The sequence below is a fragment of the Campylobacter sp. BCW_4338 genome, from assembly GCF_001763255.1.
Classification (GTDB): domain Bacteria; phylum Campylobacterota; class Campylobacteria; order Campylobacterales; family Campylobacteraceae; genus Campylobacter_D; species Campylobacter_D jejuni.
Map to the genome: position 1 here is coordinate 1 of NZ_MJYJ01000053.1, position 57,671 is coordinate 57,671.

The following is a 57,671-nucleotide window of genomic DNA, read 5'->3' on the forward strand; positions in this document are numbered from 1 at the left end:
AAAAGGTAAGCTACTAAGAGCGAATGGTGGATGCCTTGACTGGTAAAGGCGATGAAGGACGTACTAGACTGCGATAAGCTACGGGGAGTTGTCAAGAAGCTTTGATCCGTAGATTTCCGAATGGGGCAACCCAATGTATAGAGATATACATTACCTATATAGGAGCGAACGAGGGGAATTGAAACATCTTAGTACCCTCAGGAAAAGAAATCAATAGAGATTGCGTCAGTAGCGGCGAGCGAAAGCGCAAGAGGGCAAACCCAGTGCTTGCACTGGGGGTTGTAGGACTGCAATGTGCAAGAGCTGAGTTTAGCAGAACATTCTGGAAAGTATAGCCATAGAGGGTGATAGTCCCGTATGCGAAAAACAAAGCTTAGCTAGCAGTATCCTGAGTAGGGCGGGACACGAGGAATCCTGTCTGAATCCGGGTCGACCACGATCCAACCCTAAATACTAATACCAGATCGATAGTGCACAAGTACCGTGAGGGAAAGGTGAAAAGAACTGAGGTGATCAGAGTGAAATAGAACCTGAAACCATTTGCTTACAATCATTCAGAGCACTATGTAGCAATACAGTGTGATGGACTGCCTTTTGCATAATGAGCCTGCGAGTTGTGGTGTCTGGCAAGGTTAAGCAAACGCGAAGCCGTAGCGAAAGCGAGTCTGAATAGGGCGCTTAGTCAGATGCTGCAGACCCGAAACGAAGTGATCTATCCATGAGCAAGTTGAAGCTAGTGTAAGAACTAGTGGAGGACTGAACCCATAGGCGTTGAAAAGCCCCGGGATGACTTGTGGATAGGGGTGAAAGGCCAATCAAACTTCGTGATAGCTGGTTCTCTCCGAAATATATTTAGGTATAGCGTTGTGTCGTAATATAAGGGGGTAGAGCACTGAATGGGCTAGGGCATACACCAATGTACCAAACCCTATCAAACTCCGAATACCTTATATGTAATCACAGCAGTCAGGCGGCGAGTGATAAAATCCGTCGTCAAGAGGGAAACAACCCAGACTACCAGCTAAGGTCCCTAAATCTTACTTAAGTGGAAAACGATGTGAAGTTACTTAAACAACCAGGAGGTTGGCTTAGAAGCAGCCATCCTTTAAAGAAAGCGTAATAGCTCACTGGTCTAGTGATTTTGCGCGGAAAATATAACGGGGCTAAAGTAAGTACCGAAGCTGTAGACTTGCACACAACTTAGATTATTTAAGTTTAGAATATAAAAAAACTAAGTTATATGTTTTAAGTTATATTTTTACTGATTTTTATAGAGTAAAGATAGAAATAAAGCTTAGTAAAATCAGTAAAAATATTCTTGGTTTAAAGTTTAAGTAGTTTAAGTTGTGTGCAAGTGGTAGGAGAGCGTTCTATTTGCGTCGAAGGTATACCGGTAAGGAGTGCTGGAGCGAATAGAAGTGAGCATGCAGGCATGAGTAGCGATAATTAATGTGAGAATCATTAACGCCGTAAACCCAAGGTTTCCTACGCGATGCTCGTCATCGTAGGGTTAGTCGGGTCCTAAGTCGAGTCCGAAAGGGGTAGACGATGGCAAATTGGTTAATATTCCAATACCAACATTAGTGTGCGATGGAAGGACGCTTAGGGCTAAGGGGGCTAGCGGATGGAAGTGCTAGTCTAAGGTCGTAGGAGGTTATACAGGCAAATCCGTATAACAATACTCCGAGAACTGAAAGGCTTTTTGAAGTCTTCGGATGGATAGAAGAACCCCTGATGCCGTCGAGCCAAGAAAAGTTTCTAAGTTTAGCTAATGTTGCCCGTACCGTAAACCGACACAGGTGGGTGGGATGAGTATTCTAAGGCGCGTGGAAGAACTCTCTTTAAGGAACTCTGCAAAATAGCACCGTATCTTCGGTATAAGGTGTGGTTAGCTTTGTATTAGGATTTACTCCGAAAGCAAGGAAACTTACAACAAAGAGTCCCTCCCGACTGTTTACCAAAAACACAGCACTCTGCTAACTCGTAAGAGGATGTATAGGGTGTGACGCCTGCCCGGTGCTCGAAGGTTAATTGATGGGGTTAGCATTAGCGAAGCTCTTGATCGAAGCCCGAGTAAACGGCGGCCGTAACTATAACGGTCCTAAGGTAGCGAAATTCCTTGTCGGTTAAATACCGACCTGCATGAATGGCGTAACGAGATGGGAGCTGTCTCAAAGAGGGATCCAGTGAAATTGTAGTGGAGGTGAAAATTCCTCCTACCCGCGGCAAGACGGAAAGACCCCGTGGACCTTTACTACAGCTTGACACTGCTACTTGGATAAGAATGTGCAGGATAGGTGGGAGGCTTTGAGTATATGACGCCAGTTGTATATGAGCCGTTGTTGAGATACCACTCTTTCTTATTTGGGTAGCTAACCAGCTTGAGTTATCCTCAAGTGGGACAATGTCTGGTGGGTAGTTTGACTGGGGCGGTCGCCTCCCAAATAATAACGGAGGCTTACAAAGGTTGGCTCAGAACGGTTGGAAATCGTTCGTAGAGTATAAAGGTATAAGCCAGCTTAACTGCAAGACATACAAGTCAAGCAGAGACGAAAGTCGGTCTTAGTGATCCGGTGGTTCTGTGTGGAAGGGCCATCGCTCAAAGGATAAAAGGTACCCCGGGGATAACAGGCTGATCTCCCCCAAGAGCTCACATCGACGGGGAGGTTTGGCACCTCGATGTCGGCTCATCGCATCCTGGGGCTGGAGCAGGTCCCAAGGGTATGGCTGTTCGCCATTTAAAGCGGTACGCGAGCTGGGTTCAGAACGTCGTGAGACAGTTCGGTCCCTATCTGCCGTGGGCGTAAGAAGATTGAAGAGATTTGACCCTAGTACGAGAGGACCGGGTTGAACAAACCACTGGTGTAGCTGTTGTTCTGCCAAGAGCATCGCAGCGTAGCTAAGTTTGGAAAGGATAAACGCTGAAAGCATCTAAGCGTGAAGCCAACTCTAAGATGAATCTTCTCTAAGCTCTCTAGAAGACTACTAGTTTGATAGGCTGGGTGTGTAATGGATGAAAGTCCTTTAGCTGACCAGTACTAATAGAGCGTTTGGCTTATCTTTAATAAAGCATCACTTCCTTGTTAAGGTTTTTAAGAAAGCTTTGAATGTTTTATATGAAATATTTATATAAACATTATGTTTTTAAGCTAATAAAATCTTTCAAGTAGAGTTTGTATTAGAACTTGCTCTTAACATTGTTTTTTAAGTATTCTATATAAAAACTTATTAAAGATAAAAGATAAGTAAAGAAGAAAGAGAATAAAGAAAAAAATAAAGAAATAAAAGATTAAGCTTTATTTATAAATTAAATCTTTCAAAGAATATTTAAATAACAATGTCCGTGATTATACAGATGTGGAAACGCCTTGCTCCATCCCGAACCAAGAAGCTAAGCACATCGTGGGTGATGATACTACGCCTTACTGGCAGGGGGAAAGTAGCTCATTGCGGACTTGTTAAATGTCTTCATTGCTTACTTTATATATAAATCCTATGTTTATTTTTATTGTTGTTTTAGATGATGCTTAGAATTGTGTTTAAAAAAGAGTTTGTTGCTGTTTAGGGTTTTTAAGAGAATAGGGTGTTTTTAGGAGTTTGGAAAGTTTAATATATTTGTATGGATTGTATAATAAATTAAATTTTATTCACACATTCTTTAAAGACTTTTCCACGCTCTACGTAAGAGTTGAACTGATCTAAACTTGCGCAAGCGGGACTTAAAAGAGCCACTTCATTGACTCTTAAGTGATTTGAAATTTCATTTACAGCTTTAGATAAAACTTCACATTTATAGGCTTTCAAATTCGCTTTTTTTGCATAATCAAGCATTTTTTCGGTACTAATACCTATAGCATAGAGTTCTATGTTAAAATTTTTCATAAAATCAAATAAATTGCTAAGATCTACACCCTTATCATCTCCCCCTATGATAAGATGGATTTTTTTATCTTTATAGCGACTAAGTGCAGCCATTACAGCACTTTCATTTGTAGCTTTAGTGTCATTTACCCAAAGCCTATTTTGACTGTCTTTTAGCTCTTCGAGTTTATTTTTTTCCATTACAAAGCTATTTAAAAGCTCATAGCTTAAAGTATCAAGTAGAATTTTTTCTATAGCTAAAGCCATGATAGCATCGAGTAAAAAAGGACTTTTAAAGGAAATTTTTTCCGTATCAATGCCAAATTTAACAGCTAGATCTTTTTCATCTTCATAGCTTATTTTATGAGCTTTTGTTGGAGTATTTGCATAAATTTTAGGCAGTATTACTACATCACATTCATTCATTCTTTTTAAAACGCTTAGCTTATCTTGAACATAATTATCAAAACTTCCATGCCAAGAAAGATGATCAGGACTTATAGGTAAAAGTGCATAAATTTCAGGTTTAGCTTTATGAGTGTAGTGTAGGGTAAAAGATGAAGTTTCAAGTATCCAAAGTTTTGCATAAGGATCAAGCTCTGCTAAAGGAGTTCCAACATTTCCACCCATAACAGCACCAATGTGTGATAATAAATGCGTTGCCATTTGAGTGGTAGTGGTTTTGCCATTGGTTCCGCTTATCCAAACGGATTTTGGCATGATATCATAAAAAAAGTCATATTCGCTTTGTAAATTTTTTGCTTTTTGAATGAGTTTGTGCTTTGGTGGAAAACCTGGACTAGGAATTTCAATATCGCTTAAATTATCATCAAAATCATTAGGATTTAAAAGTAAATTTCCTAGTGTATCTTTTTTTGTTTCTGTAAAATGATCATCATAAATATCAAAAGGCCCAAATTTATCTACCAAATTTTCAGCAATAGCACGTGTGGTTTTTCCGTATCCAAAAAGTGAAATTTTCATTATCTTAGCTTTATTGATGCAAGTGCAAGTAAATTTGAAAGTAAGGCTATCATCCAAAAACGCACTATAATTTTATTTTCTACCCAGCCAACTTTTTCAAAATGATGATGAATAGGCGCCATTTTAAATACTCTTTTATTAAAAATTTTAAAACTTCCAACTTGTAAAATTACAGAAACAGTTTCAAGAACAAAAACAAAACCTATGAGTAAAAGTAAAATTTCATTTTTGCTAATAACGGCTAAAAATCCTATAAAGCCACCTAAAGCTAAACTTCCACTATCTCCCATAAAAACTTGCGCAGGATAACAGTTGTACCATAAAAATCCCATTAAAGCACCGATTAATGCAGCACAAATAATCACCACTTCGCCCAAACCTTGAATTTTTGGCAAAAGTAAATATTCACTATAATTTAAATTTCCGCTCAAATATAAGAATATTCCTAAAGTAGATAAAGAAAAAATACTTGGAACTGTAGCTAAGCCATCAAGTCCATCGGTTAAATTTACAGCATTAGAGCTAGAAATTAAAACCAAAATCCAAAAAGCAATGGCAAAAATTTCCATATCAAAAAGAGGATGTTTGTAAAAAGGTATAAAAAGTTCTGTGCTAAGTTCTGAACTAAAATATAAAGGCAAGATACAAATAAGTCCTGCGATGATTTGCGCTAAAAGCTTCATTTTTGGGCTAAGTCCTGAGTGATTATCTTTTTTTAGAACTTTACCTAAATCATCTACGAGTCCTATCAAACAAAAAAGTATCAAACAAAGCAAAGCACTTATAGCAAAAATATTATCAAATTTGATACAAGATAAACTTGCAATTACTGCAGAACTGATGAAAATAAGTCCACCCATAGTTGGAGTATGGCATTTGGTTTTATGAGTTTCTGGAGCGTATTCGTAAATAGGTTGACTAGCGTTTTTATTTTTAGCCCAAGCAATAAATTTAGGCATTAAAAATAAAGACAAACATAAAGCGATAAAAAATGCAAATCCTGCACGCACACTAATATAAGTAAAAAAAGCATAATGACTTAAATCTGAAAGATAATACAAAACCTAGCCTTCTTTTTGGTTTTTAAAAGTTTAATTTTAGTAAAATCTAACCAAAAAAATTCTTATAAAAGAGAGAAAAATGAAGCAAAAATGTGTTTTAATTATTACAGATGGAATAGGGTATAATAAAAATAGTAAGTTTAATGCTTTTGAAGCAGCTAAAAAACCAAGTTATGAAAAGCTTTTCAAGGAAGTTCCAAATTCTTTACTAAAAACGAGTGGTTTGGCTGTAGGTTTACCAGAAGGACAAATGGGAAATAGTGAAGTAGGGCATATGTGTATAGGAAGTGGGCGTATTATTTATCAAAATTTAGTGCGTATTAATAAAGCCATTGAAAACAAAGAGCTTGAAAAAAATGAGAATTTGCAAAAACTTTTAGCAAAATGTAAAAGAGTGCATATTATAGGGCTTTATAGTGATGGCGGGGTGCATTCTATGGATACGCATTTTAAAGCCATGCTTGAAATTTGTGCGAAAAATGGCAATGAAGTTTTTGCTCACGCAATCACTGATGGGCGTGATGTAAGTCCAAAAAGTGGTTTAAATTTCATAAAAGATTTAAAAGAATTTTGTGAAAACTTAGGTGTGCATTTTGCTACGCTTTGTGGGCGTTTTTATGCTATGGATAGAGATAAGCGTTGGGATAGGGTAAAAGAGTATTATGAGTGTTTATTGGGTAAGGCTTATAACGTGTCAAATTTGTTAGAATACATGCAAAAATCTTACGATGAAAATATTACTGATGAATTTATCAAAGCAGCTCAAAATGAGAATTACAAGGGCATGAGAGAAGAAGATGGCATTATCTTTATTAACTTTAGAAATGATAGAATGAAACAACTCGTTGAAGTGTTAAATTCTAAAGATTTTAAAGAGTTTGAACGCGAAAAAATCTTTGAAAATTTACTTACTATGAGTGTTTATGATGATAAATTTAAACTCCCTGTGCTTTTTGAAAAAGAAAAAATTGAAAATACTTTAGCGCAAGTGATTTCTAAAGCAGGGCTTAGTCAGCTTCATACCGCAGAAACCGAAAAATATGCCCATGTAACTTTCTTTTTTAATGGCGGAAAAGAAGAGCTTTTGGAAAATGAAACAAGGGTTTTAATCCCAAGTCCTAAGGTAAAAACCTATGATGAAAAACCCCAAATGAGTGCTTTTGAAGTGTGTAATGCAGTGAAAAAAGGTATAGAAAAGGGTGAGGATTTTATAGTGGTAAATTTTGCAAATGGAGATATGGTGGGACATACAGGCGATTTTAATGCTGCTATAAAGGCTGTTGAGGCGGTGGATACTTGTTTGGGCGAGATTGTAGAATGTGCAAAAAAGCATGATTATGCTTTTATCATTACAAGTGATCATGGAAATTGCGAAGCTATGCAAGATGAAAAAGGAAATTTGCTTACCAATCACACCACTTTTGATGTTTTTGTTTTTGTGCAAGCAAAGGGAGTTTCAAAGATTAAAGCCAATATGGGGCTGAGTAATATAGCTGCAAGCGTGCTTAAAATTTTAGACTTAGAAATTCCAAAAGAAATGAATGAGGCTTTGTTTTAGTTTGTTTGCCTTTTTTGTAAGAAATTTGTTAAGATTGCAATTTTTAAAATTAAACTTATTAAGGATAGATAATGAAATTTAGCGGAAAAAATGTTTTAATTACCGGAGCAAGTAAGGGAATAGGTGCTTCTATTGCAAAAACTTTGGCAGGTTTTGGGCTTAAAGTTTGGATCAATTATCGTTCAAAACCTGAACTTGCGGATGCTTTAAAAGATGAAATTATTGCAAGTGGTGGTGTTGCTGCTGTGATTAAATTTGATGCAAGTAAAGAAGATGAGTTTGAAAACGGTGTAAAAACCATAGTGGAGAGCGATGGAGAACTAAGTTATCTTGTAAATAATGCAGGCATTACAAATGATAAACTTGCTTTAAGAATGAAATTAGAGGACTTTAGTGGCGTTGTGGATACGAATTTAAGCTCAGCTTTTTTAGGTTGTAGAGAAGCTTTAAAAACCATGAGTAAAAAACGTTTTGGTGCTGTTGTAAATATCGCTTCTATTGTCGGAGAAATGGGCAATGCTGGACAAGTAAATTATTCTGCTAGTAAAGGTGGAATGATAGCTATGACTAAATCTTTTGCTAAAGAAGGAGCAAGTAGAAATTTACGCTTTAACTGTGTAACTCCAGGTTTCATAAAAAGCGATATGACTGAAGTTTTAAGTGATGAAATCAAACAAGCTTATCAAGATAATATTCCTTTAAAACGCTTTGCAGAACCTGAAGAAGTGGCTAATTGTGTAGCGTTTTTACTCAGTGATTATGCCTCTTATGTGACAGGCGATGTGCTTAAGATCAATGGTGGTTTATATATGTAAGGAAAAATGATGGATTTAAAAGAAATAGCACAATTTTTAGATGATAATGTACCGGCATTTTTAGCCACTTTAGGAACTTGTGGAAATCCTAGAGTGCGTCCTATACAAAGTCCATTGCTTGTGGGAGATAAAATTTATTTTTGCACAGCAAACACAAAAGGACTTTTTAAGCATATAAAAAATTATAATGGTATTGAATTTTGTTCTTGTGCAAAAGATGGGACTTTTTTAAGACTTAGGGCTAATGCGGTTTTTGAATCAAATTTAGAAGTTAAAAAAATGATGTTTGAAAAATATCCTTATCTTGTAAATCTTTATGAAACTCCGCAAAATCCAAAATTTGAAGTTTTTTATCTCGAACATTTAAGCGCTAGAATGCAATTTATGAATGGAGAATTTAAGCTTTTTAAGGCTTAATGATTTGATAATTTTATTAACTATATATTAATTAAGATAAATATTATCTTAATTAATATTAACTTTTTGTTATTTTTTTAAGGTATAATCATTCCGTTTAATTTGCAAGGAATAGATTATGATATATTGCAAAAACTTTTTAATATTTATTTTATTATATTCATCTATCTTCTTTGATTACTTATCTTATGCTTTTTTATATTTACTAAATTATAAATTTGTTTTTAATCCATTTTATATTGAAAGGAGAGTTTGTTTTTGGATTTTTGGCATGCGGTTATGTAAGATTGACTTACATTAAAAAATTATTATTAATTTTTTTTAAATAAGGAGAATGATATGGGTGAATTTTCTAGAAGAGATTTTATAAAAACAGCCTGTATTAGTGTAGGAGCTTTAGCTGCAAGTTCAAGTGGAGTTTATGCCTTAGATGATTCATCTAAGATGGATAAAGATACAAATTTACCTTCTTGCGATGTTTTGGTAATTGGATCAGGTGGAGCAGGTTTGCGTGCTGCAACCGCAGTGAGAAAAGAAAATCCAAAATTAAGCGTTGTAGTAGCTACAAAGATGATGCCATCGCGTAACGCAACTTGTATGGCAGAGGGTGGAATTAATGGAGTTACTGATTTTTCTAATGGAGATTCCTATAAATTACATGCTTATGATACTATTAAAGGCGGAGCTTATTTGGTAGATCAAGATGCGGCTTTAAAATTTTGTGAATTAGCTGGAAAGGCTATTTTTAATATGGATTTTATAGGAACCTTGTTTTCAAGAAATGAGCAAGGTGGAGTAGCTCAGCGTTTAATGGGAGGAGCTTCTAAGAAACGCTGTAATTATTCTGCAGATAAAACAGGTCATATTTTAATGCATTCTTGTTTAGATGATGCTATTAGTAGTGGTGTGAAATTTTTAATGGATCATGAACTTTTGGATATAGGTGTTGTGGATGGAAAATGCGAGGGTGTCGTTTTAAGAGATATACAAAGCGGTGGAATTTATCCTGTATTATGCAAAGCTTTGGTGATTGCTACAGGGGGATACACAAGGATATTTTATAATAGAACTTCAACTCCTTTTATTGCCACAGGAGATGGCGTGGCAGCTGCTCTTAGAGCAGGACTTGGTTTTGAAGATCCTGAGATGATACAATTTCACCCAACAGGAGTTGCAAATGGTGGAACTCTTATTACAGAAGCGGCACGCGGTGAAGGGGGATATCTTTTAAATAATCGTGGTGAGCGTTTTATGAAAAATTACCATGAAAAAATGGAGCTTGCACCGCGAGATGTGGTTGCGCGTGCTATAGAAACAGAAATTCGCGAAGGTAGAGGTTATGGCGAGGGACTTGGAGCTTATGTTTTGTGCGATGTACGCCACTTAGGAAAAGAAAAAATTTTAAAAGATTTACCAAAAATTCGTCATACTGCAATGCTTTTTGAGAATATTGATTTAGTGGATACTCCTGTACCTATCCGTCCAACGGCGCATTATTCTATGGGTGGAATTGAAGTGGCTAAATTTGAAGATATGAGTACTAAAATTGCTGGAATTTATGTAGGTGGAGAAGCTTCTTGTATTTCTATACATGGAGCTAATAGACTAGGGGGAAATTCTTTAGCCGATGCAGTTGTAACGGGGCATTTAGCAGGCATTGGTGCGACAAATTATGCCAAAGATGCAAGTTTTGGAAAAGGGGCAAAAACTCATGAACTTGCGCAAAAATGGCAGGCTAGATTTAAAGAAATTACAAATAATGGCGGAAATGGTCAAGAAATGTATGAATTGCGAGAAGAGCTAGGAAGTCAAAATTGGGATAATATGGGGATTTTTAGAACTCAAGAAAAACTCGATCTTCTAGCAAAAAATTTAGAAGATATACAAGCAAGATATGAAAAAATTCGTATTCCAAATCCTAATGAAGTGATGAATACTGCTTTTACAGATTATGTAGAGCTTGGTAATTTGATTTTACTTTCTCGCTGTGCTTGTTTAGCAGCTAGAAATAGACTTGAAAGCCGTGGAGCTCATACTAGAGAAGATTATCCAAAGCGAGATGATAAAAATTTCTTAAAACATAGCATTGTAAATTTAGAAAATGATGAATTAAAACTTAGTTATAAAGATGTCGTGGTAACTGAGTTTTCACTTGATGGAAGGAGAGTACAATGAAAATCATCATAGATCGTTTTAATGGCAAGGAAAAATATGAACAAAGTTATGATATTGATGATAAGGATATACAAGGAAAAACTCTGCTCTCTCTTTTGCTTTTTATTAAAAAAACAAAAGATATTACTTTAAATTTTACCGCCTCTTGTCAATCTGCAATTTGTGGGGCTTGTGCAGTGTGTGTGAATGGGCATTCTTATCTTGCTTGTGATACTAAGATGCAAGATTTGTTAAAAGAATATGATAATCCTTCAAGTATACGCATTTCTCCGCTTGGAAATTTTAGAGTAATTTCTGATTTAATTGTGGATTGGGAGCCTTCTATAGAAAATTTAAGAAAAATTCGTCCTGCCATGGTGGCAAAAAATGAATTTTCAGCGGAAAAGGGCTGTAAACAAAGTCAAGAAGAATTTGATCGTATTAGCAAGCAATGGGATTGTATTTTATGTGGTAGCTGTGCCTCAGAGTGTAATAAATTAGAAGCAGATAGTAGCGATTATATGCAACCTTTTGTTTTTACTCATGCTTGGCGTGCAGCGGCAGACTCTCGAGGTAAGGATCCTATGTTGCATGTAAAACCTAGTGTAATGAATGGACTTTGGCTTTGTGTTCATTGTCAAGAGTGCGCTGATCGTTGTCCAAAGGGTATAAGTTCAGTAAGTGATATAGCAAATTTAAGAGTGATGGCGATTAAAAAAGGTTTAAATGAAGGCTTAGGGCCTGATCATGCTGAAGCTTTTTATAAAGATTTAGTTGAAGGTTCAGGACGCTTGAATGAAATTTATCTTGCTTTGCGTTCTGAGGGTGTTATAGGTTCTATGGGCAAAACAGATATAGCTTTTAAACTTATGCGTGCAGGAAAAATGAATCCTATGCATGTTTTTGGCGAGGATGAAATAGAAGGACATAAAGATTTGGTTAAAATGATAAAGGCGGCACAAGAAGCTGCTGTTAAGGAGTAAAATATGCAAAAAGAATACGCTTTTTTTCCAGGTTGTGTTTTATCTCAAGCTGCAAAAGAATCTAAAATTTCACTTGAAGCTATTGCACCTATTTTGGGTTGGAAGTTGAATGAAATTAAGGGGTGGAGTTGTTGCGGGGCTTCTCAAGCGCAGTGCGTTGATCCTATTGCGACTTTGGTGGCTAATGCAAGAAATATTGCTTTAGCAGAAGAGATGAAAATGCCAATGCTTACAACTTGTAGTACTTGTATGCTAACTTTAACTAAAGCAAAAAATACTCTTGATAAGGGTGCAAAAGAACGCATCAATACTTTTTTAGCACAAGGCGGAATGAAATATCAAGGTTCAACGCCTATTACAAGTCTTTTGTGGGAGCTTTATGAGGATTTGGATAATTTAAAAAGCAAGGTAAAAAAGCCGCTTTCAAATTTAAAAGTAGCTTTATTTTATGGTTGTCATAGTTTAAGACCTGAAGATACTTTCGGTAAAAAAGAAAGTTCAACCAATCCAAAAAGTTTTGAAAGTGTAGTAGAAGTTTTAGGGGCTAAAATAGTTCCTTTTGAAAAACGCCTTGATTGTTGTGGTTTTCATGCTTCTTATCCTGCAGAAAAATCTGTGAAAAAAATGTCTAGTCAAATTGTTAATAATGCAAGTGAAAATCAAGCTGATTGTGTTGTAACACCTTGTCCACTTTGTCAAATGCAGCTTGATATCTATCAAGAAAGATTTCAAGATTATACTAATTCTAAAGCAAGATTGCCTATTATTCATTTATCACAATTAGTAGGACTTGCATTAGGACTTTCTAAAGAAATGGTTGGTTTAGATTATAATATTATTGATGCAAGTAAAATTGCATAAAAACATGGGCAAAAAGCCCATGTTTAAAGATTTAATTCCATTCTTAAAGAATGTTCCCAAAAAGCCACTTCCAAGCGTGTTGCAGTATGAAAAATTTCGCTGAGTTTTTGGAATTTTTGTGCACTAACACTTGAAGTATAAGAATTAACAAAATCTTCAAATTCTTTAGCTTCATTTTGAAAATTTTCACTTCCATAGGTCAAAATCCATTCCTTGTAAGGATGATCTTTTAAATTTTCATTTTTTAAACGATTTATAATTTCAGCACCTATTTTTGCATAGCCTATAGCGCAAGCACTAAGAGCAACTAACATATTTAAAAAATCTCCATTTTCACCTACGCTTAACATATAACGCGAATAGGCTATATTGACTAAACTTTCATCTTTTGTATCGAGTTCATCTGCATTAATGCCAAGAGATAAAATTGCACGATGAAGTTCCATTTCTCCTTCAACTATATAATTTTGAAATTTCATAGCAAAACGAAGTTCTTTTGCAGTATTTGAGTTAAGTGCTAATCTTGCATAACATTTTGCGTAATTAAGCAAATAAATATAATCTTGCTTGAGATAAAAAAGAAAATTTTCTTGCTTTAGGCTTTTATCTTCTAATTTTTTAACAAAATCATGATGTAGATAAGCATCCCAAATTTTTTGATTTTCTTTGATTAAATTAGAGAAAAGCATCGTTTTTCCTTTATGTTTTAATATTTTATTTTCAAGTATAATGAAAAACTATAAATATTTTAAGCTTTTTATAGTAAAATACGCTTTATTTTAATTTTTTGAAGGAGAACAAATGGCAACATTTGATGATGTAAAAGCAGTAGTAGTAGAGCAATTAAGCATTGATGCAGATGCAGTTAAAATGGAATCAAAAATTATTGAAGATTTAGGTGCTGATTCTTTAGATGTTGTAGAGCTTATTATGGCTTTAGAAGAAAAATTTGAAGTAGAAATTCCAGATAGTGATGCTGAAAAATTAATTAAAATTGAAGATGTTGTAAATTATATTGATAATCTAAAAAAATAATTTTTTTCTTGCAAGGAGCTTATTCTTGAAAAGAGTTGTAGTTACAGGTATTGGTATGATCAATGCCCTTGGTTTAGATAAGGAAAGTTCGTTTAAGGCAATTTGCAATGGAGAAAGTGGGGTAAACAAAATTACTCTTTTTGATACTACAGATTTTCCTGTTCAAATTGCAGCTGAAGTTAAGAATTTTGATCCATTAGAGGTTGTTGATGGCAAAGAAGTAAAAAAGATTGACCGTTTCATACAGCTTGGAATTAAAGCAGCAAGAGAAGCAATGCAGGATGCTGGATTTAGCGAAGAATTAGACAAAGAAGAATTTGGTATTGTTTCGGCTGCTGGTATCGGAGGTTTGCCTAACATAGAAAAAAATTCCATTATTTGTTCCGAGCGAGGTCCGCGTAAAATTTCCCCTTTTTTCATACCTTCAGCACTTGTAAATATGTTAGGAGGTTTGATTTCTATAGAGCATGGACTTAAAGGGCCAAATATTTCTTGTGTTACAGCTTGTGCAGCAGGAACCCATGCTATAGGAGAAGCTTACAAAAGTATAGCTTTAGGAAATGCCAAAAAAATGTTAGTTATAGGTGCAGAAGCCGCTATTTGTCCTGTGGGTATAGGTGGTTTTGCTTCAATGAAAGCTTTATCAACCAGAAATGAAGATCCACAGCATGCTTCAAGACCATTTGACAAAGAAAGAGATGGTTTTGTTATGGGAGAAGGTGCTGGAGCTTTAGTTTTTGAGGAATATGAAGAGGCTAAAAAACGTGGTGCTACGATTTATGCTGAATTAATTGGATTTGGAGAAAGTGCAGATGCACATCATATTACTTCACCAACTTTAGATGGACCTTTAAGAGCTATGAAAAAAGCTTTAAATATGGCAGGGAATCCAAAGGTAGATTATATCAATGCACATGGAACTTCAACTCCTGTAAATGATAAAAATGAAACAGCAGCAATTAAAGAGCTTTTTGGTAATAATATCCCACTTGTAAGTTCCACAAAAGGACAAACAGGTCATTGCTTAGGCGCTGCAGGTGCAATTGAAGCAGTTATCAGTGTTATGGCTTTAAGAGATGGGGTAGTTCCACCTACAATCAATCAGCTTGTAAAAGATGAGGAATGTGATCTTGATTATGTTCCAAATATATCAAGAAAATCAGATTTAAAAGTGGCAATGAGTAATTCTTTTGGTTTTGGTGGCACAAATGGCTGTGTTGTATTTAAAAAAGTAGATTAATATGGCTTCTTATTTAGATTTTGAAAAAAATATTCAGCAAATTGATGAGGATATTATCAACGCTCAGATTAAAGGAGATACTGAAGCTGTATCGATTTTAAAGAAAAATCTTGAAAAAGAAATTTCTAAAACTTATAAAAATTTAAGCGATTTTCAACGTTTGCAATTAGCACGCCATCCAGATCGTCCTTACGCTCTTGATTATATTGAACTTATTTTAAACGATGCTCACGAAATACATGGTGACCGTGCTTTTAGAGATGATCCTGCTATTGTTTGTTTTATGGGTTATTTAGGAGAGAAAAAAATAATTGTAATTGGCGAGCAAAAAGGGCGTGGAACAAAAGATAAAATCGCTAGAAATTTTGGTATGCCACATCCTGAAGGTTATCGTAAAGCTTTAAGGGTAGCAAGACTTGCAGAGAAGTTCCAAATTCCTATCTTATTTTTAATAGATACTCCGGGTGCTTATCCTGGTGTAGGTGCTGAAGAAAGAGGGCAAAGTGAAGCTATCGCTAGAAATTTATATGAATTAAGTGATTTGAAAATACCGACCATTGCTATAGTTATTGGAGAAGGCGGTAGCGGTGGGGCGCTAGCTATAGGGGTTGCAGATAGACTTGCAATGATGAAAAATTCTGTTTTTTCAGTAATTTCTCCTGAAGGTTGTGCTGCAATACTTTGGAATGATCCTGCAAAAAGTGAAGCTGCAACCAAGGCTATGAAGGTAACGGCTGATGATTTAAAATCTCAAGGTTTAATTGATGATGTTATAGATGAGCCTACAAATGGTGCACATCGTAATAAAGAAGCTGCAGCAGTAGCTATTGCTGATTATGTAAAAAAATCTCTAAATGAACTTGAAAATATTGATACGCGAGAACTTTCTGCAAATCGTATGCAGAAAATTTTAAAGCTTGGAGCCTACCAAGAGGCTTAAGCTTTTACTTCACTTTTTTTAAATAATTTTATTATCTATAATTATTATCAAAATTAAGTTAATTAAAAGTATTCTTTTTTTATACTTCAAAAATGATTTTAAATATCAAAATAATTATTTTTTAAAGGAATTAATTTGACTCAAATCAAAAATATAAAATTTAAAAAAAGTTTACTGTGTTTTTTAATTTTATCTGGAGCTTTGTTAAAAGCAGAAGAAAAATATCAACTTAATGATGTTGTGGTTAGTGCTAGTGGTTTTGAACAAGATTTGGTTGATGCGCCTGCTAGTATTTCTATCATTACAAAAGAAGAGCTTGAAAAAAAGCCAATTAAGGATATAGGGGAGGCTATAGGAGATATTCCAGGTGTAGATGTGACTATGAATAAAACAGGCACTTATGATTTTAGCATACGAGGTTTTGGTAGTTCTTATACTCTAGTTTTAATTGATGGAAAACGTCAAAGTGTTGCAAATGGGTTTTATGATAATGGTTTTAGTGGCAGTGAATCAGGATATCTACCACCTTTGTCTATGATAGAGCGTATTGAGGTTATACGTGGTCCAGCTTCTACACTTTATGGCAGTGATGCTGTAGGCGGTGTGATAAATATTATCACTAAGAAAAATCCTGATAAGACTGAGGCAAATATAGAATTTAACACTCTTTTGCAACAGCACTCTAATCACTATGGCAATGCTGGGGGATTTAACGCTTATGTGGCAACTCCTTTGATTGAAGATGCATTATCAATTTCTGTAAGGTTGAAGTATTATGATAAGGCAGCTTCTGATTTAAAATGGCCTACACCGGTTTGGAATAGTAGTCAACAAAGACCTGATAATTATCAAATTGCTAGCCATAGTCCAGGTGCTTTTACTAGTTTAGGTTTTGGTTCTAGGCTTAATTGGACAGTAGATGATAAAAATAATATATATTTTGATATAGAACGATATATTAATGAAATTTCAGTGAATTCTACAAGTAGTAGGGCTATTAAAAGTGAAAGACAACTTTTTAAGGATAATATTGTTTTAAATCATGATGGTAACTATGATTTTGGTTCAACTAACTCATATTTACAATATGGTAGCACTAAGGATAAGGAGCTACATAGCCAAATTTGGGTAGGAGAAGGTAAGGTTGTTTTACCTTGGAATTTAGGTCAGTACGGTAATTTAGTAAATACCTTTGGTGCAAGGATTGATTATGAGATGTTAAAAAATGATCAAGCAAGCGCAGGTAGTCAAATAAGAGGTAAAAATCTTGATCAAACCACGGTTGCGCTTTATGGGGAAAATGAGTATTTTATAACAGATGATTTGATTTTTACTACAGGTTTGCGTTATATTTATAGCGATTTGTTTGATTCTGAATTTACGCCTAGGGTTTATTTGGTTTATCACTTAAATGATAATATAGCCTTGAAAGGAGGTGTTTCAAAAGGCTATAAAACTCCTGCTGCCAAGCAGTTGACAAATGGATATTATAATTATGCCAATAATAATGCTTATTTTGGAAACCCTAACTTAAAACCAGAAGAAAGTATAAATTATGAATTGGGTGTTGATTTTAGGGTATTTGATTTTGCACATTATTCTATTACAGGATTTATTACTGATTTTACAAATCAAATCAGTAGTGAAGATTTAACAGGCTCATTAAATGGTATTAATTGCGATAATAATACTGTTTGTACTCGTCCTATTAATCTTGGAAAAACACAGACTAAAGGTATAGAATTTGCATTTAATACTAAAACTTACAATGGTTTTAGCCTAAATTCAAGTTATACTTTTATGGATAATCGCTACAAAGATGGTCAAAAAAATTGGTTTGGCGGTGATAGAATAGAAAATTTACCAAGACATATAGCAATGTTAAAATTAAACTATGAGCGAGGTAAATTTAGTTCCTATATAAAAACACGAGCAAGACTTGATACTATAGCTAAAGCAAAAGGTGGCGGTAATGGTAGTTTGCCATGGCAAAAATATAAGCCTTTTTATATAGTGGATTTAGGGATAAATTATAAAATTAATAAGCAATCTAGCTTAAGTTTTGCAGTGCAAAATCTTTTTGATAAAAATTTCTTCGATCCTCAAGTTACTAAATGGGATGGGGCTAATCCTGCTGGATATGCAAATCGTTATCAAGACTATACAGAAGGAAGGAGTTTTTGGTTGAGTTATAAATATGATTTTTAATTTTTTAAGGCTTTAATCACCTTTATATTTTCAAAAAAGCAAAAATAAAGTACAATGTGAAAAATAAATAAAGGTTTTATTATGGCGTTTAAAAATTTAAAAGAACTTTCTTTTGAAAAATCAAATTATATTAAGCCTAAGAGATTTGCTTATGAAAGTAATGGTAAGTTTTGTACTTGGGATTTTATAGAATCTAAAGATAGTGTTTCAGTGCTTTTATATCATAAAGAATTAGAAAGTTTTATTTTTGTACGCCAATTTCGTATACCACTTTGGTATCATCAAATGCATGATAAAGATTATGTAAAAGATGATAATATGGGCTATACTATAGAGCTTTGTTCTGGGCTTGTGGATAAAAAATTATCTTTAGAGGAAATAGCAAAAGAAGAATGTATAGAAGAACTAGGATATGCTCCTAAAAATTTAGAAAAAATAGGAGATTTTTATACAGGGTTTGGTTCAGGTGTAAGCAAGCAAAGCTTTTATTTCGCAGAAGTTGATGAAAAAGATAAAATTTCTTCTGGAGGTGGAGTTGATGATGAAGAGATTGAAGCTGTTTATGTTAAGGTGCAGGATTTTGAAAAAAAATGTAAAAATATGATAAGAACGCCTTTGCTTGATTTTGCTTATATGTGGTTTTTAAAGGAGAAGTGGGGAAAATTAAAGATTATTTAGGTTAAACCTTAAAAAGGTTCAACCTAGGATTTAATGATCTGACTCATCAAGCATTTCTTTAAATACATTGAAAAGATCAAGCGATGCATTTTCAGCAACTTCGCATTTATTAATTATGCTGTGTTGAGTAATATCTTTGCTAATATCTTCTGTATTTGCTATTGTTATAGCATTATTCATATTTTCATGAACTTTTTCATGTGGCTCGTTAATTTTTAAGAAGCTTTTATTTTGCCCAAATCTTTCTTTTCCTGTGCTAGCAAGCCATTTTCCTAAGCGACAAGATGTATGATCGGCTAATTGCTTTCCTGATTTGGAAAAAATTTCTTTATAACCATTTAATTTAAAAGCTATATGATCTAGTTTTGCTAAAGATACGAAAGCTTCTGAAGCGATACCAACTGCATTTGAATTAGTAGAATGCGCTTCATTTACTAAGTGGGTAAATTTTTCGGAAAAACTCATAATATGAGCATTAGAATCTATAGAAATTTTTTCAACTTGCTCACTTTGAGTATACATTTCATTTGCATTTTGCTTTAGAAGGTTGATATTCATTTCAACTTCTGTGGTTGCTTTTTGTGTTTTTTCAGCTAGTTTTCTTACTTCATCGGCAACAACAGCAAAACCACGCCCATGTTCACCTGCGCGTGCAGCTTCTATGGCAGCGTTAAGAGCTAAAAGATTGGTTTGATCGGAAACATCTTTAATTAGATTAATTACATTAGTAATTTCATCTACACTTCTATGCAATGTTCCTGCAACATCTCTTGTTTTATTGGCTGATTCTGTAATATCCCCTAAGGAAGCATTGATAGAATTAGCAATATGGTTAAGTTCATCCATTTCAGCAAGAGAAGTTTTAGAATAACTAGAGATAACTTCTGCTTTATTTACATTTTCTAACATGTCGCCTTGAACAATAGTGATATTTTTTAATACCCCAGTTAATAAAACATTTAAAAGATCTGTTTTAAGTTTAGATTCCAAAGCCGCTTGTTCTAATGATGCAATTTTATTTTTTAATTCTAAATTTTCCGATTGAAATTTTTCAATTTTATGTGTAAGATTTTTATTTTCTTCTTCAAGTTTTTGAAGATCAGAATGGTTTATTTTACTTCCAAACATTGTTTTGCCTTATTTTTTATAATTTGCTAGATATTGGCTAAGTTCATCTTTTACATGAAGCTTTTCTTTTTTTAAGGTTGAAATTTCCATGCTGCTAAGAGAAGTTCTACCTTCTTCTGCATCTTTAATCATGTCATCAAGTTTATTATGACGATCAAATAGTTTATCAAAATGAGCATCTTTACCTTTTAGCTCTGACATTAATTCTCTATATTCATGTAGCATAAACTCTCCTTGTATTAGTGAAATTTAAAATTCATTTAACAAGGTATTTTACACTATTAAAAGATATTTTTGGCTTAAAAAATAATAAAATTAATAATAATTTTTAAATGTGTGTTATATAAGTGATTTATTAAAGTTTATTTTTAAATTGGAAATTTTAAAATTGAGGAATAAATCCTCAAAATTATTTAGAATTTTGTTTTTTTAGAGTTCTTAGAGTAGAAGCTGCAATTCTCATTTTTCTCGTGGTGCCATCTTCTAAAGTTACACGAACTGTTCTGAGATTAGGTAAAAAGCGTCTTTTTGTTTTATTGTTAGCATGGCTGACATTATTACCCACCATTGGACCCTTGCCTGTGATTTGACATACTCTTGCCATTTTCTTGTCCTTATGAAAATTTTTAAATGAAGATTCTATCAAAATTAAGCTTAAAATATTCCATAATTTATAGTTTTTTTAATATATAAGTCGATAAAATATTATTTATCACATTTATATATAGTTTAAGGTTTTGATCATGTATGTAGCTCCAAGTTTATTGTCTGCAAATTTTTTGAAATTAGAAGAAGAAGTTAAAGCTATTGAAGCTGCAGGTGCGGATCTTTTACATATTGATGTAATGGATGGACACTTTGTTCCAAATTTGACTTTTGGACCTTGCGTGATCGAAAAAATTTCAACTATTAGTAAGTTGCCATTAGATGTGCATTTGATGGTTAAAGATGTAAGTAAATTTATAGATCTTTTTATCCCTTTGAAACCAAAATTTATTTCTTTTCATATAGAAAGCGAAGTTCATCCTATAAGACTTTGTGAATATATAAGAAGTCAAGGAATCCATCCTGCTATTGTTTTAAATCCACACACTTCTATTGATTCTATTAAACACATGCTAGAATTTGTAGATATGGTACTTTTAATGAGTGTTAATCCTGGATTTGGTGGACAAAAATTTTTACCTTTGGTACATGAAAAAATCAAAGAATTGCGCCAAATGATTGATAAAAAAAATGCTAAAGTTTTTATAGAGGTTGATGGTGGTGTTAATGGTTTAAATGCTAGCGATTTAGAGGAATCCGGAGCTGATATTTTGGTGGCTGGAAGTTATATTTTTTCTTCTAATGATTATAAAACTGCAATTTCATCTTTAAAGCTTGAATTTTGAGTTTACAGCAAATTGATCAGATTATTTCTATATTAAACAAGCAAAGCAAGCCTTATGATTGGGTGATGCAAGAGTTTGCCAAAGTTGAAGAATTAAAAAATTTTGATTTAGATTTGGAAACTTTTGAGCTTTTGGGTTTGGGCTTAACTTTGAATAAAGATAATATTTTTATCCTTAAAACACGCACAACAAAAATTAAAGATGAAATTTTTTGCATAGTAGATATAGAAAGTACTGGCGGCGTAAGTAAGGGGGAAATTTTAGAAATTGGAGCAGTAAAAATTCAAAATTCTAAAGAAATTGGACGCTTTCAAAGTTTTGTTAAAGTAAAAGAAATTCCAGAAAATATAACCGAACTTACGGGTATTACTTATGAGATGGTGGAAAATGCTCCAAGTTTAGCAAAGGTTTTAAGTGATTTTAGGCTTTTTTTAAAAGACAGTATTTTTGTAGCGCATAATGTGCGTTTTGATTATAGTTTTATTTCTAAGGCTTTAAATGAGTGTGGTTTTGGCATTTTGCTTAATCGTCGTATTTGCACTATAGAATTTGCACAATGTTGTATAGAAAGTCCAAAATATAAACTAGAGGTTTTGAAAGAATTTCTGGGCGTGGAAAATACGCATCATAGGGCCTTAGATGATGCTTTAGCAGCTGCTGAAATTTTTAAATATTGCCTTGGAAAACTTCCTTATCATATAAAAACTACAGAAGAACTTATAAATTTTACAAAGACTGCACGCATAAAGCAAAAATAAATATTTAAAGTGTATAATTAAAACATAAATGACGGGAGCTTGTGTAACAGGCTGAGAGTAAGCTAAAAGCTTAGACCGAACCGGATCTGGATAATGCCAGCGTCGGGAAGATTTATAAATTTCAATACTTTAAAAATTTATACTCACCCTTCATTTATCCAAATTTTTTAAAGGATAAATTTATGAAAACTCAAATGAATTATGCCAAACAAGGTGTTTTTACTAAAGAAATGCAGATTGTTGCACAAAAAGAAAATTTAAGTAAAGATTTTTTGCTTGAAAATATTGCTTGCGGTAAAATTATTATCCCTGCAAATATTAATCATAAAAGTCTTGATCCAAATGGTATAGGTTTTGGACTGCGTACTAAGGTTAATGTAAATTTAGGAGTTTCAAATGATTGCGTTGATTATAGCGAGGAAATGAAAAAAGTAGAGCTCGCTCATAAATTTGATATAGAAGCGATTATGGACTTAAGCAATTATGGCAAAACAAGTCGTTTTAGAGACGAGCTTGTTAATGTTTCAAAAGCTATGATAGGAACAGTTCCTGTATATGATGCGGTAGGATTTTTAGAAAAAGATTTAAAACAAATTGGTGCTAAAGACTTTTTAGATGTTGTATATCATCATGCTAAAAGTGGGGTTGATTTTATGACAATTCATGCAGGTATTAATTCTCGCGCAGCGCATATTTTTAAACAAAGTAAAAGACTTACAAATATAGTTTCAAGAGGAGGCTCTGTGCTTTATGCTTGGATGATGATGAAGGATGCTGAAAATCCTTTTTTTGAGTATTATGATGATTTGCTTGACATTTGTTTAAAATACGATGTAACTTTATCTTTGGGCGATGCTTTGCGTCCTGGCTCTACTCACGATGCAAGTGATGGGGCGCAAATTTCAGAGCTTATAGAATTATCGCTTCTTACCCAAAGGGCTTGGGATGTTGGGGTTCAAGTAATGATAGAAGGTCCAGGGCATATGGCTATTAATGAAATAGAGGCAAATATGCAATTAGAAAAGCGTTTATGCAAAGGAGCGCCTTTTTATGTCTTAGGACCTTTGGTAACAGATATTGGCGCAGGGTATGATCATATTAGTGGTGCTATTGGAGGAGCTGTGGCTGCAGCTAGCGGTGCTGATATGCTGTGCTATGTAACACCTGCTGAACACTTAAGACTTCCAAATTTAGAAGATGTTAGAGAGGGTATAGTTGCGACTAAAATTGCAGCTCATGCAGGAGATATAGCTAAACTTCCAAAAGAAAGATCAAGAGATAATGAGATGAGTAAGGCTAGACAAGAGATAGATTGGGAGAAAATGTTTAAACTTGCTATTGATGGAGAAAAGGCCAAAAAAATGTTTAATGAGCGTCGCCCTGATGATTTAAACTCATGTTCCATGTGTGGAAAAATGTGTGCAATGAATACTATGAATCAAATTTTAAAAGGCGAGGATGTGAGTTTAGCTTGAATAAACTTTGAGAGTAAGATCTATAGAGATACCTTGCTCTCCTGCTTTAAGATTAAGTGGATAATCAAGCTTGATTAAGTTATTATAGTTTTTTAGAGCATCAATAAAATCATAAAGTCTTCTAGGATTGTTCATTGTCGCTTTAATGGCTAAGCGGTTTTTTAGATATTTTTCTTGTTTTTCGGGCTTAGTTTCTTGAATTTTTACGTTTTGAAAATATTTTTGTAAAAAAATATCAAAATTTCCTATATTAAAATTTTGCTCAAATTGCTCTAAACTTTTGTTGTTTTCGCTTCTTAGAGTTGATATTTTATCTTCACTAAAGTCAAATTTTGATTTAGCGGCTTTTAAGATAGCAAGTTGTGAGTTTTCTCTAAGATTTGCTTGTTTGTAGTTTTTTAATGTCGGTAAAAGTAAAAATAAGATCAAGGCTGTGCAAACGCTTATAAAACTTAACGCGCAAATGATAAGCTTTAATAAATCAATTTCTTCTAGACTTTTATCTTTCATCTGCAACTCCTGGAATTTGTTTACTAATACTAACAAAACGATACCACCCATTATCTAAGCGATAATAGGTTGTATAGCTTTGATCAAAGATGCTTTTTAAAGGGGTTTCTAAAAGTAGAGTAAACATTTCTCTTGTAGGAGTGACTCCGATAAGTTTTAAGGAATATTCGTCTTGTTCAACACTTTCAAGAGTAATATTATCAGTTTTTACAATAATATCAAATAGATTTCTTAAGCTTTCTTTAATAATTTGATTTTGAGTGTTAAAATTTTTCGCTATTTGGCTTTGATCGAATAAAATTTCATAAAGCATTTCATTTTGCTTAGTTTGATTTTGAAGTACTATAACTTGTTGTTTTTCATCATCGATAGAGCTATTGATTAATGCAATTTTTATTGTATATGTAAAATATACTAGCAAGATAAATAATATACTAAAACCAAAAAGTCCTAGCCAAATTTTATCAAAGAGTGTGAAAATAGGTTTTTTTCTTGGCTGTATGAAGCTATAAGTCATTTAAGCTCCTTTTGCATCAATTCTATCATAAGATCTAAGGTGTTGATTTGTTTCGTTTTTATCTCTAAAAAAGTTTCACTTTCTAAAAAATCAATAGCACTTATGTTAATATCTGATTCGCTATATAATAAAATACCATTGATAAATACCCCAGCATATTTATCATCATTATAAAATTTTTCAATGCTCGTAATAATATAACGACAAAGTTCCATATCATTGCTAAATTGATTTAATTCATCAAGATTAAAATTATCATTATTATCCAAAGTTTCAAGATTATTTTCTTGATCAAGTAGGTCAAATTTACTATTTAAGGCTTCATTGAAGTTATCTAAGGTAACTTCGGTAACATCGTTGTTGTTTTCAATTTCTTGATTATCTTCTGATGGAAGTTCAAGCTCTAAACCTAATTCTTGCTCAAATATTTTAAAATCACCGTATAAGATAGTATTGCCTTTGGCAACAATAATTGCCAAAAGATGTCCTTGCTTAAATCCATAAAGTAAATTTTGATCATCAGGCTGTTTTTCTTTTTGTATATTGTAGTAAAGAAGAGCAAAAGGGGAATATAAAAAATCTAAACCTCTATATTCTTCAAAAAGCTCGCTATAATATTCCACATGTTCGGTAGCCGTATAAACAAGGGCATTATTAAACAAAATATGCTGTAAGCTGATTTTTCCTATATTAAAGTGCTCACAATCTTGAATATTTGTACTAGGTATTAATCCTTGTTCTTTGGCGTCTAAAAATAAAGCAGTGTGGTAAAATAAGAAATGCTTGCTTAAATTTTTTATGTATTCTAATAAATTTTCACTTTTATCAAAAGTTTTTTCATTGCTACTGATTAGTTTATTTCCTCTGTAAATAGAAGCTTTTACAATATTTTTTTTATCTTCTAAAATAATACTAATAAAAAGTTGTGGAAATATTTTTTTAAGTAAAAATAACATTTCATTCCTTGAATTGATCAGCTAAGCTAATTTTATCAAATTGTTCCATTAGAAATTCTTTAGCTTTTTCTTTATCTAAAGATAAAATATCCAAAGGTTCACTTAGACTATAAGTAATCTTACTAAAAGGTTTTGGCAAGATCATCTTATCCCAACTTTTAAATTCCCAAAAACGATTTGCTTCATAGTTTAAAATTCTTATCTTTAGTTCTTTTTTTTGAGCCAAAATGATAGAACCATCTGAAATACTATGATAAGGCCCACGTGGACCATCAGGCGTGATAACTATATCGTCATTTTGTTCTAAAACTTTAAATGCAGCTCTAAGTGCACTGCTAGCACCCCTTGAAGTGCTTCCTCTTACAGTATCAAGACCGAAAAGCTTGATGATTTTTGCAATTTGTTCTCCATCTTTATGGTGGGAGATCATGACATAGGCTTTTTTATTTTTTTGTCTATAATGTCTAAACGCAAAAGGCATGAGTGCTAATTTTCCATGCCAAAAAAGTATCACACTAGCTTTACGGTCAACTTTTTCACCTTTATAGTGCTTTTTACAGCTTAAAAAAATAAGCCATTGCAAGATGAAAATTATATATGTTAAGCAATGGATTTTAAACGATTTCCCCATATAAAACCATACGCTTTGCATTAGTGATTTTTACTTCTTTAAATTGCCCTAAAAGTTCTTCGCTACCTTCAACTTGAACTAAAAAATTATTATCTGTTCTTCCAGCAATGCTATTGCCTGCTCTTAATTCTTCAAATAAAACTTTAAAAGTTTTATTTTCTTGTTTTTTTACAATTTCATCTAAAATTTCACTATGACGATTTTGTAAGGTGCTAAGTCTTCTTGAAGCTGTTTCTTCATCGATTTGATTAGGCATGGTTGCGGCTTTTGTTAAAGGGCGTTTGGAGTATTTAAAAGAAAAAATTTGTTCAAAACGCACTTTTTCCAAAACATCCATAGTTTCTTCAAAATCTTTTTCACTTTCCCCTGGAAAAGCTACAATAATGTCTGTAGAAATGCTAACATTTGGACAAAGTTCTCTAAGTTTTAAGGCTCTATTTAAATACCATTCTTTAGTATAGCCACGCTTCATAGATTTTAAAATTTCACTTGAGCCGCTTTGTAAAGGCATGTGCATGGATTTGCAAACTTTTGGATTATTGGCAAAAACTTCTAAAAATTTATCATCCATATGCAAAGGATGTGGACTTGTAAAGCGAATGCGTTCCAAACCTTCTATAGTGCTAAGTTCTTCTAAAAGATCTGAAAAGTCTATTTTTTTATGTTCGTTTCTAAATCTTTTGCCGTAGTTATTGACATTTTGTCCTAGCAAGAAAATCTCTTTAGCGCCTTTTTCAACGGCTTTTTGAGCTTCTTTATAGATAATATTAAAAGGTATGGAAATTTCATCTCCTCTAGTATGTGGCACTATACAATAAGTGCAGTGTTTATCACAACCTATGGAGATATTAATATAGGATTTATAAATACTATTTCTAAAATCTGCAAAAGCAAATTCACTTTCATCATAGTCTATGTCCACCCCCATAAATTTTGGAGTTTTTATAGCTTGAGTGATTTTGGAAATATTTCTTGCCCCTAGAACAAAATCCACATAAGGAGCACGTTTGAAAATTTCATTTCCCAAATGTGATGCAGTGCATCCACAAACTCCTATTTTAGCACCTTCTTTTTTAACTTTTTCAAAGCCACCCACTTCTGAGAAAAGTTTATGCACAGGTTTTTCACGCACTGAACAGGTATTGATAAGAATAAGATCTGCTTCTTTGATATCTTCTGTTAGTGCGTAATTTTCTTTTTGTGTTAATTCTGCGATCATATGCTCAGAATCTCTAACATTCATCGCACAACCTAAAGTTTGGATAAAAAGTTTTTTAGCACTCAAAGAATATGTACCTCATACATAAAATCATTATCATCAAGTCCGTATTTTACGGTTCTATGATAAATGCTTACTCCTTTTTTTTCAAAATGATTTACAAGGGCAATGAGTTGTTTGTGTGTATTATCTTTATCAAAATAAAAAAACTTTTGTCCTTCTTTTTCTATAGCCTCTTCGATTTTTTCTAGGCTAATATTTTTAGGTTTTTCATTAATCAAAGTTCTTGCCAATTTTAATTCCATAGCTAAATCCTTAAGAATTTTCATTTTAATCTATAATTTTAGCAAATTTTACTTTTAATTAAACTTATTAAGGATATAATTTTTATCTACATTTTTAAATTTCCCACAAAAAAGGTTTTATAAAATATGGAAAAGATAGCAGATATTATCGAATCTATTGCTAATGAAAAAAATTTAAACTTAGAGAATGTAAGAGAAAAGGTAGCTACCGCTTTAATCAATACTGCAAAAAGAATTTATGGACAAGAATATGAGTTTTTTGTGGATCCTAAAAATTTAAATCTTTATCAAAAAATTACCATAGTAGCAGACAATGACGAGAGATTACAAAATAAAAGTGAGAGTTTTATCGCGTTAAGTAAGGCAAAATCAGAAGCTCCAGATGTTGAAATAGGAGATGAATTAACTTATGAATGTTCTTTGGAAAATTTAGGAAGAACTGCGGTAAATACCTTGCATAAAGAACTTGAATATCATATACAAAAATTATTAGAACAAACTATTTTTGAAAAATATAAAAACAAAGTAGGGCAAATGGTTTTTGGTACAGTTGTTAGAGTGGATAATGAAGAAAATACTTTTATTGAAATAGATGAATTAAGAGCTTTTTTGCCAAGAAAAAATCGCATTAAAGGGGAAAAGTTTAAAATAGGTGATGTGGTAAAATCGGTGATACGCCGTGTTTATACAGATAAGGGTATTAAAATCGAGCTTAGTCGTACAAGTCCTAAATTTTTAGAATGTTTACTTGAAGCTGAGGTTCCAGAAATCAAAGATGGTTATGTCAATATTATAGGATGTGCTAGAATTCCAGGTGAAAGAGCAAAAATCATTCTTCAGGCCAATGGAGCAAATATCGATCCTGTAGGTGCTACAGTAGGTGTTAAAGGTGTAAGAATTAATGCAGTAAGCAAAGAGCTTCATAATGAAAATATTGATTGTATAGAATTTACAAATGAGAGTGAAATTTTAATTTCTCGTGCCTTAGCTCCTGCTATTGTAAATTCTGTAAAAATTGAAGATAAAAAAGCTATTGTAAGTTTAAATAGCGAACAAAAAAGTAAAGCTATAGGAAAAAATGGTATTAATATTCGCCTTGCTTCTATGTTAAGTGGTTATGAAATAGAGCTCAATGAATTAAGCTCATCGCAGCTAAATAATGCCATCAGTAATGAAGAAGCAATGAAAAATCTTCAAGATTTGTTTAAAATTTAAAATATTTGTGAATTTTCACAAATATTTTTTATAAAACCACTTCCAATAAAATGCCGCAAAGATAAAAATCATACCCAATAAACCTGTAATCAGTTCTAAACTCAAGCCTATTTCAAATAAAAAGCCCATAAGCATTGAAATAATAGCGCTAAAACTAAGATAAATCATATCTGTATAAGCGATCACTCTACCATGATATTCTTTGTCAGCATTTTTTTGTATCATAGTGTAGGTGTAAGCCCAAAGTGCTGAGGTAAAAAAACCTGCGCCAATTAAACCTAAAAAAGAAATATAAAAATTAAATTGAGTTAAAGCCCAAAGTATAATACCAAAACCTTGACCAAGATACATGTAAAATAAATTTTTATCATTAATAAATTTGCTTAAAACCATAGGTCCTATAGCTAAAGAACAAGCACGTACTGCATTTAAAAACCCTATTACTAAAGCAGCAGATAAAACTTCTTTATATTGATGTTGCGCTAAAAGCGTAACCAAGGTTTCATAAGCAGTTAAACCTATAAAAGCGTGAAGCAAGATAAGATGAAAAATTATTTTATTATTTAAAACATAGAAAAATCCTTCTTTTATCATGGTAAAAAAGCGACTTTGTGTTTTTTGATGAAAATCAGGAATGCTTAATCTTACTAAAAAAGAAATGCCTATGAGTATAAGTACACAGTCAAATAAAAAAGCGGTTTTAACTCCTAGAAAATAAATAAAAATTCCCGCACTTGCCATACCTGTTGTATAAGAAATCGCCCAAATGACACTGTGCATTTCATTAGCGAGTTTAAGTTCTTGAGGGGTTAAAATTTTAGCCAATAAACTCATTTCAGCTTGAAAATAAATCGAAGCAACGCAAAGTCTTATGAAGATTAAAATAAACAAAAGCCAAAGCATGCTAAGACTTGTGACAAAAATAAGACAAAAAATAGAAATTAATTCTATGCTAATCATACTGAGTAAAAGTTTTTTAGGTTTATTTTTCTCTACTATGACGCCATTAATAGGAGCAAGCAAAACTCCAGGTAAAAAAGCAAGCATAGCACTTGTAGCTGTTGCCCAAGTAGGAGCATTAAGCTCGACTAAAAGGGTAAAAACTCCAGTTTGAGAAAACCATGCTCCAAAATATACTATAAACTGAACCGAAGCTAATATTCTGATATTTTTATTATTTTTTAATAGTTCAATGTAATTCATAAGCGAAACTATAGCATAATTTATATTTTAAATGCTATAATTATTTTAATTATGTAAAAAAACAAGGAAAAATTTTGAAAAGACTGGATAAAAAAGAAGCTTTAGATTTATTATATCATGCGAGTTTAACGGAACTTGGAGAAATGGCTTATAAAAGAAAATTAGAACTTCATCCTGAAAAAATTACCACTTTTGTTGTGGATAGAAATATTAATTATACCAATGTTTGTTGTATTGATTGTTCTTTTTGTGCTTTTTATCGCCATCATAAAGAAGATGATGCTTATATTTTAAGCTTTGAGGAGATAGGCAAGAAGATAGAGGAGCTTGAAGCTATTGGGGGTACACAAATTCTTTTTCAAGGTGGGGTGCACCCAAAATTAAAAATAGAATGGTATGAAGAATTAGTTTCTTGGATAAAAGAACATTATCCAAATATCACTGTACATGGTTTTTCAGCAGTTGAAATCGCTTATATTGCAAAAGCATCTAAAATTTCAATTACTGAAGTGCTGCAAAGATTGCAAGCTAAAGGTTTATTTTCTATACCAGGAGCAGGTGCTGAGGTGCTAAGCGATAGGGTGCGTGATATCATTGCACCAAATAAATGCGATACAGCTACTTGGTTAGAAGTACATCGCCAAGCTCATAAAATCGGTATGAAAAGTACAGCTACTATGATGTTTGGAACGGTTGAAAATGATGAAGAAATCATCGATCATTTTGAGCATTTGAGAAAATTACAAGATGAAACAGGTGGTTTTAGAGCTTTTATTTTATGGAGCTTTCAAAGTGATAATACTGCTTTAATCCAAAAACATCCAGAGATTATGAAGCAAAGTTCTAACAAGTATTTAAGACTTTTAGCTTTAGCAAGACTTTATTTAGATAATTTTAAAAATTTGCAAAGTTCTTGGGTAACTCAAGGCTCGATTATAGGTCAACTTGCTTTAAAATTTGGGGCTAACGATTTAGGCTCAACCATGATGGAAGAAAATGTAGTAAGTGCCGCAGGAGCAAGTTATAGAATGAATCAAGATGAGATGATAAGGCTGATTAGAAGTTTAGGCGAAAATCCAGCTAAACGCAATACCGCTTATGAAATTTTAGAAAGGTTTTAATGCAGTATTTAGAGAGTAGGGGTGTTAAAATCCCTTTTATTTTTGAAAAAAATTCTGATTTTCCTATTGTTGTTTTAAAGCTTGTCTTTAGAAATTGTGCTAGAAGTTATGATGAAATAGCAGGCTTAGCTAAGATGTTTTCACGTATTTTAAATGAAGGCGTGGATGATAAATTTTTTAAGGATTTAGAATTTAGAGCGATAAATTTAGAGGCAAGTAGTGGTTTTGAAAGCTTGGAAATCAATCTTTCTTGCTTGAAAGAAAATTTTGATTTTGCTTTAAAGAGTTTAGAAAAATTGCTTTTAAAACCAAGAATAGAAGAAAAAACTTTGCAAAAATTAAAAATCAATGCCTTAGGTGAGCTCGCGAGTAAAAATAGTGATTTTGATTATTTAGCAAAAAATTTACTCAATGCTCAAATTTTTAAATGTAAAGAATTTCAAAGTTCAAATGATGGAGATGAAAAAAGTATAGAAACTTTGTCTTTAAAAGATTTACAAAATTTTTATAAAAATTTTATCCATCTTAGCGATTTGGTTGTGATTTTAGGAGGAGATTTAGAAGAAAAACAAGCCAAGGAAGATCTTTTAAAACTCTTATCAAAACTTCAAATAGGTAAGAAAAATACTCCAAAAAAATATGAGTTAAGCAAAAACATCAAAGATGAAATTTTGCTACGCCCAGAAAGTAAACAAGCTTATATTTATTTTGCTACGCCTTTTTTTGCCGATTTTAAAGATAAGGATTTATATCTTGCAAAAATTGCTTTATTTGTGCTAGGACAAGGGGGATTTGGTTCAAGGATTATGGAAGAAATTCGTGTTAAAAGAGGTCTTGCATACTCAGCTTATGCTATGCTTGATATGAATATGTCTTTTTCTAGAGTTTTTGGATATTTACAAACTAAAAATGAAAGCGCTAAAGAAGCTAAAAAAATTGTAAAAGAGCTTTTTGAAGATTTTATAAAAAATGGCATGACTCAAAACGAACTTGATCAAGCTAAAAATTTTCTCATAGGATCAACTCCTTTGCGTTATGAAAGCTTAAGCAAGCGTTTATCTATGGCCTTTAATGAATTTTATCAAGGTTTAAATTTGGGATATTATAAAGAAGAGTTAAAACTTATGGAAAAGGTTAAACTTGAAACCATCAATGCTTATATTAAAAAACATCAAGAGCTTTTAAATATAAGTTTTGCAAGCATACAAAATGAAAATTAAAGAAAGTGATTTTGAATTTTTTAAAAAATTAAAAATTAGAAGCGCTATTGATTTAGCGCTTCTTTTACCTAAAAAAATTGAAAATTTAAATCCAAGTAAAAATCCTAAAGAAAATGAAATTTGCACCCAAAAAATCACTATAAAAAGCGTTAGTTCAAGAAAAAATCAACTTTTTGGTTTGGGTTTTTGTGAAGAATGGCAAGAAAATATCTCTTTTGTGTTTTTTCATCCTAGAGCTTGGCATTTTGGGATTTGTAAGGTAGGAAAAGAGCTTATTTTTAATGCTAAACTCTCACGTTTTAATCACACTTGGCAATTTAACAATCCTAAAATTTTAACTTCTTTTGAGGGTTTTAGTCCAAAGTATCAAATTTTAGGCTTAAAAGATACAAAAATTGCTGCTTTTATACATAAATATCTTAACTATGAAAATTTAAAAGAAAGTGGCATAGAGGATAAATATATACATTTTCTTTTAAATTTACATGCCTATGATGAAAAAAGTTTTTTTATGTTTGAAAATTTGCAAAATTTTAGCAAAGATTTAAAATACATAGAAATATATAATTTTTTAAAGCGTTTAAAAGCTAAAAAAACGCATTTTAAAGCTCATCAAATCAATGTTTTTAATATAGCCAATTGGATTAAGGATTTGCCTTTTTCTCTTACTAAAGATCAGCTTAACGCCTTAAAAGACATAGAAAAAGATTTACACTCAAAAGAAGCCAAAAGGCGTGTGATTATGGGTGATGTGGGGTGTGGTAAAACCTTGGTTTTACTTGGTGCGGCTTTGATGGTTTATCCTAAGCAAGCTATTTTAATGGCACCTACTAGTATTTTAGCGTATCAGCTTTATGAAGAGGCTAAGAAATTTTTACCTGATTTTATGAATATTTTGTTTATTAAAGGGGGTAAAAAAGAAAAAGATTTAGAACAAAATATTCAAAAAGCAAATCTTATCATAGGCACTCATGCTTTAATTCATTTAGAAAGCCATAATGCCGTACTTGTAATGATAGACGAACAACATCGTTTTGGATCAGCTCAGCGTGAGAAAATTCATTCTTTAAATAAGCAAGAATTTGCCCCTCATTTTATACAGTTTTCAGCTACGCCTATTCCAAGAACTTTAAGCATGATACAATCTGAACTTTTAAATTTTAGCTTTATTAAACAAATGCCTTTTAAAAAAGATATTACAACTTATTGCATACAAAATGAAGGTTTTTCTAAGCTTAGCGAGAAGATCAAGGAAGAAATTTCTAAAAATCATCAAATTATCATTATTTATCCCTTAGTGAGTGCTAGTGATAAGATTCCTTATCTTTCTTTAGAACAGGCTAAAGAATATTGGCAGAGTCATTATGAAAAAGTTTTTGTAACTCATGGAAAAGATAAACAAAAAGATGAAATTTTAGAGCGTTTTAGAGATGAGGGAAATATTTTACTAAGCACTACAGTGGTGGAAGTAGGTATTTCTTTGCCAAGATTGAGTATGATAGTGATTGTGGGGGCGGAACGTTTAGGACTTGCTACTTTACATCAACTTCGTGGCCGTGTAGGTCGTGTAGGGCTTAAAAGTACTTGCTATCTTTATACTAAGCTTAAAGAAATTCCGAGTCGTTTAAAAGAATTTGCTAGCACTTTAGATGGGTTTAAAATAGCAGAGCTTGATCTTAAAAATCGTTTGAGTGGAGATTTGCTCGATGGTTTTATGCAGCATGGAAATGAGTTTAAATTTTTTGATTTTTCTAAGGATGAGGAGATTTTAGAAAAGGTGAAAAAAGATTTGGCAAAAAAATTGCCAAATTAATGTCCACCGTACTTATAAAGCATATTTTGAAAATGTGAAGCTATCATTTGTGCACGCTGTAAAATGACATTTTTCATTTCCTCATTATAAACTATATTTAAACTTTCTTCAAAAAGTTTTAGCCAAACTTCAAAAAATTCTTGAGGAAAAGGAGGTAGATCTAGATGCTTTTTTAAGGGTTGCCCATTATAATCACCTTCGCCTAAAAGCATGCCTGCCCAAAAATTTCCTATTTTTGCTTTATGATCTTTCCATTCTTCATCGCTTGTTCCAATAGCATTGTTAAAAATAGGACCTAAATCCTTATCTTTTCTAACTTTTTCATAAAATATTTCCATGAGTTTTGCTATACTTTCTTGATTAATTGTTTCAAATTTCATATAAGCCTTTCTTAAATGTTAATTTTATGGCGTTAATATAGCAAAAATAAGATAAATTAAATTTAACATAAGTTAAGAATGGAAAATGTATATAATGAAAGATTATTTAGAACTTTTATCTAGTGTAGGAAAATTAAAAAAATTTCAAAAAAATAGTATTTTATTTTATGAAGGCGAAGAGGCTAAAAAATTTTTTATTTTACTCAAGGGAAAAATACGCATTTATAAAAGTACAGCAAGTGATAAAGAAATTACTTTGCATTATTTTAATCCTCTAAATTTTATAGCAGAAATGCCTGCTTTTAAAAAATTAAATTATCCTGCTAATGCTATTTTTGAAGAAGATGGAGAAATTTTGGAAATTGATTTTATTAATTTTCAAAATTTATGCAGTGAAAATAAAGAATTCAATTTTTTACTCATCAGTTCACTTTTTGATAAAATTAAAATTTTAGAAAAGAAATTATCTCAAAATGCATTAGATTTAAGGACGAGATTATTAAAGTATCTTTTGGAAAATGAAAAAAATTTAGATACAATTTCACAAAAACAAATTGCAATTGATTTAAATGTTAGAGCACAATCTTTATCTCGAGTGTTAAAAGAGCTTAAAATTTCAGAACTTATTGATACAAAAAAAGGTAGAATTGAAATTTTAAATAAAGATATGATCATGAAAGAACTTTGGTAAAATTTAAGGTAGAGAATGGATTTTGATTTTATATTAGCTCAAGCTCCTGCTTTTTTAACAGCTGCTTGGCTTACGATAAAACTAAGCTTTTTTGGAATTATTTTTTCTTTGATAATAGGCTTGTTTTGTATTTTAATGAGTTATTTTAAAATAAAAATTTTAGAAAATATTTGCAAGCTTTATATAGAGTTTTCAAGAAATACGCCTTTATTAATTCAACTTTTTTTCTTATATTATGCTTTACCTAAATTTAATATACATTTAGAACAAATTCCACCGCTTAGTGTGATTTGTTTAAGCGTAGAAGAAACTTTAAGACCTTCTTTTGCTTGTGCTATAGTAGGACTTAGTTTTTTAGGGGGTTCCTATATGGCTGAGAGTTTAAGGGCGGGATTTGAAGCCATAAGAAAACAGCAGTTTGAAGCCGGACTTTCTTTGGGTTTTTCAAAATTTGGAAATTTGCGTTATGTGATTTTGCCGCAAGCTTTAGCTATTTCTATGCCAAGTATTAGTGCTAATATTATATTTTTAATCAAAGAAACTTCAGTGGTTAGTATTATTGCCTTGCCAGATTTGGTGAATTTAATGAAGAGTTTAAATTCCTTAACCTATAAGACAGATGAGCTATTGTTTTTGTTGTTTATGGGATATTTGTGCATTATTTTGCCTTTGTCTTTTATTTTGCTAAAGTTTGAAAAAAGGTTGATTCATGCTTGAACTTTTAAATACCGATACGCTTTTAAGACTCTGGCAAGGGCTTTTTGTCACTCTTGAAATTTCATTTATCAGCATTATTATTACTTCGATAGGTGGGTTGTTTTTGGGAATTTTAATGAGTTTTAAAAATACCTATATCTATGCTTTTTGTCGTTTAGGTTTAGAATTTGTGCGTGTTATGCCACTTTTGGTATGGCTTTTTGTGGTGTATTTTGGTTTTCCTAGATGGTTTGAGTGGGATTTGAGTTCTGTAAGTGCAGCTATTATTGTCTTTAGCATTTGGGGTTGTTTTGAGATGATGGATTTAGTGCGTGTTTCCTTGCAGAGTATTCCAAAGCATCAGTATGAAAGTGCATCATCTTTAGGTTTAAATACGGTGCAAAGTTTTGTTTATATTATTATTCCACAAGCTATGCGTCGTTTAACTCCTATGAGCATGAATTTACTTACTCGCATGATTAAAAGTACAACCTTTGCTTATTTAATCGGAGCGGTAGAGCTTGTCAAGATAGGGCAACAAATTATAGAATTTCATAATAAAAATGATTTTGCACCTTTTATTATTTATGGTTTGATTTTTTTTATCTTTTTTATACTTTGTTATCCTATCACTTTATATTCAAGAAAATTAGAGAAAAAATGGAGCTAAAATGAGCATACTAAAAATAGAAAATTTACAAAAGTATTATGGTTCGCATCACGCCTTAAAAGATATTAATTTAGAAGTTAAAGCCAAAGAAGTTGTGGTGATTTTAGGTCCTAGCGGATGTGGAAAATCTACGCTTTTGCGTTGTATTAATGGGCTTGAAGAGATTGCAAGTGGTAATATTTATATTGATAATGAGAAAATAGATAAAGATTTTAAAGAATGGCCAAGAATGCGTCAAAAAGTTGGCATGGTTTTTCAATCTTATGAACTTTTTGAGCATTTAAGTGTTGAAGAAAATATACTTTTAGGACCCATGAAAGTACAAAAAAGAAAGAAAGATGAGGTTTTAAAAGAGGCTAAAATTTGGCTTGAAAAGGTGGGACTTTTGCATAAAATTCATGCTTATCCAAGAGAGCTTAGCGGAGGACAAAAGCAAAGAATTGCCATAGTAAGAAGTTTATGTATGAATCCTGAGTTAATGCTTTTTGATGAGGTTACAGCAGCACTGGATCCTGAGATTGTTAGAGAAGTTTTAGAAGTGATGTTAAATCTTGCAAAAGAGGGTATGACTATGCTTATTGTTACTCATGAAATGGGTTTTGCTAAAGCTGTAGCAGATAAAATTATTTTTATGGATGAAGGAAAAATCATCGAAGAAAATGATCCTAAAAGTTTTTTTGAAAATCCAAAAAGCGAAAGAGCAAAGAAATTTTTAAATTTGTTTGATTATCATAAATAGATAAAAATAATATTGGTTTATGATAATAAACTTTACAAGACTAAAATTTTATAGAAAAACTAAAAAAGTCTTGACAAAAATTTTTTTTTGAGTTATAATCTCACTTTTATTTTTGCTGGTTTAGCTCAGTTGGTAGAGCAGCTGCCTTGTAAGCAGCAGGTCGGGGGTTCAAGTCCCTTAACCAGCTCCATTTATTTTAGCAGTGTTTGACCAGAATATTGAAAAAGCAATATTTTTATGGTGAGTTACTCAAGTGGCCAACGAGGGCAGACTGTAAATCTGCTGGCTTTCGCCTTCCGTGGTTCGAATCCACGACTCACCACCATGCTTTGCGGGAGTAGCTCAGTTGGCTAGAGCATCAGCCTTCCAAGCTGAGGGTCGCGGGTTCGAGTCCCGTTTCCCGCTCCAATAATTTAAAAGAACTGGGAGCTGTATTTTAAAACCTTTAACTTACAGTATATATCCCATTAAGAGTTTTTGTTGTCTGTTATTATGTATAATTTTTCTGAGCGCTCGTATGGCTCAGAGGTAGAGCACTCCCTTGGTAAGGGAGAGGTCGCGGGTTCAATTCCCGCTATGAGCTCCATGAATTGAAAAAATTATATAGATATAAGACTTGCTTTGCTCAATTTATTTTTTATACGGAGGAAAAAAATGGCTAAAGAAAAATTTTCACGTAATAAGCCACACGTAAATATTGGTACTATTGGTCACGTTGACCATGGTAAAACTACTTTAACAGCTGCTATTTCTGCTGTTCTTTCTAGAAGAGGTTTAGCAGAGCTTAAAGATTATGATAATATCGATAATGCTCCAGAAGAAAAAGAGCGTGGTATTACTATTGCTACTTCTCATATTGAATATGAAACAGACAATCGTCACTATGCACACGTTGACTGCCCAGGTCACGCAGATTATGTTAAAAACATGATTACAGGTGCTGCACAAATGGATGGAGCGATCTTGGTTGTTTCTGCTGCAGATGGCCCTATGCCACAAACTAGAGAACATATTCTTCTTTCTCGTCAAGTAGGCGTTCCATATATTGTTGTTTTTATGAATAAAGCAGATATGGTTGATGATGCTGAACTTTTAGAGTTAGTTGAAATGGAAATTAGAGAATTATTAAGCTCTTATGATTTCCCAGGCGATGATACACCTATTATTTCTGGTTCTGCTTTAAAAGCCCTTGAAGAAGCTAAAGCTGGACAAGATGGTGAATGGTCGGCAAAAATTATGGATCTTATGGCTGCAGTTGATAGTTATATTCCAACTCCAACTCGTGATACTGAAAAAGACTTCTTGATGCCAATTGAAGACGTTTTCTCAATTTCAGGTCGTGGTACTGTTGTTACAGGTAGAATTGAAAAAGGTGTTGTAAAAGTAGGTGATACTATCGAAATCGTTGGTATTAAAGATACTCAAACAACAACTGTAACAGGTGTTGAAATGTTCAGAAAAGAAATGGATCAAGGGGAAGCAGGAGATAACGTAGGTGTTCTTCTTCGTGGTACTAAAAAAGAAGAAGTTATCCGTGGTATGGTTCTTGCTAAACCAAAATCAATTACTCCACACACTGACTTCGAAGCTGAAGTTTATATCTTAAATAAAGATGAAGGTGGTAGACATACTCCATTCTTTAACAACTATAGACCACAGTTTTATGTAAGAACAACTGATGTTACAGGTTCGATTAAATTAGCTGATGGTGTTGAAATGGTTATGCCAGGTGAAAATGTGAGAATTACTGTAAGCTTGATCGCTCCAGTAGCACTTGAAGAAGGAACTCGTTTTGCTATTCGTGAAGGTGGTAAAACTGTTGGTTCAGGTGTTGTTTCTAAAATTATTAAATAATTTAATAAAGCCAAGTTAAAAGCTTGGCTTTAATTTTTTAAGGAAAATTGAAATGAGAATTAAAGTTGGTTTAAAGTGTGAAGAATGTGGTGATATTAATTATAGCACCTATAAAAATAGTAAAAATACTACTGAAAAATTAGAATTAAAAAAATATTGCCCAAGATTAAAAAAACATACACTTCACAAAGAAGTTAAGCTAAAAAGTTAAGCTTGCGCCCTTAGGGCAATAGCTCCAACGGTAGAGCGCCGGATTCCAAATCCGATGGTTGGGGGTTCGAATCCCTCTTGCCCTGCCATAATTAAGGTTTAAATAAATGGAAAAATTAATAACTTATTTTAAATTATCAAAAGCCGAATTAAGGAAAGTAATTTTTCCTTTAAAAGAACAGGTAAGAAATGCCTATATTACAGTTTTTGTGGTTGTTGCGGTGATTTCTTTGTTTTTGGCGTTAGTGGATTGGCTTATGTCCTCTATTGTTTCTGCGATCGTATAAGGAGAGTAAATGAGTACTCATAAATGGTATGCAATTCAAACTTATGCTGGCAGTGAAATGGCAGTTAAAAGAGCCATTGAAAATTTAGTAAAAGATAACGGAATTGAAGAACAACTTAAAGAAATTGTTGTTCCAACTGAAGATGTTATTGAATTTAAGAATGGAAAAGAAAAGATTAGCGAAAGAAGTTTGTATTCAGGATACGTTTTTGCACTTCTTGATTTAAATACAGAGCTTTGGCATCGCATTCAATCTCTTCCAAAGGTTGGTCGTTTTATTGGAGAATCTAAAAAGCCAACCCCTTTAACAGAAAAAGATATTAATTTGATTTTGGAAAAAGTTCACAATCGTGCAGCGCCTAAACCAAAGATTTCTTTTGAAGAAGGGGAAAATGTGAGAATCACAGAAGGGCCATTTGCAAACTTTACTGCAATTGTAGAAGAGTATGATATGGTTCGTGGTTTATTAAAATTAAATGTTTCTATTTTTGGACGTTCAACTCCAGTGGAGATCTTATATTCTCAAGTTGAGAAAATAATTTAATTTATATCAAGTAAGGAGATTTGTTATGGCTAAAAAAGTCGTAGGCGAAATTAAATTGCAAATTGCTGCCACAAAAGCAAACCCATCACCACCTGTTGGTCCTGCTTTGGGTCAGCAAGGTGTTAATATTATGGAGTTTTGTAAGGCTTTTAATGAAAGAACAAAAGATATGGCAGGTTTTAATATCCCTGTTGTTATCACTGTTTATGCAGATAAAAGTTTTACTTTTATTACAAAACAACCGCCAGCTACGGATTTGATCAAAAAAGCAGCTGGAATTTCTAAAGGTACGGATAATCCACTTAAAAATAAGGTGGGTAAGTTAACTCGTGCTCAAGTTTTAGAAATAGTAGATAAGAAAATTGCAGATTTAAATACTAAAGATAGAGATCAAGCTGTTAAAATTATTGCAGGTTCAGCTCGTTCTATGGGTGTTGAAATCGTAGATTAATCCTTTCACCGCCAAGGTAAAAGGCGGTAGCACTTTAAAATGCGGAGAAAATAAATGGCTAAGATAGCAAAAAGATTAAAAGAATTATCACAAAAAATTGATTCAAATAAAGAGTATGCTTTAAGCGATGCAATTGATACAATAAAGACTTTAAAGTCTGCTAAATTTGATGAGACTGTAGAAATTGCTTTAAAACTTAATGTTGATCCAAGACATGCAGATCAAATGGTAAGAGGATCTGTTGTTTTACCTGCTGGAACGGGTAAAAAAGTTCGTGTTGCTGTAATTGCAAAAGACGCAAAAGCTGATGAAGCGAAAAATGCTGGTGCAGATATTGTGGGTAGCGATGATTTAGTAGAAGAAATTCAAAAAGGTAATATGAATTTTGATGTTTTGATTGCTACTCCAAATTTAATGGGACTTGTTGGTAAAGTTGGTAGAATTTTAGGGCCAAAAGGTTTAATGCCAAATCCTAAAACCGGAACAGTTACTATGGATGTTGCTCAAGCAGTTAATAATGCAAAAAGTGGTCAGGTAAATTTCCGTGTTGATAAGCAAGGAAATATCCATGCAGGTCTTGGTAAAGTAAGTTTTTCCAAAGAACAATTATGGGACAATGTTAGCACTTTTGTAAAGGCAATTAACAAACACAAACCTGCCGCAGCTAAAGGTAGATATATTAAAAATGCGGCTTTATCTTTGACAATGAGCCCTTCTGTAAAGCTTGAAACACAAGAATTGCTTGATATGAAATAAGAGTTGCTTTTTTGCAACTCTTTTGTTTTAAAATAAACATTTGAAAAAATTTTTGATTTTTTGAGATGTTTATTTTAGATTGAAGATAGTCGAGGCATAAGCTTAATTGGATTTCCACTCTACTTGAAATCTCAATCGGAAAGGAGAAAATGTGACTAGAAGCGAAAAAGTTGAGATTATTGCTAAACTTGAAGAAGGTTTTAAAGCTAGTGAAGCTATTGTAGTTTGTAATTACAGAGGTCTTAGCACAAAAAAACTAGAAGAGCTTAGAAATAATGCAAGAGAAAACAATGTAAAAGTTCAAATTGTTAAAAATACTTTGGCTAACATTGCTCTTAACAATTCCGGTAAAACAGGTCTAGTTCTTAAAGATACAAATATTTATCTTTGGGGCGAAGATCAGCTAAGTGTTTCAAAAGTAGCTGCTAAATTTGAAGAAAATAACGATAAATTTGAAATCAAAACAGCTTATATTGAAGGCGAAGTTGCAGATGTTGCTAAGGTTAAAGCTCTTGCTAAAATGCCTTCACGCAATGAGTTGCTTGCTATGCTTTTGCAAGTTTGGAATGCGCCAATTACCAATTTCACAATAGGTTTAAATGCGCTTAAAAATAAAAAAGAATCTGAATAAATTAAATAAAAGGATAAAAAATGGCAATTTCTAAAGAAGATGTATTAGAATATATTTCAAATTTAAGTGTTCTTGAGTTATCAGAACTTGTAAAAGAATTTGAAGAAAAATTTGGTGTGTCTGCTGCTCCTGTAATGGTAGCTGGTGGTGCTGCAGCTGGTGGTGCTGCAGCTGCTGCTGAAGAAAAAACTGAATTTGATATCGTTTTAACTGATGGCGGTGCTAAAAAGATTGAAGTTATTAAAATCGTTCGTGCTCTTACAGGCCTTGGTCTTAAAGAAGCAAAAGATGCAGTTGAGCAAACTCCTTCAACTCTAAAAGAGGGTGTGGCTAAAGCTGAAGCTGAGGAAGCTAAAAAACAACTTGAAGAAGCTGGTGCTAAAGTAGAACTTAAGTAATTTTAAGCTTTAAAGTTTAGAAGAAGATTTGCCAAGGCAAGTCTTCTTTTTTTATTTTTACCTAATTTTTAGGTCTTCTTTTTTAAATTTACAAAATTTACCATGAGGTATGTGCGATATGTTAGATAATAAATTAGGAAATCGTTTAAGAGTAGACTTCTCAAACATTTCAAAACAAATAGAAATCCCAAATCTTCTACAATTACAAAAAAAGAGTTTTGATTATTTTTTAAATCTTGATAATGGTGAAAGTGGTATAGAAAAAGTTTTTAAATCAATTTTTCCTATTCATGATCCGCAAAATAGATTGAGTCTTGAATATGTTAGTAGTGAAATAGGCAAGCCAAAATATACCATTCGCGAATGCATGGAAAGAGGTTTGACTTATTCTGTAAATTTAAAAATGAAAATCCGTCTTACTCTGCATGAAAAAGATGAAAAAACAGGGGAAAAAGTTGGCGTAAAAGATATTAAAGAACAAGAAATTTATATCCGCGAAATTCCTTTAATGACAGATCGTGTATCTTTTATCATTAATGGGGTTGAGAGGGTGGTTGTAAATCAATTACATAGAAGCCCTGGTGTTATTTTTAAAGAAGAAGAAAGCTCAACGGTTGCAAATAAGCTTGTTTATACAGCACAAATTATTCCTGATCGTGGTTCGTGGCTTTATTTTGAATACGATGCCAAAGATGTTTTGTATGTAAGAATCAACAAGCGTAGAAAAGTTCCTGTAACTATGCTTTTTAGAGCTTTAGGGTATAAAAAACAAGATATTATTAAGTTGTTTTATCCTATTCAGACTATACATGTGAAAAAAGATAAATTTTTAACAGAATTTAATCCAAATGATTTTATGGATAGAATAGAATATGATATTAAAGATGAAAAAGGAAAAATCGTTCATCAAGCTGGAAAAAGACTTACAAAGAAAAAAGCAGAACAGCTTATTAAAGACGGTTTAAAATGGATAGAATATCCTGTAGAAATTTTACTTAATCGTTATTTAGCAAATCCTATTATTGATAAAGAAAGTGGAGAGGTTTTATTTGATTCTTTAACTTTGTTAGATGAGAGTAAGCTTGCTAAGATTAAAGAGCAAAAAAGTTTTGATATAGCAAATGATTTGGCTAATGGCGTTGATGCAGCGATTATTAACTCCTTTGCTCAAGATGGAGAAACTCTAAAACTTCTTAAACAAAGTGAAAATATTGATGATGAAAATGATTTAGCTGCGATTAGAATTTACAAAGTTATGCGCCCAGGTGAACCTGTGGTAAAAGATGCAGCGAAGGCTTTTGTAAATGATTTATTTTTCAATCCTGAAAGATACGATCTTACCAAGGTGGGTCGTATGAAAATGAACCATAAGTTAGGTCTTGAAGTGCCTGAGTATGTTACTGTTTTGACTAATGAAGATATTATTAAAACTGCAAAATATTTAATTAAAGTAAAAAATGGTAAAGGACATATTGATGATAGAGATCATTTAGGAAATCGTCGTATCCGTTCTATAGGTGAACTTTTAGCCAATGAGCTTCATTTAGGTCTTGCAAAAATGCAAAAGGCGATCAGAGATAAATTTACTTCTTTAAATGCGGATCTTGATAAAGTAATGCCTTATGATTTAATCAATCCTAAAATGATTACTACAACTATCATTGAATTTTTTACAGGAGGTCAGCTTTCGCAATTTATGGATCAAACCAACCCTTTAAGTGAGGTTACTCATAAGCGTCGTTTGTCAGCGCTTGGTGAAGGTGGGCTTGTAAAAGAAAGAGCAGGTTTTGAAGTGCGTGATGTTCACGCGACACATTATGGTAGAATTTGTCCAGTTGAAACACCTGAAGGTCAAAATATTGGTTTGATTAACACTCTTTCTACTTATGCAAAAGTAAATGAACTTGGCTTTGTTGAAGCACCATATAGAAAAGTTGTAAATGGTAAAGTGACTAATGAAGTTGTTTATCTTACAGCAACACAAGAAGAAGGCTTATTTATCGCACCAGCTTCAACTAAGGTTGATGCTAAAGGCAATATAGTAGAAGAATTTGTTGAGGCTAGACAAGATGGTGAAACTATACTTGCAAGACGCGAAGAAGTGCAATTAATCGATCTTTGCTCAGGTATGGTTGTTGGGGTTGCGGCTTCTTTGATTCCGTTTTTAGAGCACGATGATGCAAACAGAGCACTAATGGGTTCAAACATGCAACGTCAAGCTGTGCCACTTCTTACTGCTTCAGCTCCGATAGTAGGAACAGGTATGGAACAAATTATTGCGCGTGATGCTTGGGAAGCTGTTAAAGCAAAGCGTGGCGGTGTGGTTGAGAAAGTGGATAATAAAAGTATTTTCATTTTAGGTGAAGATGATAAAGGTCCATTTATTGACCATTATACTATGGAGAAAAATTTAAGAACCAATCAAAATACAAATTATATTCAACATCCTATTGTTAAAAAAGGTGATATAGTAAAAGCAGGACAAATTATCGCAGATGGTCCTTCTATGGATCAAGGCGAACTTGCTATAGGTAAAAATGCTTTAATCGCTTTTATGCCTTGGAATGGTTATAACTATGAGGATGCTATAGTTGTAAGTGAGAGAATTATTCGTGAAGATACCTTTACAAGCGTGCACATTTATGAAAAAGAAATTGAAGCAAGAGAACTAAAAGACGGCATAGAAGAAATTACCAAAGATATCCCAAATGTAAAAGAAGAAGATGTTGCACATCTTGATGAGAGCGGTATTGCAAAAATTGGTACCCATATCAAACCAGGTATGATTTTGGTGGGTAAGGTTTCTCCAAAAGGTGAGGTTAAACCAACTCCTGAAGAAAGACTTTTAAGAGCTATTTTTGGGGAAAAAGCAGGACATGTTGTGAATAAATCACTTTATGCAACCGCTTCTTTAGAGGGTGTTGTTGTGGATGTTAAAATTTTCACTAAAAAAGGCTATGAAAAAGATGATCGCGCAATAAAATCTTATGATAAAGAAAAAATGGCTTTAGAAAAAGAACATCATGATAGACTTTTGATGATGGATAGAGAAGAAATGCTTCGTGTTTGTGCTCTTCTTTCCAAAGCCCCTTTAAATAGTGATCAAAAAATTGGAGATAAAAATTATAAAAAAGGACAAACTGCAGATATTAGCGAACTTGAAAAAATCAATCGTTTTACTTTAACAACTTTGATTAAAGCTTATTCTAAAGAGATTCAAAAAGAATACGATGATTTAAAAAATCATTTCCAAAATGAGAAGAAAAAATTAAAAGCAGAACACGATGAAAAGCTTGAAATTTTAGAAAAAGATGATATTTTACCAAGTGGGGTAATTAAGCTTGTTAAAGTTTATATTGCTACAAAGAGAAAGCTTAAAGTCGGTGATAAAATGGCAGGACGCCACGGAAACAAAGGTATAGTTTCAACTATAGTTCCTGAAGTGGATATGCCTTATTTACCAAATGGTAAAAGCGTGGATATTGCGCTTAATCCACTTGGCGTTCCAAGTCGTATGAATATAGGCCAAATTTTAGAAAGCCATTTGGGTTTAATTGGACTTAGACTCGGAGATCAGATTCAAGAAATTTTTGACAGAAAGCAAAAAGATTTTCTTAAAGAATTAAGAGCAAAAATGCTTGAAATTTGTTCTATTCCAAGACTTGCAAGCGAAAAAGAATTTATTAAAAGCTTAAGCAATGAAGAGCTTTTAAACTATGCTAGAGACTGGAGTAAAGGAGTTAAATTTGCTACTCCTGTTTTTGAAGGTGTAAATATAGAAGAATTTAGCAAGCTTTTTGAAATGGCCAAGATAGATATGGACGGCAAAACAGAACTTTATGATGGACGCACGGGTGAGAAAATCGCAGAGCGTGTTCATGTAGGATGTATGTATATGCTAAAACTCCACCACTTAGTTGATGAGAAAGTTCACGCAAGAAGTACAGGACCTTACAGCTTAGTTACCCAACAACCTGTGGGTGGTAAAGCACTCTTTGGGGGACAAAGATTTGGAGAAATGGAAGTTTGGGCACTTGAAGCTTATGGAGCGGCTCATACTTTAAGAGAAATGTTAACCATAAAATCAGATGATGTAGAAGGTAGATTTAGTGCTTATAAAGCATTGACAAAAGGTGAAAATGTTCCAGCAACAGGAATTCCTGAAACATTTTTTGTATTAACCAATGAGCTTAAATCTCTTGCTTTAGATGTTGAGATTTTTGATAAGGATGAAGATAATGAGTAAATTTAAAGTAATAGAAATCAAAGAAGATGCAAGACCTAGAGATTTTGAAGCGTTTCAACTAAGACTTGCAAGTCCTGAAAAAATCAAATCATGGTCTTATGGAGAAGTAAAAAAACCAGAAACTATCAATTATAGAACCTTAAAGCCTGAAAGAGATGGGCTTTTTTGTGCAAAGATTTTTGGACCTATAAGAGATTATGAGTGTCTTTGTGGTAAATACAAAAAAATGCGTTTTAAAGGCGTTAAGTGTGAAAAATGTGGTGTTGAAGTAGCAAATTCAAAAGTGCGTCGTTCTAGAATGGGGCATATTGAGCTTGTAACTCCTGTGGCTCATATTTGGTATGTTAATTCTCTTCCAAGCCGTATAGGGACGCTTTTGGGTGTTAAGATGAAAGATCTTGAGCGCGTGCTTTATTATGAAGCTTATATCGTTGAAAACCCAGGAGATGCTTTCTATGATAATGAAAGTACTAAAAAAGTGGAATATTGCGATGTTTTAAACGAGGAGCAATATCAAAATTTAATGCAACGCTATGAAAATAGTGGCTTTAAAGCAAGAATGGGTGGAGAAGTTGTTCGTGATTTACTTGCAAATTTAGATCTTGTAGCGCTTTTAAATCAGCTTAAAGAAGAAATGGCGGCTACAAATTCAGAGGCTAAGAAAAAAACCATCATTAAACGCTTAAAAGTTGTAGAAAATTTCTTAAATTCAAATTTAAACGCCAATACCGATAGCGATGAAGCCGTACCAAATCGTCCTGAATGGATGATGATTACAAATCTTCCAGTTTTACCGCCAGATTTGCGTCCTTTAGTGGCTTTAGATGGTGGGAAATTTGCAGTTTCTGATGTGAATGACTTATATCGTCGTGTTATTAATAGAAATACACGTCTTAAAAAACTTATGGAACTTGATGCACCTGAAATCATTATAAGAAATGAAAAAAGAATGCTCCAAGAGGCTGTTGATGCACTTTTTGACAACGGTCGTCGTGCTAATGCTGTAAAAGGAGCAAATAAACGCCCATTAAAATCTTTAAGTGAAATTATTAAAGGCAAACAAGGACGTTTTAGACAAAACCTACTAGGTAAGAGGGTTGATTTTTCAGGTCGTAGCGTTATTGTTGTAGGTCCAAAACTTAGAATGGATCAATGCGGTTTACCTAAAAAAATGGCTTTAGAGCTTTTTAAGCCACATCTTTTAGCTAAGCTTGAAGAAAAAGGTTATGCAACCACAGTAAAACAAGCTAAAAAAATGATAGAAAACAAAACTAATGAAGTTTGGGAATGTTTAGAAGAGGTGGTAAAAGGGCATCCTGTTATGTTAAACCGTGCGCCTACTTTGCATAAACTTTCTATCCAAGCTTTTCATCCTGTTTTAGTGGAAGGTAAGGCTATACAACTTCATCCTTTGGTTTGTGCAGCATTTAACGCGGACTTTGACGGGGATCAAATGGCAGTGCATGTACCGCTTTCTCAAGAGGCCATTGCAGAATGCAAAGTGCTTATGCTTTCATCAATGAATATTCTTTTGCCGGCAAGCGGTAAGTCTGTAACCGTTCCATCTCAAGATATGGTTTTAGGGATTTATTATCTTTCACTAGAAAAAGCTGGTGCTAAAGGTTCGCATAAAATTTGTACAGGTATTGATGAAGTGATGATGGCGCTTGAAAGCAAGTGTTTGGATATTCATGCGAGTATACAAACTATGGTAGATGGTAGAAAGATTACCACTACAGCAGGAAGATTGATTATTAAATCCATTTTACCTGATTTTGTGCCTGAAAATAGTTGGAATAAAGTCTTAAAGAAAAAAGACATTGCCGCGCTTGTGGATTATGTTTATAAACAAGGTGGTTTAGAGATTACAGCAAGTTTCTTGGATAGACTTAAAAATTTAGGTTTTGAGTATGCAACTAAAGCAGGTATTTCAATTTCGATTGCAGATATTATTGTTCCTAATGACAAGCAAAAAGCTATCGATGAAGCAAAAAAACAAGTAAGAGAAATTCAAAATTCTTATAATCTTGGTTTGATTACTTCAGGGGAAAGATACAATAAAATCATTGATATTTGGAAAAGTACAAATAATGTCCTTTCAAAAGAGATGATGAAGCTTGTAGAAAAAGATAAAGAAGGTTTTAACTCTATTTATATGATGGCAGATTCTGGTGCTAGGGGTAGTGCGGCTCAAATTTCTCAGCTTGCTGCGATGAGAGGACTTATGACTAAACCTGATGGTTCTATTATCGAAACTCCTATTATTTCGAATTTCCGTGAAGGGCTAAATGTTCTTGAATACTTTATTTCAACTCACGGTGCTAGAAAAGGTCTTGCAGATACCGCTCTTAAAACAGCAAATGCGGGTTATTTGACAAGAAAACTTATCGATGTTGCACAAAATGTAAAAATTACTATTGAAGATTGTGGAACGCATGAAGGTGTTGAAATCAATGAAATTACCGCAGATAGTTCTATTATAGAAACTTTAGAAGAAAGAATTTTAGGCAGGGTTTTAGCTGAAGATGTGATCGATCCTATTACAAATTCTGTGCTTTTTGCAGAAGGTACTTTAATGGATGAGGAAAAAGCAAAAATTCTTGGAGAAAGCGGTATAAAAAGTGTCAATATCCGCACTCCTATTACTTGCAAAGCTAAAAAAGGAATTTGTGCAAAATGTTATGGTATCAATCTTGGCGAAGGTAAATTAGTAAAACCAGGTGAAGCAGTAGGAATTATTTCCGCTCAATCTATCGGCGAGCCAGGGACGCAGCTAACTCTAAGAACTTTCCACAGCGGGGGGACTGCAAGTACGGATTTACAAGATAGACAAGTAAGCGCACAAAAAGAAGGTTTTATAAGATTTTATAATCTTAAAACTTATAAAAATAAAGAAGGTAAAAATATCGTAGCAAATCGTAGAAATGCGGCGATTTTACTTGTGGAGCCAAAAATCAAAACTCCATTTAAAGGTGTGATTAATATAGAAAATATTCATGAAGATGTGATTGTTTCTATTAAAGATAAAAAACAAGAAGTAAAATACATACTAAGAAAATACGATCTTGCTAAACCAAATGAATTAGCAGGCGTAAGTGGTAGTATAGATGGAAAACTTTATTTGCCATATCAAAGTGGTATGCAAGTAGAAGAAAATGAAAGTATCGTGGAAGTGATTAAAGAGGGTTGGAACGTTCCTAATCGTATTCCTTTTGCGAGTGAAATTTTAGTAGAAGATGGCGAGCCCGTGGTACAAAATATCAAAGCAGGAGAAAAGGGAACGCTTAAATTTTATATCCTTAAAGGCGATGGTTTAGATAGAGTAAAAAATGTTAAAAAAGGCGATATTGTTAAAGAAAAAGGATTCTTTGTGGTGATTGCTGATGAAAATGATAGAGAAGCAAAAAGACACTATATCCCAAGAGAATCTAAGATAGAATTTAATGATAGTGAAAAAATCGATGATGCAAATACCATCATTGCAAGTGCTCCTAAAAAAGAAAGAAAAGTGATTGCAGAATGGGATGCTTATAATAATACTATCATTGCAGAAATTGATGGTGTTATAAGCTTTGAGGATATTGAAGCAGGTTATAGTGCTGATGAGCAAATTGATGAAGCTACAGGTAAGCGTTCTTTAGTGATTAATGAGTATTTGCCAAGCGGAGTTAGACCAACTTTGGTAATTGCAGGAAAAGGTGATAAGGCTGTGCGTTATCAGCTTGAACCAAAAACCGTTATTTTTGTTCATGATGGTGATAAAATCGCTCAAGCAGATATTTTAGCAAAAACTCCAAAAGCTGCAGCTAAATCAAAAGATATTACAGGAGGTCTTCCAAGAGTTTCTGAACTTTTTGAAGCAAGAAAACCAAAAAATGCGGCTGTGATTGCAGAAATTGATGGTGTTGTTCGTTTTGATAAACCTTTGCGTTCTAAAGAAAGAATTATTATCCAAGCAGAAGATGGTACAAGTGCTGAGTATTTAATAGATAAATCAAAACACATTCAAGTAAGAGATGGCGAGTTTATCCATGCAGGTGAAAAACTTACAGATGGAGTTGTTTCAAGTCATGATGTGCTTAAAATTTTAGGTGAAAAAGCCTTGCATTATTATTTGATTTCTGAAATTCAACAAGTTTATCGCGGACAAGGTGTTGTGATTTCTGATAAACATATAGAAGTTATCGTTTCTCAAATGCTAAGACAAGTAAAAGTTGTAGATAGTGGACATACGAAATTTATCGAGGGTGATTTGGTTTCAAGACGTAAATTCCGTGAAGAAAACGAAAGAATCATTAGAATGGGTGGAGAACCTGCTATTGCTGAGCCTGTGCTTTTAGGTGTAACAAGAGCAGCGATTGGAAGTGATAGTGTGATTTCTGCAGCTTCATTCCAAGAAACTACTAAAGTTCTAACCGAAGCAAGTATAGCGGGTAAATTTGACTACTTAGAAGATTTAAAAGAAAATGTTATTCTAGGTAGAATGATACCTGTTGGAACAGGGCTTTATGGTGAACAAAATTTAAAACTTAAAGAACAAGAATAACTTTTTATCAATAGCCCTTTTTTAGGGCTATATTTCCTCATTTAAATATTTTTTAACTAAATTATAAGCAAAAATTAGATATCATCCAAAGTTTATTACATTTTTAAAGAAAGGAATTATTGTGCCTACCATAAATCAATTGGTTAGAAAAGAGCGCAAAAAAGTTTTAGAAAAATCTAAATCTCCAGCGCTTAAAAATTGTCCACAAAGAAGGGGAGTTTGCACTAGGGTTTATACTACAACACCTAAAAAACCAAACTCAGCGTTAAGAAAAGTTGCCAAAGTAAGACTTACTAGTGGCTTTGAAGTGATCAGCTATATCGGCGGTGAAGGTCATAACTTGCAAGAACACAGCATTGTTTTAGTGCGTGGCGGTAGGGTAAAAGACTTACCAGGGGTTAAATATCACATCGTTCGTGGTGCTCTTGATACAGCAGGTGTTGCAAAAAGAACAGTTTCTCGTTCTAAATATGGTGCTAAACGCCCTAAAGCAGGCGCTGCAAAATAATCATTCATACAGACAAATCCGTTAGATTTGATTTTGTTTGAGTAAAATTTAAAATTTGAAGGAAAAATAATGAGAAGAAGAAAAGCTCCGGTAAGAGAAGTCTTGCCTGATCCGATTTATGGTAATAAAGTAATCACAAAATTTATTAATTCTTTAATGTATGATGGTAAAAAAAGCACAGCTACAACAATTATGTATGGTGCTTTAGAAGCTATTGATAAAAAAGGTGGCGAGAAAAAAGGTATTGATATTTTTAATGATGCGATTGAAAATATCAAGCCTTTATTAGAAGTGAAATCTCGTCGTGTAGGTGGTGCAACCTATCAAGTTCCAGTAGAAGTTCGCCCTGCTAGACAACAAGCTTTGGCGATTCGTTGGATTATTTCTTTTGCAAGAAAAAGAAGTGAAAGAACTATGATTGATAAACTTGCAGCTGAGCTTTTAGATGCTGCTAATAGCAAAGGTGCTTCATTTAAGAAGAAAGAAGATACTTATAAAATGGCTGAAGCAAATAAAGCATTTGCTCACTATCGTTGGTAAGAAGGAGTGTGTATGTCAAGAAGTACTCCTTTAAAAAAAGTTAGAAATATCGGTATTGCTGCTCACATCGATGCGGGTAAAACGACTACATCTGAAAGAATTCTTTTCTTTACAGGCATGAGTCATAAAATCGGTGAAGTTCATGATGGTGCTGCAACTATGGACTGGATGGAACAAGAGAAAGAGCGTGGGATTACTATCACTTCTGCGGCTACAACTTGTTTTTGGAAAGACCATCAAATCAACCTTATTGACACTCCAGGCCACGTTGATTTTACAATTGAAGTTGAAAGATCTATGCGTGTTCTTGATGGTGCTGTTGCGGTATTTTGTTCAGTGGGTGGGGTGCAACCTCAAAGTGAAACAGTTTGGAGACAAGCAAATAAATACGGTGTTCCAAGAATAGTATTTGTAAACAAAATGGATAGAATCGGTGCAAATTTTTACAATGTAGAAGATCAAATTCGCAACCGTTTAAAAGCTAATCCAGTTCCACTTCAAATTCCAATTGGTGCTGAGGATAATTTTAAAGGCGTAATCGATCTTGTAACTATGAAAGCTTTAGTTTGGGAAGATGATACTAAGCCAACTGATTATGTAGAAAAAGAAATTCCAGCTGAACTTAAAGAAAAGGCAGAAGAATATCGTACAAAAATGATAGAAGCAGTTTCTGAAACTTCAGATGAGTTGATGGAAAAATATTTAGGCGGAGAAGAATTAAGCCTTGAAGAGATTAAAACAGGGATTAAAGCAGGATGTTTAAGTCTTTCTATCGTTCCTATGCTTTGCGGTACAGCGTTTAAAAATAAAGGGGTTCAGCCTTTACTTGATGCTGTTGTGGCTTATTTACCAGCTCCTGATGAAGTGGCAAATATCAAGGGTGAATATGAAGATGGCACAGAAGTTTCTGTAAAATCAACCGATGATGGCGAGTTTGCAGGACTTGCATTTAAAATCATGACAGATCCATTTGTAGGACAACTTACTTTCGTGCGTGTTTATCGCGGTTGTTTAGAAAGCGGTTCTTATGCTTATAACTCAACTAAAGATAAAAAAGAAAGAATTGGTCGTTTGTTAAAAATGCACTCTAACAAAAGAGAAGAGATTAAAGTGCTTTACGCAGGAGAAATTGGTGCTGTTGTAGGACTTAAAGATACTTTAACAGGGGATACTCTTGCAAGTGAAAAAGATAAGGTAATCCTTGAAAGAATGGATTTTCCAGATCCAGTTATTTCTGTTGCAGTTGAGCCAAAAACTAAAGCTGATCAAGAAAAAATGTCTATTGCTTTAAATAAATTAGCACAAGAAGATCCAAGTTTTAGAGTTTCTACAGATGAAGAAAGTGGTCAAACTATTATTTCAGGTATGGGTGAGTTACACCTTGAAATTATCGTTGATAGAATGCTTCGTGAATTTAAAGTTGAAGCTGAAGTAGGTCAACCACAAGTTGCTTATCGTGAAACTATTAGAAAAGCTGTTGAACAAGAATACAAATACGCTAAACAATCAGGTGGTCGTGGTCAGTATGGACATGTATTCTTACGCCTTGAACCACTTGAGCCAGGTAGTGGATATGAATTTGTTAATGATATCAAAGGTGGGGTGATTCCAAAAGAATACATTCCTGCAGTTGATAAAGGTGTTCAAGAAGCATTACAAAATGGTGTTTTAGCAGGTTATCCTGTAGAAGATGTTAAAGTAACTGTTTATGATGGAAGTTATCACGAAGTGGATTCATCTGAGATGGCGTTTAAACTTGCTGCTTCTATGGGCTTTAAAGAAGGTGCTAGAAAAGCAGGCGCTGTGATCTTAGAGCCTATGATGAAAGTCGAAGTAGAAACTCCTGAAGATTACATGGGTGATGTTATTGGCGATCTTAACAAACGTCGTGGTCAAGTAAATAGCATGGATGAGCGTGGTGGAAATAAAATCATCACAGCATTTTGTCCTTTGGCTGAAATGTTTGGTTATTCAACTGATCTTAGAAGTCAAACTCAAGGTCGTGCGACTTATTCTATGGAATTTGATCACTATGATGAAGTTCCTAAAAATGTTGCGGATGAAATCATCAAAAAAAGAAACGGTTAAATTTTTAGCGGGATTTTTCCCGCTTTCTGTCCTCGTAGCTCAGCAGGATAGAGCGCAAAATTCCTAATTTTGAGGCCGTGAGTTCGAATCTCGCCGTGGACACCAAGTAGTAATTCATTAAGTAATATTAAGATACAAAATACACTATTTTAACAACTTTTCTACATTAAAATTTTTCATTATGATTGAAATTTTTTCTATTTTTTCTTATAATTCTGTAGCCATTTATGTAGCCAAAGTAAAAAAGCTAATTCTGGCTACAAAAATACTAAAAAAAGTTTTTTTAATGCTAACTCAAAAAGATATAGACAATTTAGAAATAAAAGATAAAAGGTATATGATTAGCGTAGGAGAACCAAAAGAATTATATGTCCGAGTTAATCCAACGGGTAAAAAAGTTTTTTATTTAAGAGCTTCAAAATTTAAAAATTTTATAACAATAGGGGAATGCCAAAAAGGTGTTTTAAATGTTACAAATGCAAGAGAAAAAGCAAAAGATCTTTTAAAATCAATGTATGATGGAAAATTTATCGGCAAAAATGATAAGATTATGATACTTGAAAAAGCAAATTTTCTTTATGTTGATATAAAATCTAAAAAATTAAATTCAGCTACAATCAAAAAAGAACAGTCAATTTTTAAAAAATATATTATTCCAACTTTGGGATAAAAAGATATAAATGAATTGAAAAAAGATGATTTTCTACCTATTTATGATTTAATGCAGAAAAAAGGAATATACGAAACAATAAATAAAAATATATCTTTGCTATGTAGGATATTTGAGATTAGTAGACAAAGAGGTGACTTAAAAACAGATATAATACTTCAATTGAAAGATTTAAAGAAATTTTACAATGAAGCAAATCACAATAAAGTTAAACATTTTAAAGCTATAGTAGAAGAACAAGAAATAAAAAATATGTTAGAATGTATGAAAGAATATAAAAATCATCCACGGACAAATACAACTGTAATTAATGCAATTTATTTTACGCTTTTAACAGCACAAAGAAGTAAAAATATTCGATTTGCTAAATGGAGTGATATTGACTTTGAAAACAATCTTTGGATTATAAAAGCAGATGAAATGAAAGTAAGAACTAATGGTGATAATATTATCCCTTTAAATAAATATGCTTTAAAGATACTAGATATACAAAGAATTTTAAATGGAGATAAAAAGTATATTTTCGCTAATAATAATGGAACTATTAGCGAGAATTTTGCTGTAAGATTTTTTAAATTTTATAATTTAGAGCACACTATACATGGATATCGTTCTACTTTTAGAAGTGTTTATACTAATAAAAGCAATGAGTTAATTCAGCAAGGTATTAGTAAAGATATAGCAGAAATGATATTGCATCATATAAGCGGCAATGAAATAGAAAGGGCTTACAACAGAGCCAAGGCAATTGATTTAAGAGTAAAACTTATGCAATGGTATGGAAATTACTTAAATTCTCTTTGTGAGTTTTGCTTTTAATGTCTTTTAGCTTTAAGCCATTTTCTATTTCTTTTATTTCATATCTTATGGATTTTCCTATGCGAATGTAAGGTATTTTACCATCTTGTCTTAACCTAAATAATGATGTTATACTAACTCCTAAATATTCGCTCAATTCTTTTTCTCTAAAATATTTTTTAACCATTTTCAATTCCTAATCTTTTATCTATAATTTCAAAAATAGTATCCTTGTAATAACTCCAAAGCCATTTTTATTCTTCATCTTCTAAATTATCAACGCTTAAATTACGCCATTCTTTTATTGTTTTAGTATCATAACCTAAATTCATTATGGTTTTTTGTAAAAGTCATAACATAGGTATCAAAGACAACACTAAAGATATTTTTCATATCTCCTATACAATCCCTAAGATCTACATTTTCAAATATACAATTTTCAAATTCTGTTCTTAGAAAATTACAAAAATGGAAACTTGCCACACTAAAATCGCAATCGATAAAAGATGCATTCTTGCTTGAAATATCATTTAAATTAGCGTTTTTAAAACTAGCACCATTTATAAATACATTATCAAAATCCAAACCACTTAAATTTAGATTTTCTAAGTTTGCATCATTTAAAGAAATACCTTCTAAAATGCAATACTCAACTAATTCTTTTTCATTTTTTCTATCATCTTTGATAATGATAGTTTCATCAAGTCTTTTTAAAATTCCCATCTCATCTCCTTAATATTTTTTTCCATTTTTCTTCGTATTCATCATAATTTTGCCAATAATCAAGAGTTTGTTTTAGCTTCTTAACAACAGCATCCCAAGTTGTTATTTTTGTACTTTCTAATGCTATTTTTTCAGCTAAAAATTCAAATTCCCATTCTTTAAAGCAAAGCATATTATAATCCTTAGCTAGTATTTTTCTAAGCTCTAGTAATTCTTCCTTGCTAAGCTTTCTTTTAAAGCTTAACTCCTTTTTATTTTCTAAGTCGTATTTTAGGGCTTTGATTTTGTTTTCATAATGTTCCTTTTGTTGTTTTAATTGAGATTTATAACCTATTTTTTGATGATGATTTAAAGAATTAAGCCTTAGATTTTCATCGCTTAGGGTTTTAAATCTAGCCTGTGTTTGCTCTCTTAAAAGCTTAGCTACTTTTTTGCGGTATTCTTTAGCCTTAGGACTTTTTATAAAAAAGCCTAGCATATAAACACCTTCTAAGGTCCATTTGATTACTCTTTGTCTTCCGCCTTTGGTTTGCTCATAATCATAGAAATAGTGTATATTTTCTATGAGCTCATCAGCGTGATAGTTTTTAGTGCTATTTATGTTTTGTTTTGAAGTTTCATAAGATATTGCAACTTCTGTATTTAAAAAAATTGTTTTTGGGGTTAAAGTTTGCATAATTACTCTTGCTTTTTAATTTAAAAGCAAGAGTGTTTTATAAGTTTAGTGTTGTTTTTTTACCTTTTTATAAGCTTTGTAAGCCTCATAAGAAGCAATAATAAGGCAAATTGTTAAAAATCCACTGATTATATATTCGCCGCTCATTTTTTCTCCTTTCTATCTGCATAAATACTAAGTGCCATAAGTGCCACACTGCCAAACACTATATAAGTGTTATTTAGTGTGATGTTGCCACTAAGTAAAGTATAATTACCATTGACAAATAAGCCAAGTCCTATGTTCTTAAGTAACTCTAACATAGTCAAATTTT

The 57,671-nt window shown here is 32.8% G+C and carries 54 protein-coding genes, 6 tRNA genes, 2 rRNA genes, 3 pseudogenes and 1 riboswitch; of the genes and pseudogenes, 46 read left to right on the forward strand and 19 right to left on the reverse strand.

The window, feature by feature from the left end:
• Positions 1-3 precede the first annotated feature (3 nt).
• A 23S ribosomal RNA gene (locus AJN69_RS05520) occupies positions 4-3,063 on the forward strand.
• A gap of 276 nt (positions 3,064-3,339) precedes the next feature.
• Positions 3,340-3,456, forward strand: a 5S ribosomal RNA gene (gene rrf / locus AJN69_RS05525).
• A gap of 180 nt (positions 3,457-3,636) precedes the next feature.
• Here the strand turns inward: rrf and murD are convergent.
• Both murD and mraY read right to left on the reverse strand, forming a co-directional pair.
• Positions 3,637-4,845 (reverse strand): UDP-N-acetylmuramoyl-L-alanine--D-glutamate ligase, encoded by a 1,209-nt coding sequence (murD, locus tag AJN69_RS05530; RefSeq protein ID WP_053872830.1) that lies wholly within the window; start codon positions 4,843-4,845, stop codon positions 3,637-3,639.
• Positions 4,845-5,906 carry a phospho-N-acetylmuramoyl-pentapeptide-transferase gene (gene mraY / locus AJN69_RS05535; RefSeq protein WP_070210017.1) on the reverse strand — a complete coding sequence of 354 codons (1,062 nt, stop codon included), beginning with the start codon at positions 5,904-5,906 and terminating at the stop codon, positions 4,845-4,847. The genes murD and mraY overlap by 1 nt, the downstream gene beginning before the upstream one ends.
• A 79-nt stretch (positions 5,907-5,985) precedes the next feature.
• Between mraY and gpmI the strand changes: the two genes are divergently transcribed.
• The 7 genes from gpmI to sdhE all read left to right on the forward strand — a co-directional run bounded on the left by gpmI (position 5,986) and on the right by sdhE (position 12,694).
• Entirely contained in the window at positions 5,986-7,464 is a 1,479-nt protein-coding gene (gene gpmI / locus AJN69_RS05540) for a 2,3-bisphosphoglycerate-independent phosphoglycerate mutase (protein WP_070210018.1), read from the forward strand.
• Positions 7,448-7,546, forward strand: coding sequence for a hypothetical protein (locus tag AJN69_RS10530; RefSeq protein WP_032599243.1), 99 nt, complete (start codon positions 7,448-7,450; stop codon positions 7,544-7,546). Before gpmI ends, AJN69_RS10530 begins: the two co-directional genes overlap by 17 nt.
• Positions 7,536-8,279 carry a 3-oxoacyl-ACP reductase FabG gene (fabG, locus tag AJN69_RS05550; protein WP_002861187.1) on the forward strand — a complete coding sequence of 248 codons (744 nt, stop codon included), beginning with the start codon at positions 7,536-7,538 and terminating at the stop codon, positions 8,277-8,279. Before AJN69_RS10530 ends, fabG begins: the two co-directional genes overlap by 11 nt.
• A 6-nt stretch (positions 8,280-8,285) precedes the next feature.
• Positions 8,286-8,696: a pyridoxamine 5'-phosphate oxidase family protein gene (locus tag AJN69_RS05555; protein ID WP_079728974.1), complete on the forward strand. Its 411-nt coding sequence runs from the start codon at positions 8,286-8,288 to the stop codon at positions 8,694-8,696.
• A 339-nt stretch (positions 8,697-9,035) separates the two neighbouring features.
• The gene (gene sdhA / locus AJN69_RS05560; protein ID WP_053872495.1) at positions 9,036-10,871 is read left to right on the forward strand and encodes an 8-methylmenaquinol:fumarate reductase flavoprotein subunit; all 1,836 of its coding nucleotides are present in this window, start codon (positions 9,036-9,038) and stop codon (positions 10,869-10,871) included.
• The gene (sdhB, locus tag AJN69_RS05565; protein WP_004305991.1) at positions 10,868-11,833 is read left to right on the forward strand and encodes an 8-methylmenaquinol:fumarate reductase iron-sulfur subunit; all 966 of its coding nucleotides are present in this window, start codon (positions 10,868-10,870) and stop codon (positions 11,831-11,833) included. The genes sdhA and sdhB overlap by 4 nt, the downstream gene beginning before the upstream one ends.
• Before the next feature lie 3 nt (positions 11,834-11,836).
• Entirely contained in the window at positions 11,837-12,694 is an 858-nt protein-coding gene (gene sdhE / locus AJN69_RS05570) for an 8-methylmenaquinol:fumarate reductase membrane anchor subunit (RefSeq protein ID WP_002933084.1), read from the forward strand.
• A 23-nt stretch (positions 12,695-12,717) separates the two neighbouring features.
• Here the strand turns inward: sdhE and tenA are convergent, their stop codons facing one another.
• A complete protein-coding gene (gene tenA, locus AJN69_RS05575; protein WP_070287948.1) occupies positions 12,718-13,383 on the reverse strand; it encodes a thiaminase II in 666 nt (221 codons plus the stop codon).
• A 112-nt stretch (positions 13,384-13,495) separates the two neighbouring features.
• On the opposite strand from tenA, the gene acpP reads away from it, so the two are divergent.
• From acpP to AJN69_RS05600, 5 genes are all read left to right on the forward strand, one after another.
• A complete protein-coding gene (acpP, locus tag AJN69_RS05580; protein ID WP_002854831.1) occupies positions 13,496-13,729 on the forward strand; it encodes an acyl carrier protein in 234 nt (77 codons plus the stop codon).
• A gap of 25 nt (positions 13,730-13,754) precedes the next feature.
• On the forward strand, positions 13,755-14,969 hold the full coding sequence (locus tag AJN69_RS05585) for a beta-ketoacyl-ACP synthase II (protein ID WP_044778827.1): 1,215 nt from the start codon (positions 13,755-13,757) through the stop codon (positions 14,967-14,969).
• 1 nt (position 14,970) lies between these two features.
• The gene (locus tag AJN69_RS05590) at positions 14,971-15,909 is read left to right on the forward strand and encodes an acetyl-CoA carboxylase carboxyltransferase subunit alpha (protein ID WP_044261650.1); all 939 of its coding nucleotides are present in this window, start codon (positions 14,971-14,973) and stop codon (positions 15,907-15,909) included.
• Between the two features lie 135 nt (positions 15,910-16,044).
• Complete coding sequence (locus AJN69_RS05595; protein WP_053872261.1) at positions 16,045-18,117, forward strand: TonB-dependent receptor domain-containing protein; 2,073 nt, start codon at positions 16,045-16,047, stop codon at positions 18,115-18,117.
• Positions 18,118-18,198: 81 nt separating this feature from the next.
• Positions 18,199-18,795 (forward strand): NUDIX domain-containing protein, encoded by a 597-nt coding sequence (locus AJN69_RS05600; RefSeq protein WP_002920998.1) that lies wholly within the window; start codon positions 18,199-18,201, stop codon positions 18,793-18,795.
• 30 nt (positions 18,796-18,825) lie between these two features.
• Here the strand turns inward: AJN69_RS05600 and AJN69_RS10635 are convergent, their stop codons facing one another.
• The 4 genes and pseudogenes from AJN69_RS10635 to rpmB form a co-directional block, all read right to left on the reverse strand.
• Positions 18,826-19,260 (reverse strand): CZB domain-containing protein, encoded by a 435-nt coding sequence (locus tag AJN69_RS10635; protein WP_370651196.1) that lies wholly within the window; start codon positions 19,258-19,260, stop codon positions 18,826-18,828.
• A 3-nt stretch (positions 19,261-19,263) separates the two neighbouring features.
• Positions 19,264-19,512, reverse strand: a pseudogene (locus AJN69_RS10640) (methyl-accepting chemotaxis protein); the annotation flags it as partial.
• Positions 19,513-19,932: 420 nt separating this feature from the next.
• On the reverse strand, positions 19,933-20,148 hold the full coding sequence (locus tag AJN69_RS05610; RefSeq protein ID WP_070210020.1) for a YdcH family protein: 216 nt from the start codon (positions 20,146-20,148) through the stop codon (positions 19,933-19,935).
• A 184-nt stretch (positions 20,149-20,332) separates the two neighbouring features.
• Complete coding sequence (gene rpmB, locus AJN69_RS05615) at positions 20,333-20,527, reverse strand: 50S ribosomal protein L28 (protein ID WP_002854974.1); 195 nt, start codon at positions 20,525-20,527, stop codon at positions 20,333-20,335.
• A gap of 139 nt (positions 20,528-20,666) precedes the next feature.
• Here rpmB and rpe point away from each other — a divergent pair, with 139 nt between their 5' ends.
• The 3 genes from rpe to thiC all read left to right on the forward strand — a co-directional run bounded on the left by rpe (position 20,667) and on the right by thiC (position 23,547).
• The gene (gene rpe / locus AJN69_RS05620; RefSeq protein WP_002857466.1) at positions 20,667-21,314 is read left to right on the forward strand and encodes a ribulose-phosphate 3-epimerase; all 648 of its coding nucleotides are present in this window, start codon (positions 20,667-20,669) and stop codon (positions 21,312-21,314) included.
• A complete protein-coding gene (locus AJN69_RS05625) occupies positions 21,311-22,072 on the forward strand; it encodes a 3'-5' exonuclease (RefSeq protein WP_002938030.1) in 762 nt (253 codons plus the stop codon). Before rpe ends, AJN69_RS05625 begins: the two co-directional genes overlap by 4 nt.
• 21 nt (positions 22,073-22,093) lie before the next feature.
• A riboswitch (TPP riboswitch) is annotated at positions 22,094-22,198 on the forward strand.
• 56 nt (positions 22,199-22,254) lie between these two features.
• On the forward strand, positions 22,255-23,547 hold the full coding sequence (thiC, locus tag AJN69_RS05630; RefSeq protein ID WP_070210021.1) for a phosphomethylpyrimidine synthase ThiC: 1,293 nt from the start codon (positions 22,255-22,257) through the stop codon (positions 23,545-23,547).
• Here thiC and AJN69_RS05635 read toward each other — a convergent pair.
• From AJN69_RS05635 to AJN69_RS05660, 6 genes are read right to left on the reverse strand one after another with little or no spacing between them, the layout of a single operon-like run.
• A complete protein-coding gene (locus AJN69_RS05635; protein ID WP_002868197.1) occupies positions 23,539-24,057 on the reverse strand; it encodes a hypothetical protein in 519 nt (172 codons plus the stop codon). The genes thiC and AJN69_RS05635 overlap by 9 nt on opposite strands.
• Positions 24,047-24,574, reverse strand: a complete 528-nt coding sequence (locus AJN69_RS05640) for a hypothetical protein (protein ID WP_044779805.1) — start codon at positions 24,572-24,574, stop codon at positions 24,047-24,049. The genes AJN69_RS05635 and AJN69_RS05640 overlap by 11 nt, the downstream gene beginning before the upstream one ends.
• On the reverse strand, positions 24,571-25,530 hold the full coding sequence (locus AJN69_RS05645) for a clan AA aspartic protease (protein ID WP_070287950.1): 960 nt from the start codon (positions 25,528-25,530) through the stop codon (positions 24,571-24,573). The genes AJN69_RS05640 and AJN69_RS05645 overlap by 4 nt, the downstream gene beginning before the upstream one ends.
• 1 nt (position 25,531) lies before the next feature.
• Positions 25,532-26,161, reverse strand: coding sequence for a lysophospholipid acyltransferase family protein (locus AJN69_RS05650; protein WP_002891782.1), 630 nt, complete (start codon positions 26,159-26,161; stop codon positions 25,532-25,534).
• The gene (gene miaB, locus AJN69_RS05655; protein ID WP_070287951.1) at positions 26,145-27,446 is read right to left on the reverse strand and encodes a tRNA (N6-isopentenyl adenosine(37)-C2)-methylthiotransferase MiaB; all 1,302 of its coding nucleotides are present in this window, start codon (positions 27,444-27,446) and stop codon (positions 26,145-26,147) included. The genes AJN69_RS05650 and miaB overlap by 17 nt, the downstream gene beginning before the upstream one ends.
• Positions 27,443-27,685, reverse strand: a complete 243-nt coding sequence (locus tag AJN69_RS05660) for an HP0268 family nuclease (RefSeq protein ID WP_002851103.1) — start codon at positions 27,683-27,685, stop codon at positions 27,443-27,445. The genes miaB and AJN69_RS05660 overlap by 4 nt, the downstream gene beginning before the upstream one ends.
• A 126-nt stretch (positions 27,686-27,811) precedes the next feature.
• Here AJN69_RS05660 and nusA point away from each other — a divergent pair, with 126 nt between their 5' ends.
• Positions 27,812-28,900 carry a transcription termination factor NusA gene (nusA, locus tag AJN69_RS05665; RefSeq protein ID WP_070287953.1) on the forward strand — a complete coding sequence of 363 codons (1,089 nt, stop codon included), beginning with the start codon at positions 27,812-27,814 and terminating at the stop codon, positions 28,898-28,900.
• Positions 28,901-28,915: 15 nt separating this feature from the next.
• On the opposite strand, the gene AJN69_RS05670 is transcribed toward nusA, so the two are convergent.
• A complete protein-coding gene (locus AJN69_RS05670; protein WP_070283333.1) occupies positions 28,916-30,103 on the reverse strand; it encodes an MFS transporter in 1,188 nt (395 codons plus the stop codon).
• A 74-nt stretch (positions 30,104-30,177) separates the two neighbouring features.
• Between AJN69_RS05670 and AJN69_RS05675 the strand changes: the two genes are divergently transcribed.
• Genes AJN69_RS05675 through recG form a run of 3 tightly spaced genes read left to right on the forward strand, consistent with a single transcriptional unit; the run spans position 30,178 to position 34,257 of the window.
• On the forward strand, positions 30,178-31,224 hold the full coding sequence (locus AJN69_RS05675) for a dehypoxanthine futalosine cyclase (RefSeq protein ID WP_002871187.1): 1,047 nt from the start codon (positions 30,178-30,180) through the stop codon (positions 31,222-31,224).
• Positions 31,224-32,444 carry a pitrilysin family protein gene (locus AJN69_RS05680; protein WP_070287954.1) on the forward strand — a complete coding sequence of 407 codons (1,221 nt, stop codon included), beginning with the start codon at positions 31,224-31,226 and terminating at the stop codon, positions 32,442-32,444. The genes AJN69_RS05675 and AJN69_RS05680 overlap by 1 nt, the downstream gene beginning before the upstream one ends.
• Positions 32,434-34,257, forward strand: a complete 1,824-nt coding sequence (gene recG / locus AJN69_RS05685) for an ATP-dependent DNA helicase RecG (RefSeq protein ID WP_070287956.1) — start codon at positions 32,434-32,436, stop codon at positions 34,255-34,257. Before AJN69_RS05680 ends, recG begins: the two co-directional genes overlap by 11 nt.
• Here the strand turns inward: recG and ctb are convergent.
• Positions 34,254-34,637: a truncated hemoglobin Ctb gene (ctb, locus tag AJN69_RS05690; RefSeq protein WP_070287958.1), complete on the reverse strand. Its 384-nt coding sequence runs from the start codon at positions 34,635-34,637 to the stop codon at positions 34,254-34,256. The two genes, recG and ctb, sit on opposite strands and share 4 nt — an antisense overlap.
• A gap of 94 nt (positions 34,638-34,731) precedes the next feature.
• Between ctb and nssR the strand changes: the two genes are divergently transcribed.
• The 25 genes and pseudogenes from nssR (at position 34,732) to AJN69_RS10375 (ending at position 55,980) form a co-directional block, all read left to right on the forward strand.
• Positions 34,732-35,328 carry a nitrosative stress-sensitive transcriptional regulator NssR gene (nssR, locus tag AJN69_RS05695; protein WP_002871191.1) on the forward strand — a complete coding sequence of 199 codons (597 nt, stop codon included), beginning with the start codon at positions 34,732-34,734 and terminating at the stop codon, positions 35,326-35,328.
• Positions 35,329-35,343: 15 nt separating this feature from the next.
• The gene (locus AJN69_RS05700; protein ID WP_002871192.1) at positions 35,344-36,045 is read left to right on the forward strand and encodes an amino acid ABC transporter permease; all 702 of its coding nucleotides are present in this window, start codon (positions 35,344-35,346) and stop codon (positions 36,043-36,045) included.
• A complete protein-coding gene (locus AJN69_RS05705; RefSeq protein WP_052858141.1) occupies positions 36,038-36,694 on the forward strand; it encodes an amino acid ABC transporter permease in 657 nt (218 codons plus the stop codon). Before AJN69_RS05700 ends, AJN69_RS05705 begins: the two co-directional genes overlap by 8 nt.
• Before the next feature lies 1 nt (position 36,695).
• Positions 36,696-37,456, forward strand: a pseudogene (locus AJN69_RS05710) (amino acid ABC transporter ATP-binding protein).
• 91 nt (positions 37,457-37,547) lie between these two features.
• A tRNA-Thr gene (locus AJN69_RS05715) sits at positions 37,548-37,623 on the forward strand.
• A 49-nt stretch (positions 37,624-37,672) separates the two neighbouring features.
• Positions 37,673-37,758 (forward strand) — tRNA-Tyr (locus AJN69_RS05720).
• A gap of 6 nt (positions 37,759-37,764) precedes the next feature.
• Positions 37,765-37,841 (forward strand) — tRNA-Gly (locus AJN69_RS05725).
• A gap of 103 nt (positions 37,842-37,944) precedes the next feature.
• Positions 37,945-38,019: transfer RNA gene (locus tag AJN69_RS05730), tRNA-Thr, on the forward strand.
• 68 nt (positions 38,020-38,087) lie between these two features.
• Positions 38,088-39,287 carry an elongation factor Tu gene (gene tuf / locus AJN69_RS05735; RefSeq protein ID WP_002855271.1) on the forward strand — a complete coding sequence of 400 codons (1,200 nt, stop codon included), beginning with the start codon at positions 38,088-38,090 and terminating at the stop codon, positions 39,285-39,287.
• Positions 39,288-39,339: 52 nt separating this feature from the next.
• Complete coding sequence (rpmG, locus tag AJN69_RS05740; RefSeq protein WP_002793551.1) at positions 39,340-39,498, forward strand: 50S ribosomal protein L33; 159 nt, start codon at positions 39,340-39,342, stop codon at positions 39,496-39,498.
• Between the two features lie 12 nt (positions 39,499-39,510).
• Positions 39,511-39,586 (forward strand) — tRNA-Trp (locus AJN69_RS05745).
• Positions 39,587-39,604: 18 nt separating this feature from the next.
• A complete protein-coding gene (gene secE / locus AJN69_RS05750; protein WP_002854985.1) occupies positions 39,605-39,784 on the forward strand; it encodes a preprotein translocase subunit SecE in 180 nt (59 codons plus the stop codon).
• A gap of 9 nt (positions 39,785-39,793) precedes the next feature.
• The gene (gene nusG, locus AJN69_RS05755; protein ID WP_002851098.1) at positions 39,794-40,327 is read left to right on the forward strand and encodes a transcription termination/antitermination protein NusG; all 534 of its coding nucleotides are present in this window, start codon (positions 39,794-39,796) and stop codon (positions 40,325-40,327) included.
• A gap of 25 nt (positions 40,328-40,352) precedes the next feature.
• Complete coding sequence (gene rplK, locus AJN69_RS05760) at positions 40,353-40,778, forward strand: 50S ribosomal protein L11 (protein ID WP_070210025.1); 426 nt, start codon at positions 40,353-40,355, stop codon at positions 40,776-40,778.
• Between the two features lie 54 nt (positions 40,779-40,832).
• Positions 40,833-41,534, forward strand: coding sequence for a 50S ribosomal protein L1 (rplA, locus tag AJN69_RS05765; protein ID WP_002854928.1), 702 nt, complete (start codon positions 40,833-40,835; stop codon positions 41,532-41,534).
• Between the two features lie 151 nt (positions 41,535-41,685).
• Complete coding sequence (gene rplJ, locus AJN69_RS05770; RefSeq protein WP_002866976.1) at positions 41,686-42,165, forward strand: 50S ribosomal protein L10; 480 nt, start codon at positions 41,686-41,688, stop codon at positions 42,163-42,165.
• A gap of 20 nt (positions 42,166-42,185) precedes the next feature.
• A complete protein-coding gene (gene rplL, locus AJN69_RS05775) occupies positions 42,186-42,563 on the forward strand; it encodes a 50S ribosomal protein L7/L12 (protein ID WP_002854820.1) in 378 nt (125 codons plus the stop codon).
• Between the two features lie 109 nt (positions 42,564-42,672).
• Positions 42,673-46,809, forward strand: coding sequence for a DNA-directed RNA polymerase subunit beta (gene rpoB / locus AJN69_RS05780; RefSeq protein WP_072223748.1), 4,137 nt, complete (start codon positions 42,673-42,675; stop codon positions 46,807-46,809).
• Positions 46,802-51,355 (forward strand): DNA-directed RNA polymerase subunit beta', encoded by a 4,554-nt coding sequence (gene rpoC / locus AJN69_RS05785; protein ID WP_002891814.1) that lies wholly within the window; start codon positions 46,802-46,804, stop codon positions 51,353-51,355. The genes rpoB and rpoC overlap by 8 nt, the downstream gene beginning before the upstream one ends.
• A 121-nt stretch (positions 51,356-51,476) precedes the next feature.
• Positions 51,477-51,863: a 30S ribosomal protein S12 gene (rpsL, locus tag AJN69_RS05790; protein WP_002782934.1), complete on the forward strand. Its 387-nt coding sequence runs from the start codon at positions 51,477-51,479 to the stop codon at positions 51,861-51,863.
• A 69-nt stretch (positions 51,864-51,932) separates the two neighbouring features.
• The gene (rpsG, locus tag AJN69_RS05795; RefSeq protein ID WP_002779471.1) at positions 51,933-52,403 is read left to right on the forward strand and encodes a 30S ribosomal protein S7; all 471 of its coding nucleotides are present in this window, start codon (positions 51,933-51,935) and stop codon (positions 52,401-52,403) included.
• Positions 52,404-52,415: 12 nt separating this feature from the next.
• The gene (gene fusA / locus AJN69_RS05800) at positions 52,416-54,491 is read left to right on the forward strand and encodes an elongation factor G (RefSeq protein WP_053872511.1); all 2,076 of its coding nucleotides are present in this window, start codon (positions 52,416-52,418) and stop codon (positions 54,489-54,491) included.
• A 28-nt stretch (positions 54,492-54,519) separates the two neighbouring features.
• Positions 54,520-54,596: transfer RNA gene (locus tag AJN69_RS05805), tRNA-Arg, on the forward strand.
• Positions 54,597-54,672: 76 nt separating this feature from the next.
• The gene (locus AJN69_RS10370; protein ID WP_250537506.1) at positions 54,673-55,161 is read left to right on the forward strand and encodes an Arm DNA-binding domain-containing protein; all 489 of its coding nucleotides are present in this window, start codon (positions 54,673-54,675) and stop codon (positions 55,159-55,161) included.
• Between the two features lie 162 nt (positions 55,162-55,323).
• On the forward strand, positions 55,324-55,980 hold the full coding sequence (locus AJN69_RS10375; protein WP_250578764.1) for a site-specific integrase: 657 nt from the start codon (positions 55,324-55,326) through the stop codon (positions 55,978-55,980).
• Here the strand turns inward: AJN69_RS10375 and AJN69_RS05815 are convergent.
• From AJN69_RS05815 to AJN69_RS10090, 4 genes and pseudogenes are all read right to left on the reverse strand, one after another.
• Positions 55,928-56,146 carry an AlpA family transcriptional regulator gene (locus tag AJN69_RS05815; protein ID WP_070273998.1) on the reverse strand — a complete coding sequence of 73 codons (219 nt, stop codon included), beginning with the start codon at positions 56,144-56,146 and terminating at the stop codon, positions 55,928-55,930. The two genes, AJN69_RS10375 and AJN69_RS05815, sit on opposite strands and share 53 nt — an antisense overlap.
• Positions 56,139-56,682 (reverse strand): annotated as a pseudogene (locus AJN69_RS05820) (pentapeptide repeat-containing protein). The gene AJN69_RS05815 and the pseudogene AJN69_RS05820 overlap by 8 nt, the downstream one beginning before the upstream one ends.
• A 1-nt stretch (position 56,683) precedes the next feature.
• Entirely contained in the window at positions 56,684-57,358 is a 675-nt protein-coding gene (locus AJN69_RS05825; RefSeq protein ID WP_070248390.1) for an antirepressor, read from the reverse strand.
• Between the two features lie 143 nt (positions 57,359-57,501).
• Positions 57,502-57,660, reverse strand: coding sequence for a hypothetical protein (locus AJN69_RS10090; RefSeq protein WP_180365761.1), 159 nt, complete (start codon positions 57,658-57,660; stop codon positions 57,502-57,504).
• Between the last annotated feature and the right edge of the window lie 11 nt (positions 57,661-57,671).

What these genes read in the sequence shown, in the direction of transcription:
- murD (WP_053872830.1), bottom strand. Translation starts at nt 4,845, where the DNA reads ATGAAAATTTCACTTTTTGGATACGGAAAAACCACACGTGCTATTGCT.
- gpmI (WP_070210018.1), top strand. Translation starts at nt 5,986, where the DNA reads ATGAAGCAAAAATGTGTTTTAATTATTACAGATGGAATAGGGTATAAT.
- AJN69_RS10530 (WP_032599243.1), top strand. Translation starts at nt 7,448, where the DNA reads ATGAGGCTTTGTTTTAGTTTGTTTGCCTTTTTTGTAAGAAATTTGTTA.
- fabG (WP_002861187.1), top strand. Translation starts at nt 7,536, where the DNA reads ATGAAATTTAGCGGAAAAAATGTTTTAATTACCGGAGCAAGTAAGGGA.
- AJN69_RS05555 (WP_079728974.1), top strand. Translation starts at nt 8,286, where the DNA reads ATGATGGATTTAAAAGAAATAGCACAATTTTTAGATGATAATGTACCG.
- sdhA (WP_053872495.1), top strand. Translation starts at nt 9,036, where the DNA reads ATGGGTGAATTTTCTAGAAGAGATTTTATAAAAACAGCCTGTATTAGT.
- sdhB (WP_004305991.1), top strand. Translation starts at nt 10,868, where the DNA reads ATGAAAATCATCATAGATCGTTTTAATGGCAAGGAAAAATATGAACAA.
- sdhE (WP_002933084.1), top strand. Translation starts at nt 11,837, where the DNA reads ATGCAAAAAGAATACGCTTTTTTTCCAGGTTGTGTTTTATCTCAAGCT.
- tenA (WP_070287948.1), bottom strand. Translation starts at nt 13,383, where the DNA reads ATGCTTTTCTCTAATTTAATCAAAGAAAATCAAAAAATTTGGGATGCT.
- acpP (WP_002854831.1), top strand. Translation starts at nt 13,496, where the DNA reads ATGGCAACATTTGATGATGTAAAAGCAGTAGTAGTAGAGCAATTAAGC.
- AJN69_RS05590 (WP_044261650.1), top strand. Translation starts at nt 14,971, where the DNA reads ATGGCTTCTTATTTAGATTTTGAAAAAAATATTCAGCAAATTGATGAG.
- AJN69_RS05600 (WP_002920998.1), top strand. Translation starts at nt 18,199, where the DNA reads ATGGCGTTTAAAAATTTAAAAGAACTTTCTTTTGAAAAATCAAATTAT.
- AJN69_RS10635 (WP_370651196.1), bottom strand. Translation starts at nt 19,260, where the DNA reads ATGAGTTTTTCCGAAAAATTTACCCACTTAGTAAATGAAGCGCATTCT.
- AJN69_RS05610 (WP_070210020.1), bottom strand. Translation starts at nt 20,148, where the DNA reads ATGCTACATGAATATAGAGAATTAATGTCAGAGCTAAAAGGTAAAGAT.
- rpmB (WP_002854974.1), bottom strand. Translation starts at nt 20,527, where the DNA reads ATGGCAAGAGTATGTCAAATCACAGGCAAGGGTCCAATGGTGGGTAAT.
- rpe (WP_002857466.1), top strand. Translation starts at nt 20,667, where the DNA reads ATGTATGTAGCTCCAAGTTTATTGTCTGCAAATTTTTTGAAATTAGAA.
- thiC (WP_070210021.1), top strand. Translation starts at nt 22,255, where the DNA reads ATGAAAACTCAAATGAATTATGCCAAACAAGGTGTTTTTACTAAAGAA.
- AJN69_RS05635 (WP_002868197.1), bottom strand. Translation starts at nt 24,057, where the DNA reads ATGAAAGATAAAAGTCTAGAAGAAATTGATTTATTAAAGCTTATCATT.
- AJN69_RS05640 (WP_044779805.1), bottom strand. Translation starts at nt 24,574, where the DNA reads ATGACTTATAGCTTCATACAGCCAAGAAAAAAACCTATTTTCACACTC.
- AJN69_RS05645 (WP_070287950.1), bottom strand. Translation starts at nt 25,530, where the DNA reads ATGTTATTTTTACTTAAAAAAATATTTCCACAACTTTTTATTAGTATT.
- AJN69_RS05650 (WP_002891782.1), bottom strand. Translation starts at nt 26,161, where the DNA reads ATGGGGAAATCGTTTAAAATCCATTGCTTAACATATATAATTTTCATC.
- AJN69_RS05660 (WP_002851103.1), bottom strand. Translation starts at nt 27,685, where the DNA reads ATGGAATTAAAATTGGCAAGAACTTTGATTAATGAAAAACCTAAAAAT.
- nusA (WP_070287953.1), top strand. Translation starts at nt 27,812, where the DNA reads ATGGAAAAGATAGCAGATATTATCGAATCTATTGCTAATGAAAAAAAT.
- AJN69_RS05670 (WP_070283333.1), bottom strand. Translation starts at nt 30,103, where the DNA reads ATGAATTACATTGAACTATTAAAAAATAATAAAAATATCAGAATATTA.
- AJN69_RS05680 (WP_070287954.1), top strand. Translation starts at nt 31,224, where the DNA reads ATGCAGTATTTAGAGAGTAGGGGTGTTAAAATCCCTTTTATTTTTGAA.
- recG (WP_070287956.1), top strand. Translation starts at nt 32,434, where the DNA reads ATGAAAATTAAAGAAAGTGATTTTGAATTTTTTAAAAAATTAAAAATT.
- ctb (WP_070287958.1), bottom strand. Translation starts at nt 34,637, where the DNA reads ATGAAATTTGAAACAATTAATCAAGAAAGTATAGCAAAACTCATGGAA.
- nssR (WP_002871191.1), top strand. Translation starts at nt 34,732, where the DNA reads ATGAAAGATTATTTAGAACTTTTATCTAGTGTAGGAAAATTAAAAAAA.
- AJN69_RS05700 (WP_002871192.1), top strand. Translation starts at nt 35,344, where the DNA reads ATGGATTTTGATTTTATATTAGCTCAAGCTCCTGCTTTTTTAACAGCT.
- AJN69_RS05705 (WP_052858141.1), top strand. Translation starts at nt 36,038, where the DNA reads ATGCTTGAACTTTTAAATACCGATACGCTTTTAAGACTCTGGCAAGGG.
- tuf (WP_002855271.1), top strand. Translation starts at nt 38,088, where the DNA reads ATGGCTAAAGAAAAATTTTCACGTAATAAGCCACACGTAAATATTGGT.
- rpmG (WP_002793551.1), top strand. Translation starts at nt 39,340, where the DNA reads ATGAGAATTAAAGTTGGTTTAAAGTGTGAAGAATGTGGTGATATTAAT.
- secE (WP_002854985.1), top strand. Translation starts at nt 39,605, where the DNA reads ATGGAAAAATTAATAACTTATTTTAAATTATCAAAAGCCGAATTAAGG.
- nusG (WP_002851098.1), top strand. Translation starts at nt 39,794, where the DNA reads ATGAGTACTCATAAATGGTATGCAATTCAAACTTATGCTGGCAGTGAA.
- rplK (WP_070210025.1), top strand. Translation starts at nt 40,353, where the DNA reads ATGGCTAAAAAAGTCGTAGGCGAAATTAAATTGCAAATTGCTGCCACA.
- rplA (WP_002854928.1), top strand. Translation starts at nt 40,833, where the DNA reads ATGGCTAAGATAGCAAAAAGATTAAAAGAATTATCACAAAAAATTGAT.
- rplL (WP_002854820.1), top strand. Translation starts at nt 42,186, where the DNA reads ATGGCAATTTCTAAAGAAGATGTATTAGAATATATTTCAAATTTAAGT.
- rpoB (WP_072223748.1), top strand. Translation starts at nt 42,673, where the DNA reads ATGTGCGATATGTTAGATAATAAATTAGGAAATCGTTTAAGAGTAGAC.
- rpoC (WP_002891814.1), top strand. Translation starts at nt 46,802, where the DNA reads ATGAGTAAATTTAAAGTAATAGAAATCAAAGAAGATGCAAGACCTAGA.
- rpsG (WP_002779471.1), top strand. Translation starts at nt 51,933, where the DNA reads ATGAGAAGAAGAAAAGCTCCGGTAAGAGAAGTCTTGCCTGATCCGATT.
- fusA (WP_053872511.1), top strand. Translation starts at nt 52,416, where the DNA reads ATGTCAAGAAGTACTCCTTTAAAAAAAGTTAGAAATATCGGTATTGCT.
- AJN69_RS10370 (WP_250537506.1), top strand. Translation starts at nt 54,673, where the DNA reads ATGATTGAAATTTTTTCTATTTTTTCTTATAATTCTGTAGCCATTTAT.
- AJN69_RS05815 (WP_070273998.1), bottom strand. Translation starts at nt 56,146, where the DNA reads ATGGTTAAAAAATATTTTAGAGAAAAAGAATTGAGCGAATATTTAGGA.
- AJN69_RS05825 (WP_070248390.1), bottom strand. Translation starts at nt 57,358, where the DNA reads ATGCAAACTTTAACCCCAAAAACAATTTTTTTAAATACAGAAGTTGCA.
- AJN69_RS10090 (WP_180365761.1), bottom strand. Translation starts at nt 57,660, where the DNA reads ATGTTAGAGTTACTTAAGAACATAGGACTTGGCTTATTTGTCAATGGT.